The following is a 57523-nucleotide window of genomic DNA, read 5'->3' as shown; positions in this document are numbered from 1 at the left end:
ATTAGTCAGACGAAAAGAAGTAATTGTCGTACGTTACAAGACGTTACGAGCTGTTACGTGCCATTGTCTGAGTTATCCCGTAGTATTTGCCTCCGTCGGCCGGTAAGCGGATTGCCCAGAAGCAATTTATACCGCCGGTGTCGCATGCCCTCAGTAGAGCGTCGCGCGGCGGTGGCCACCGCTGTACGTCCGCTCGTCCATCACGACGGCGCATTCGTTCGCTTCTTCGACATCCGGCCCAAAGCCGGGAGAGGCGAATACGTCGGTTCCCTGCCCGTCCCGAACCCGATGCCGAAGGCGTCGCCGGTCGCCTGCGCGCGTCCGGTCCATGCATATGAATCCATGAAGAAGAATACTTTCCTGCTTTCGACGCTCGTTCTCGCTCTCGCCGGTTGTGGCGGCAGCGACGACGCCTCCTCGCCCGCGTCCGTCACGAACGCGGCCAACGCAACGGCCGACGGCTCCACGGCGGCCGACCCGACTGCGGTCGCCAAGGCGGCGAGCGCGCAATCGATGACCTGCGGCGCGCCCTCGGCAGCGGCGGCATCGGGCGGCAGCGGACAGATCACGGCGGACACGCCGAGCAGCGACGGCTCGCGCATGTTCCCCGCCGGCACGAAGTTCCAGGTGGCGATCACGACGCGCGCGGCTTCAGCCGACACGCTCAAATGGACCATCGCCGACGCGCTCGGCAAGACGGTCGCGAGCGGCAGCTTCCCGGCGCCCGCCGCGGCCACGAAGATGACGCTCACGTGCTCCTCGACGCTCGCTGGCTATTTCGCAGTCTCCGCGACGCTCGCCAATCACGGCGGACAGGTTCAGACGGCCGGCACGCGCCCGAACGGCATCGCCACCTTCGGCGTGATTCCGGATCTCGGCGGCGTGATTCCCGCCGTCACGTACGCGAAGCAGGAACAGCATCGCTTCGGCATGCAGGGCTTCAACGGCAACGGCACGATGCTTGCCGCGCTCGGCATTTCGTCGACGATCGACGACCGCCAGATGTCCGTGATGGAGCCGAATGGCCGCTTCGCGTTCAACCCGAACGCGAACAATCTCGACCCGTTCTATACGTCCGGCAAGATCATGCGCCTCGTCCGTCTGGACGGCATTCCCGGCGGCGCGAGCATGCACGGCCTGAGCCCCGACTACAGCTACATCCCGAACGACCTGAACTACTACGCGAACTACATGGGCCGCGTCGGGCAGGAAACCGAGGCGATCCGCGCGCGCTACTACCCGACCATGTCGGCGAACTACTATCAGGTGACGTGGGAGCCGTACATCCTGTGGAAGGACACGGACGTGAACTTCGTCGCACTCTACAAGGCGGCGTATCAGGGCCTGCATTCGAAGGACCCGCACGCGGTCGTCATGGGTCCGGCCGAGCCGTTCCCGTCGCTTACCACCGATCGCCTGAAGCGCCTCGCGCCGCTCGGCCTCGCGCAGTATCTCGACGGCATCGCGACGCACGGTTACTACGATGCGGGCACGTCGCCGTCGCATCCGCCGGAGCGTCATCACACGGACGCGGACCCCGCCGATGCCGCGAACTCGCTGCTCAACGAGATGCGCAACCTGCGCGCGGAAATGGCGAAGGACTACAAGCCGAACATGAAGCTCTTCGTGACCGAGACGGGCATCAGCTATGACATCGGCGCGAACTACGGTCCGAATTATCCGACGCCGAACATTCTGTTCGCGCATGGCGCGGTCGTCGCGCGCGCGCACATCATCCTGCTCGGCGAAGGCGCGGATCAGACCTACGTGTTCTTCGGGCCGGACTTCCCCGGCGAGCCGGGCTACGGCACGTTCTTCGATCTGGATCATGCGCAGGCCGCGTTCGGCACGACGAACATCAGCCCGAAGCCGGCCGCGATGGAAGTCGCCGCGATGACGCGCGTGCTCGACGGCACCACCACGCTCGGCCCCGTGAACAACCTGCCCTCCGGCGTGTACGCCTACGCGTTCCAGCAACTCGGCAACGGCAAGGTCATCACCGCGCTCTGGACGCACAACAACGCGGTGTGGCCGGCTTCGAACGGCGCATTCAGCACGACCTACAGCACTGCCTACAAGCTCAATGTCGATGCCGCCGGCACGAGCGGCACGGTGAAGCTGATCGACGCGATGGGCAACGTGTCGAGCGCGCCGTACACGAACGGCGTGGTGACGCTCACGCTCACCGAGTCGCCGCAGTACGTCGTTTCGACCAACGCGGATGTCGCGAAGAAGAACGCGACGAAGCCGCAGGGTTACACGGGCATGTGAGCTCCGCGCCGTAGAAATGCGAACGCGCCCGCTATCTCGATATTGACAGCGCCGCGCGTTCGCACCGATACTGCGTTTCATGCACGCAATCCTTTCCCTCGCCATCGCCGCGATTAAAAACCCAGTGAACGCCATCATCGGCGGGTCATCGGGAGAACGCGTGCGCTAGCGAGACAGGCAAGCAAGTCGATTCCGAAGGCCCCGCCGCAAGACGGGGCCTTTTTGTTTGATGCGTGCCTGGCCTTCCGTCTTCGGCTCTAACATGGAGAGCAGGATGGAAGAGCTATCGCAAGTTCTAGAAGGGCGTGGCGCGCGCCACGGCGTCGCCTCGGGCAAGCTGCATGCGTCGGGCGCGCGCGTGGTCGTGTATGTCGAAGTGCTGCCGCATCAGACGGTCTCGTGGCGGCTTGCGCGCGATGCTGAATTGCGCGCGGATGCCTCGATATGGCTCACGCGTCATGAGGACCCCTACGATTACTGGCTCAAGCCGGGCGATGTCGTGCGGCTTGCGCGCGGCGAACGCGTGTGGCTGTCGTCGGAGTCGGAGCGCGCGGTGGAGGTGTCGCTGACATCGTATCGCGCGAAGCACGTTCGGCCCGCGTGGGCGCGCATTCTTGCCCGCTTCGTGCCGCGCGCCGTGAACGCGCTCTGATGGCGGCCGCCTACGGTGCCGTGCAGCGGAAGCTCGCGGCCACGTTCACTCGTCCCTTGCCGAGATAGCGCGGATAGCCGGGGTATCGGCAGATGGGACGCGTGCGTCCGTTGGTGGCCGGCGCTATATCCGTGCCGATGAGCGTCTCCGGCGCGACGCCGTTCGTCACCCACTCGTCGAGCGCGCCGAGTTCGTCCCATGCGGGAATGAACACGCCGTTGCCGTGCTGGAAGCCGGGCACCATGTAAAGCCGCATGAACGAATCGACGGTTTCCTGCCCATATCGCTCGACGAGCCCGCGATAGAACGCGATGGTCTGGTTCGGGCTGATCACTTCGTCGGCGAGGCCGTGCATGGCGACGAGCTTGCCGCCGTGCGCGATGAACGCCGAGAAATCCGGGTTCATCGCGCCGACCGTATAGGCGAGCGTGACGAGCCGCTGCCGGTAGCGGCCGGGGTTGTCGATATCGAACGAGAGTCCGCTCACCGCCGCGTCGCGCGTGACGAAGTGGCGGATATACGCGTCGCCCTGCGCGAAGAGATAGCCGTTCGCGGCGAACGTCGGCGGGTTCACGAGCGTGGGCGAATCGCCGAGGCCGAGCATGCCGGAGAAGTCCACGCCCTGAAACACGTTGTAGCCGGGATAGGTCGCGACGCCATAAGCGAGGGGATAGCGCATCGAAAGACCGTCGCGCAGCAGTTCCAGCGTGTCGAGTTGCGCATCGGAGAGACAACTGTCGCGCAGCGAAGGACGCTGGCCGTTCGCGCAGCGCAATGACGCGATGATCTGCGGTTCCAGTTGCCGGCACCCTTCGACATTGCCGACGATGCCGTCCGCGAGACCGTCGAGCCGGTCGCATTCGTGGATCACCGTCTCGTACACGCGCCGTTGCTGCGCGAGCCCGACGAAGCCGCCCGGCTTCGCGTACGACGCCTGCCCCACTTTCACGCCGAGCAACCGCACGCCCGAGAAGTTGATGGCGGGCGCGTTGGCGATCACGCCGTCATAGTCGTTCGGGAACCGCTCGATGACCGTGAAGCCTTCGCGCCCGCCCGTCGAGCCGCCCGCGAAGTAGATCTTGTCGGGCAAGCGCCCGTAGCCCATTTCGATCAGCGCGAGCGCGACATCGCGCGTTTTCTTCAGATGCGCGAAGCCGAAGTTGACGATGGCTTCGTCGTTGACCGCGAAATCCGCGCGTCCCGAATTGCCGACGTGCCCCGAGTCCGAGCCGAAGGTCGCGTAGCCGCGCGCGAGCGGCGTCGAATCGGGCGCGAAGGGCATCGGCTCGGTGCCGGACACGAGCACGCCGTTGTAGCCGCCGCCGCCCATCTGCAGCGCGCGACCGTTCCAGTGGCTCGGCAGGTTCACTTCGAAGCGGATGTCCGGCGTCGTCTCCTGAATCGCGCGGATGATGCCCGTCACGCGGCAATACTCGCCGTTGCGATTGCCCGGCGCGGCCGCCTTGACCGCCGACGCCGTGACGATCAGCGCGCCGCGCGTCGGCAAGCCGATGATCGACGCGAGCACCGTCTTGCCGGCGAGGTCGTCGCAGTGCTTGGTGACGTACGCGGCGGCGTGCGCGCACGAAAGCGGCAGCAGCGCGAGCGCGGCGGCGAGCAATGCCCAGCACGCGCGGCGCGAGGCATCGGCGAGAAAAAGACGGCGGAGAGAAAGCACGGGCTGGAGTGGATAGTTCAATGGCCGCTCAATATATAAGAAGCGTTTCGGGTTAGCCATTCGGGGCCGCCGCCCGGCGTTGCGGCGGCACGACGTGATTGATCCGCCCAAAGCACGCCGCATTCCCTACTCCCCGTCCCACTCCCCGCGCAGATCGCTCGTCTCCAGAAGCTGGAGCAGCGTCTCCGCCGGCCGGCTCAGATGCTTCGCGCCGAACGCGATGAACTCCACTTCGGGCAACTCCGGCAACTCCGCCCGATTGACGGGCGGCGCGAGCCCGCGGCCCGCCAGAAAGTGCGAGCGCACCGTGAGGCCTAGCCCGCCGCGCGCCGCCGCGATGCAGCCCGCGTGGCTGCTGCTCGTGCAGACCATTTGCCAGCGCGCACCGGTCATCGCGAGGGAATCGAGCACCACGGCGCGCGTGACGCTCGGCTCGGCGACGAGAATCAGCGGCAACGGCAGCGTCGTATCGACGACGGTCCCCGGCTTCGCGAGCCATTCCAGCCGCCCGCTGAAAAGCCGCGTGCCGCGCGCATCGCCGAGACGCCGCTTGCCGACGGCAAGATCCAGTTCGCCCGCGTCGAGCAGTTGATACAGCCGCCCGGTCATGCCGATGGTGATTTCCAGTTCCACGTCCGGATGCGTGTCGCGAAACGCGGCGAGCACGCTCGGCAGCGGTCCGAGCGCGAGATCGTCGGATGAGCCGAGTCGCACGCGCCCGCGCAAGCGCCGCGAACTGAACTGCGATTCCGCGTGCGCCATCGCTTCGAGAATCACCCGGGCGTGGACGAGCATTGCTTCGCCGTCGGCGGTGAGCGCGAGCGAGTGCGTGTCGCGCAGGAAGAGCCGCCGGCCGACGCTCTCTTCCAGGCGCCGGATATGCTCCGACACGCTGGATTGACGCAGGCCGAGTTGCCGCCCGGCTTCAGTAAAGCTGTGCGACGCGGCCACCGTCGCGAAGGTGTTCAGCCAGAGCGGATTGAGCATTCGGGCATTGTCATCGGCAAAGTCGATCACAGTCAATGCGGTTAGCGGGCTTCCCGATGACGCCCGCAGTCACTAAGATTTCACACATGCGCTGAAAACGGTTCCAGCGCGACGCCCGGCCCTCTCCTTCATGACCAGACAGTCTTCGCACACGGCGCTTTTGTGGATTGTCGCCGTGGGTTTTTTCATGCAGGCGCTCGATACGACGATCGTCAACACGGCGCTGCCTTCCATCGCGCGGGACGTGCACGCCGCGCCGCTCGCGATGCAGTCGATCGTCGTCGCCTACACGCTCACGATGGCGCTGCTCACGCCCGCCTCCGGCTGGCTCGCCGACCGCTTCGGCACGCGGCGCGTGTATTTCGTGTCGATCAGCTTGTTCGTCGTCGGATCGCTCGCCTGCGGGGGCGCGCATTCGCTCAATCAACTCGTCTTTGCGCGCGTGCTGCAAGGCATCGGCGGCTCGATGCTGCTGCCGATTGGCCGCCTAGCGGTGTTGCGCGCTGTCAGCGGGGAAGCCTATGTGTCCGCGCTCGCGATGATTTCCGTCGCCGGACAAGTCGGCCCGATTCTCGGCCCGACGCTCGGCGGCTGGTTCGTCCAGTCGTTCACATGGCACTGGATCTTTCTGATCAACGTGCCGATCGGCGCGGCCGGCCTCTACGCGGTGCAGCGCTTCCTGCCCCACGACACTTTGCACGACGCGCCGCCCTTCGACTTCATCGGCTGCGGCTTGCTCTCGCTGTGCATGGTCGCGTTTTCGCTCGCGCTCGATCCTCCGGTGCAGACGCATCGCGGCGCGCTGTCGGCGGCCCTCTTCACGCTCGCGGCGATATCCGCGTTCGCCTACATTCCGTATGCGCGCCACCGGCGCAATCCGCTCTTCAAGCTCGCGCTTTTTCGTGAACCGAACTTCAGCGTCGGCCTGATCGGCAATCTGCTGTGCCGCATCGGGTCGAGCGCGGTGCCGTTTCTGCTGCCGCTCATGATGCAACTGGAACTCGGCTATAGCCCGCTGCATTCCGGGCTCATGATGCTGCCCATCGCGATTGCGGGCACCGTCTCGAAGCGCTGGATCGCGCGGCTCGTCAAGCGGTACGGCTACGACACGTTCCTGTTGGTGAACACGGCGCTGGTCGGCGCGTCGATCGTCGCCTTCGCGGCTTTTTCGCCGTCATTGCCGCTTTTCGCCGAAATCGTGATTCTCGCGATCTTCGGCGCATGCAACTCGATGCAGTTCGCCGCGATGAACAGCGTCACGCTCAAGGGTTTGTCGAAGCAGGACGCGGGCAGCGGCAACAGCCTGTTCTCGATGGTGCAGATGCTCGCCATCGGGCTCGGCGTGTCGATCGGTGGCTCGCTCGTGCAGGTCTTCGAGGGACACTTCGGGTCGGCGTCGCTCGGCTTCAAACTGAGCTTCGCGTGCATGGGCGTGGTCACGTTGCTCTCGGGCGCGGTGTTCCGCCGGCTCGATTCCGCGCCGCAAGCGTCCGCGCCGACGCCCGCCGCACGATAAGCAGGCGCGCACGGTACGGGCTATCCTGCCCGTTGCCGCACGCCTTCTTCCCTTCTTCTGGAGCGCAACCGTGCAATACCGCAAATTCGGCAACACCGGACTCACCGTATCTCGTCTCACACTGGGCACGATGACCTTTGGTCTGCAGACCGACGAGAACGTGTCGCGCAGCATCATGGATCGCGCGAGCGAGGCAGGCGTCAATTTCATCGATACCGCCGATGTGTATCCGCTCGGCGGCACGCACGATATCGTCGGCCGCACGGAGGAGATCGTCGGGCGATGGCTTGCGGGCAAGCGCGACCAGTTCATCCTCGCGACGAAGGCCGTCGGCGTGATGGGTCCGCTCGACTGGAACAAGGGCGCGTCGCGCAAGCACCTGCTCGATGCCATCGACGCGTCGCTCAGGCGCCTGAACACCGATTACGTCGATCTGTATCAGCTGCATATGGACGACCGCGACACGCCGCTCGACGAAACGCTCGAGGCGCTCGACGTGATCGTGCGGCACGGCAAGGCGCGTTATATCGGCGTATCGAATTTTCTGGCGTACCGGCTCGCGCGGGCGCTGGGCCGCGCGGACGTGCTGCGTACCGCGCGCTTCGTCTCGGTGCAGCCGCGCTACAACCTGCTCTTCCGGCAGATCGAGCGCGAGTTGCTGCCGCTTTCGACCGAAGAAGGGCTCGCCGTGATTCCGTACAACCCGCTCGCGGGCGGCCTGCTGACGGGTAAGCACAAGCACGGCGCGGCGCCTTCCGAGGGCCGCTTCACCGCGACCGTCGGAAAGGCGGGCGAGATGTATCAGGAGCGTTACTGGCACGAGCGCGAGTTTCAGACCATCGAGAAGCTGAAAGAAATCGTCGCGCCGACCGGGCGTTCTCTTGCGAGCACGTCGCTCGCGTGGGTGCTGGAAAATCCCGCGGTGACATCGGCGATCATCGGCGCGAGCCGCCCGGAGCAGCTCGACGATACGCTCGCCGCCGTCGATCAGCCGCTCGATCCGGACATCAAGGCGAAGCTCGACGATGCGACCGTCGAATACCGCTGGGGCGATGCATCGCGCTGAACGGCGCTAACCGGCGCTGACCGGCGCTGAACGGCATCGGTCAGATCAGGCTGCCCGTGCCCGCCGCGCCGAGTAGACGCCTTCGAGCGAATACAGCGCGAGCGCGGCCCAGATGGCGCCGTAGCCGATCAACTGATCGTGCCCGAACGCCTCCTGATAGATCGCCACGCCGATCAGCAGTTGCAGCGACGGCGTGATGTATTGAATGAGCCCGAGCATGGACAGCGGAATGCGCCGCGCGCCGGCGGCAAACAGCAGAAGCGGCACGGCCGTCACCGGTCCGGCCGCCGCGAGCAGCAGCTTTACGCTGATGGTCGCGTGCGCGAAGCCGCTTCCTCCGTGCGAGCCGAGCACGAAGAGATAGAGCAGCGCGACCGGACACAGCAGCATGGTTTCGAGTGTCAGGCCTTCGAGCGCGCCGAGCGAGGCGGTCTTGCGCAGCAGGCCATAGCCGCCGAACGTGAGCGCAAGCGCGAAGCTGATCCAGGGCGGCGCGCCGTTCACCCATGTAAGCCACGCGACGCCCAGCGCCGCCACGATAACGGCAAGCCACTGCACCGGCCGCAGGCGTTCGTGCAGGAACGCCATGCCGAACAGCACGTTGACGAGCGGATTGATGAAATAGCCGAGACTCGCCTCGACGATACGCCCCGCGTTCACCGCCCAGATATAGATGCCCCAGTTCGCGGAGAGCAGCACCGCGCTCGCCGCGAAGCGCGCGAGCAGCCGCTTGTCGCGCAGCACGGGCACGAGCCATTGCCATTGACGGCGCGCGGTCAGCACGATCAGCAGGAAGAGCATCGACCACGCCATGCGGTGCGCGAGCATTTCGATCGCGCCGATCGAATGCAGTGCCTTGAAGTAGATCGGGAAAAGACCCCAGATGGCAAAAGCCGCGAATGCGTAGACGACGCCTGGATTCATGGTTCGATGCGTGACGCAGATGTAAGCCGTTCCGGACGTGGCCGGAAGCCGTCTGCAAGAAATGGAAGCCGGATTTTAGTCGATGCGGACGACCGAACCGGGCATCGCGAACGTCAGGCGAGCTTCGTGCTCGTAGCGTGCGTGAAAGCTCGCCGACAGCGCGTGCTAGCATGGCCCGCTGACCCTCGCCCTCCCCGCTTTTTTGCCTTTTCCCGTCGCCGCTAATGAACAACAACCAGTCCGTTCACCAGAACTTCTTTCATATCCTGCTGTTCGTCGTGACCGTCGCGCTCGGCTGGGTGCTGCTGCCGTTCTTCGGCGCGATCTTCTGGGGGGCGATACTCGCGCTGCTTTTTCAGCCGATGCAGCGCTGGCTCACGGTGCGCTTCGGCAAGCGCCGCAACCTCGCCGCGTTGACGACGCTCGCGGCCGCGATTCTCATCGTCATCATCCCGGTGTCGGTGGTCGCGGTGACGCTCGTGCAGGAAGTCGCGCTGGTCTATACGCGCATCAAGAGCGGCGATCTGAACTTCGGCATGTACTTTCAGCATGTGCTTCATGCGCTGCCGGCTTCCGTGCAGCAACTGCTCGGGCGTTACGGCCTCGACGACATCGGCGGCGTGCAAAGCAAGCTGATGGAAGGCGCCTCGCGCATCAGCCAGTTCGCGGCGGCGCAGGCGCTGCTCATCGGTCAGAACACGTTCCAGTTCATCGTGAGCTTCGGCGTGATGCTCTATCTCGTGTTTTTCCTGCTGCGCGATGGCGGCGAGATCGGGCGACGCATCCGCCGCGCGCTTCCACTCGATCCGGCGCCGAAGCAGCATCTGATCGCGAAGTTCACGACCGTCGTGCGCGCGACGGTCAAGGGCAACATCGCGGTGGCCGCCGTGCAGGGCTTTCTCGGTGGGCTGATCTTCTGGATTCTCGGCATCAACGGCTCCTTGCTCTGGGGCGTGCTGATGGCGTTTCTGTCCCTCTTGCCGGCGGTGGGCGCGGCGCTCGTCTGGGCGCCGGCCGCGCTCTACTTTTTCATGACCGGCGAGATCTGGCGCGGGCTGGTGCTGGTGGCGTTCTGCGTCGTCGTGATCGGGCTCGTGGATAACGTGCTGCGCCCGATTCTCGTCGGCAAGGACACGAAGATGCCCGACTGGGTCGTGCTCATCTCGACGCTCGGCGGCATGGCGTTGTTCGGTATCAACGGCTTCGTGATCGGGCCGCTCGTGGCCGCATTGTTCATGGCGAGCTGGGATATCTTTTCGCAGGATGAGGACGGGCAGTAGGCAAGAAAAATGGCTCCGCGAAGGAGCCATTTTTTCATTGCACACTAATCTCGATCAGCGCGAATTCGGCGCCGTATACCGGCAGTCGAAGCGCTTCCTCACCGTGCCGTTTTCATCGACGCTTTCCAGATACACATCGAACTGCCACAAGCGCGCCATGTGCTTGAGCACTTCGTCGCTGTCGTTCGACAGATGGCGATTGTCGGTCATGAAGTGACGCAGCGTGAGACTGCGGTCGCCGCGCGTGTTCACCGAATACACCTGAATGTTCGGCTCGCGATGATGAATGTCGTACTGCCGCGACAGCGCCTGCCGCACATAGCGATAGCCGCTTTCATCGTGAATGGCCGAGACTTCGAGCGCGTCGCGCATGTCGTCGTCGAGGATCGAGAAAAGGCGCATCTCGCGGATCAAATGCGGCGACAGATACTGCGCGATAAAGCTCTCGTCCTTGAAGTTGCGCATCGCGTAGTGCAGCGATTCCAGCCAGTCGCTGCCCGCGAGGTCGGGGAACCACTCGCGGTCTTCGTCCGTCGGGTTCTCGCAGATGCGGCGAATGTCGCTCATCATCGAAAAGCCGAGCGCATACGGGTTGATGCCGCTGTAATACGGCTTCGTCACCGGCGGCTGATAGACCACGTTCGAATGCGAGTGCAGGAACTCCATCATGAAGCCGTCTTCTAGCCGGCCTTCGTTGTAGAGCGTGTTCAGCAGCGTGTAGTGCCAGAACGTGGCCCAGCCTTCGTTCATGACCTGCGTCTGCCGCTGCGGATAGAAATACTGTCCGACCTTGCGCACGATGCGAATGACTTCGCGCTCCCAAGGTTCCAGGAGCGGCGCGTTCTTTTCAGCGAAATACAGCAGGTTCTCCTGCGGCTCCGGCGGATAGCGGCTTTCGATTTCCTCGGCCGACGGCGCCTTTTTGTTCGGCAGCGTGCGCCACAGTTCATTCACCTGCGATTGCAGATACGCCTCGCGCTCGCGGCGCATCGCGGCTTCTTTCGCGAGCGACAGCTTTTGCGGACGCTTGTAGCGGTCCACGCCGTAGTTCATCAGCGCGTGGCACGAGTCGAGCAGTTCCTCGACGCGATCCAGCCCGTGACGCTCCTCGCATTCCGCGATGTAATTCTTCGCGTACACGAGGTAATCGATGATCGCGTGCGCGTCCGTCCACAGCCGGAACAGATAGTTGCCCTTGAAGAAGGAGTTATGCCCGTAAGCGGCATGCGCGATGACGAGCGCCTGCATCGTCATCGTGTTCTCTTCCATCAGATACGCGATGCACGGATTCGAGTTGATGACGATCTCATACGCGAGGCCCATCTGCCCGCGCCGGTAGCTCTTTTCCGTCGAGAGAAAGTGCTTGCCGAACGACCAGTGCCGATAGTTCACCGGCATACCGACGGACGCATACGCATCCATCATCTGCTCGGCGCTGATGATTTCGAGCTGGATCGGATACACGTCGAGCCCGTAGCGATTCGCGACGCGCGATATTTCGGCGTCGTACTCCTCGATCAGCTCGACGCTCCAGTCCGATGGGCATGGCAGCGGCCGCCGTTTTTCTGCAACGTTCATGCTTACCTCGTGCGTCGTGGCGGACGCATTGCGTTGCCCCGCTTCCGGTCCGAGTTTCGACGGCGCACGATCGTCCGTGCCGTCGAGATGATATCCACGCGTTTCGTTGTTCACGTGCCTCGTCGTCATGCGGCCGCCTGTTGTTTTTCGAAGAGTTCGCGGAACACCGGATAAATGTCCGAGGCCGAATCGACCTTCTTCATCGCCAGTTCAGGCGCGCCGGCCGCAAGTTGAGCATACTCCAACCACAGGTTCTGCTCTTCTGGCGCGACTTGAATATACGCAAAATACCGCACCTTCGGCAGGATGTCCTCCGCGAGGAGCTTGCGGCACTTCGGGGAATCGTCGGTCCAGTTGTCGCCGTCCGATGCCTGTGCGCCGTAAATGTTCCATTCAGTCGGCGAGTAGCGCTCGTCCATGATCTTCTTCATGAGTTCGAGCGCGCTCGACACCACCGTGCCGCCGCTTTCCGTCGAATGAAAGAACGTGTCTTCATCGACTTCTTCGGCGCGCGTATGATGACGGATGAACACGACCTCGATCTTCTCGTAGTTCCGCTGGAGGAAGAGATACAGCAGGATGAAGAAACGCTTCGAGAGATCCTTGCGCTGCTCGTCCATGGAACCGGACACGTCCATCAGGCAGAACATCACCGCCTTGCTGGAAGGCGTGGGCTGCTTGACGCGATTGATGTAGCGCAGATCGAACGGATCGATGAACGGAATGCGTGTGATCCGTCCCTGCATGATGACGATATCCGCTTCCAGCCGCGCGATGTCGTCCGGATTGCCGTCCTCTTCCTTCAGTTGTTCGAGCTGGCGTTCCATCTCGCGCAATTGCGCCGACAGCGGCCAGCCGAGCGCGATGCGCCGGCCGAGCGCGCTGCGCAGCGAGCGCACCACGTCGATGTTATTCGGCGTGCCTTCCGCCGCCCAGCCCGCGCGCACGTTCTTCCACGTCGGCACGGCCAGCAACTGCGTCTTGACGAGGCGCGGCAGTTCGAGATCGTCGAAGAAGTACTGCATGAATTCTTCGCGCGACAGTTCGAAAACGAAATCGTCCTGGCCTTCGCCCTCGTTGCTCGCGCTCTTGCCGCCGCCGCCCGAACCGCCTTGTGGACGCGGAATCTTGTCGCCGCGCACGTAGTCGGCGTTGCCCGGATGCACGTATTCACGCTTGCCGCCCGGGCCATGCCGGAACGACGGCTCCGCGATGTCCTTCTTCGGAATCGTGATGCTCTGCGTGCTTTGAATGTCTTTGATGCTGCGATCGCGCACCGCGTCGGAAACGGCGCGGCGAATATAGTTCTTGACGCGTCGCAGGAAGCGTTCGCGGTTCGCGATGCTCTTGTTCTTGCCGGCTAACCTGCGGTCGATGATTTGGTGCAGCACATCCAGTCTCCCGCAAAAATGGCGAGTGTGCGAGGCGCCGCATGGTCGCGCCGCAAGCCGGCGCCTCTCGCTCGCAATCTGCCCGCTTGGCCATCCGGATGCAAGCATCGAACCCGGACGGCGCGGACCTGCACTGCTCTTACTGCTACTCGACTACGCCGCGGCGTGTGCTTAAGACGACTTGCGCACGCGCAGATACCAGTCGCACAACAAGCGCACCTGCTTCGGCGTATAACCCTTCGCGACCATGCGATTCACGAAGTCTTCGTGCTTGCGTTGCTCTTCGGCCGATCCCTTCGCGTTGAAGGAGATGACCGGCAACAGTTCCTCCGTATTCGAGAACATCTTCTTCTCGATCACGACGCGCAGCTTCTCGTAGCTGATCCACGCGGGATTCTTGCCGCCGTTGTTCGCACGCGCACGCAGCACGAAATTCACGATCTCGTTGCGGAAATCCTTCGGGTTGCTGATGCCCGCGGGCTTCTCGATCTTCTCCAGCTCCGCGTTGAGCGCGGCGCGGTCGAAGCTCTCGCCGGTGTCATGATCGCGGAACTCCTGATCCTGAATCCAGAAGTCCGCATACGTCACATAGCGATCGAAGATGTTTTGTCCATACTCCGAATACGATTCCAGATAAGCCGTCTGAATCTCCTTCCCGATGAACTCGGCGTAGCGCGAAGCCAGTACGTCCTTGATGAACGACAGGTACTTCTGCTCCGTCTCCGGCGGGAACTGCTCGCGCTCGATCTGCTGTTCGAGCACGTACATGAGATGCACCGGGTTGGCTGCGACCTCGGTGGAATCGAAGTTGAACACGCGCGACAGAATCTTGAACGCGAAACGCGTGGACACGCCCGTCATGCCTTCGTCGACGCCCGCGAAATCGCGATACTCCTGATACGACTTCGCTTTGGGATCGGTGTCCTTCAGGTTCTCGCCGTCGTAGACCTGCATCTTCGAGAAGAGGCTCGAATTCTCCGGCTCGTGCAGACGCGTGAGCACGGCCATCTGCGCCATCATCTTGAGCGTGCCCGGCGCGCACACCGCTTCCGCAAGCGAAGAATTGCGCAAGAGCTTCTCGTAGATCTTCACCTCTTCGCTATAGCGCAGGCAGTACGGCACCTTCACCACGAAGATACGATCGAGCAGCGCCTCGTTGTTCTTGTTGTTGCGGAAAGCCTTCCATTCCGATTCGTTCGAGTGCGCGAGAATCACGCCGTCGAATGGAATGGCGCCGAAGCCTTCCGTGCCTTTGAAGTTGCCTTCCTGCGTGGCGGTCAAAAGCGGATGCAGCACCTTGATCGGCGCCTTGAACATTTCGACGAATTCGAGCAAGCCCTGATTTGCAAGGCACAGGCCGCCGGAATAGCTGTAAGCATCGGCGTCGTCCTGCGAGTACGTTTCGAGCTTGCGGATGTCCACCTTGCCGACGAGCGAGGAGATGTCCTGATTGTTCTCGTCGCCCGGTTCCGTCTTCGCGATGCCGATTTGCCGAAGGATCGACGGATAGCGGCGCACCACGCGGAACTTGCGGATATCGCCGTTGTATTCGTGCAGGCGCTTTACCGCCCACGGCGAAAGAATGCTCTTCAGGTAACGGCGCGGAATGCCGTACTGTTCCTCGAGCACGGGACCGTCTTCGTCGTAATCGAAAAGACCGAGCGGCGATTCGTTCACGGGCGAGCCCTTGAGCGAATAGAACGGTACGCGCTCCATGAGTTGCTTGAGCCGTTCTGCAATGGACGACTTGCCGCCGCCCACCGGACCGAGCAGATACAGGATCTGCTTTTTCTCTTCAAGACCCTGCGCGGCGTGCCTGAAATACGACACGACGTTCTCGATCACTTCCTCCATTCCGTAGAACTCGCGGAACGCCGGATACACCTTGATGACCTTGTTTGCAAACACACGCGATAAACGCGGATCGAGGCGAGTGTCGACCATTTCCGGTTCCCCGATGGCCGTCAGCATGCGTTCGCCCGCTGTTGCATATGTGGCAGGATCTTCCTTGCAGAGCGCGAGATACTCTTCGAGCGAGAATTCCTCCTCGCGCGTTTTTTCGAAGCGGGTCGCGAAACTGCTGTAGATATCCATGCTACCTCCTCGCCGAAGTCAGAAAGCCTTGGTCGTCTCAACGCGCGTTATCGAAACGACATCGCTTGAATTCATCCTAAACCCTTTCGAATTTTTTTTCACGCACTTGCTTGGTTGATTTGCTTAGAAGCTGCTCGGAACAATCACTAGCTTGGTAGGTTATTTTCGTTCACCTACAATCCTCAGTCCCAAGATGCTCATCGTATCTGCTTTAAGCATCGCCGCGCATGAGTGCAGCCTGCGCTGCATCTGCGCTTCGGCATGTACGCTGCGCCGCGCCCGCTTCATCGGTACAGCGCGACCTTCCGCCAAAGCATGTTTGCGAGCGCATGTCGTCACGTCAGCACGAGTTCCAGTTCCCCGATGCGATCAATCGAGCCGTGCACCATGGCCGGTCCTTCCACGCGATAAGCGCCTGTGTATGAGCCCGTCGTGATAGTCCAGAAAGGCTCGACCGTCAAACCCATGCGCGAACAATGGTTGACGAGCCAGGGCAGCAATTCGCGAGGATCGCCCGCCGGATTGCCGAGGGTAGCCGGAGCAATCCCCACGCCATCGAGCGTGAGTTCGAGCCGTGGCGCAAGAAAATCGAAGCCCGGCGCGACGACCTCGTAAGGTTCCATGCCGCTCGTGATGAGCGCGCCGTTGTTCTGCGCATCGGCAAGCTGCGCGAGCGGATCGAGATTGGGCCACTGCGCGAAACGGCTATCGACCACTTCGAGCGCCACTGCAATGCCGCCGATCGCGGCGAGCACTTCGGCGCGCGTGTAAGGCTCGTTCTTAGGGGGCAACGCATACGCGAAGCGAAAGGCAATCTCGAGTTCCACGAGCACGCGAAAGAAGCCTTCGAAAGGAAGGCGCGCGGGCGAAACATAGACACATTCCGCATCGATGGGGGCGCCCGCCGCCAGCGCATCGGGCGCGCGCGCGCCGATCTTCCATGCGCCGATGCGCGCGTGGCTGTCGCGCAGGACTTCGTGCTGCATGGCGTAGGCAGTGGGCGCGTCGGCGGGGAGATCGCGCGGCTCCAGCGTGTCGATCAGTCGATGCTGACGCCGGGCCGCGACGAGCTTGGCGGCAAGTGTCGATCCGGTCATGTCGATCCCCTCGTGTGAATGGACGCGCAGTGTCGTCAGTGTACGGGTTACCGGACCGGAGGTGCTTCACGTTGCCCGCGTGATGCACTCGCATGCGATTGCATGCGCGGGCAACGGCATCAAAGCGTCAGAACGTCTCCCAGTCGCCGCCCGCCGTCGACAGTGCAGCGGGTTTCGCGTTCGCCGCGGGCTTCACGCTCGCCGCGGGCTTAGCAGCCGCCGCGGGCGGCGCGACGCGCTTCGGCTTCGTGGATACGGTCGCCGGCACTTGCAAGGAAGCAGCAGCAAGCCCCGCGCCTTCAGTCACTTGAAACACTGCGACCGCCTGACGCAGGCGCGCGGCCTGATCTTCGAGCGACTGCGCGGCCGCCGCCGCTTCTTCCACGAGCGCCGCGTTCTGCTGCGTGACTTCGTCCATCTGCGTGACGGCGCGCGACACCTGTTCGATGCCGGTCGTCTGCTCCGCCGATGCCGCCGCGATCTCGCCCATGATGTCGGTCACGCGTTGCACCGCGCCGATGATCTCTTTCATCGTGCGGCCCGCTTCGTCGACGAGCGTGGTGCCCGACTGCACGCGCGCGACCGACGTGTCGATCAACTCCTTGATTTCCTTGGCCGCCGTCGACGAACGCTGCGCGAGATTGCGCACTTCGCCTGCCACGACCGCGAAGCCGCGCCCTTCTTCGCCCGCGCGCGCCGCTTCGACGGCCGCGTTGAGCGCGAGGATGTTGGTCTGGAACGCAATGCCCTCGATGATCGTGATGATGTCCGCTATCTTGGCCGAGCTGCGGCTGATCTCGCCCATCGTATCGACCACTTGCGTGACGACGGCGCTGCCCTTGCCCGCGATCTCCGACGCGTTGGCGGCGAGCGTGCTGGCCTGACGCGCGTTATCCGCGTTCTGGCGCACCGTGCTCGTCAGTTCCTCCATGCTCGACGCCGTTTCCTGCAACGCGGACGCCTGTTCCTCGGTGCGCGACGAGAGATCGGTATTGCCTGCCGCGATCTGCTGCGTGGCCGACGCGATCGATTCGCTGCCCGAGCGGACCGTGCGAACCGTCGTCAGCAGGCTCGCGCGCATCTTCGCGAGCCCTTCGAGCAGAAGGCCCATTTCGTCGCGCGAGGTCACGACCACGTCGCGGCGCAGATCGCCGGCGGCGATGGCTTCGAAATGCGTGAGCGCGGCTTCGAGCGGCCGCGCGATGGCGCGCCGCAACGCGACCCACGCGAACGCCGCCGCCGCGAGGCCGAGCGCGATGGCCGAGAGACTCAGCGCGCGGAACCACGTATAGCGGCTCTGCGCGTCTTCGTAGCTCTTCTTCGAGGCGTCGGTGAGAAACGCGCGCAGCGCGTCGTTCGCGTTGGCGAGTTCGTTGTAGGCGGCCTGCATCGCCTTGGCCGCCTCGATCATGCCCGCGCGGTCGTCCGCCGTGACGGCCGCGAGTCCCTTGTCGACGGCGCGTTGAAGCGCGAGCCGCTTGTCCTGCGACGCATCCGCCAGACGCCGCTCGTCGGGCGTCTGCGGCAGCGACATGTAGTTCTTCCAGAAGGCGTCGGCGCGCTCGCGCATCATGCGCGAACGCTCGATGGTCGCGCTCACCTCGGACGTGCCGGCGAGCAGCGCCGCGCGGTCGAACACGAGCCGTTCGCGCGCCGCATACATTTCGCTGTTGCCGACCGCGATGGCGCCCGGCATCTGCACCGAGTACGTGTCGAGGAAAGCCTCGTTCGTGCGGCCCATGCCCGCGAGTCCCAGTGCGCCGATGCCGATGAGCAGCGCGCCGAGAAACGCCATCGACATGCCGATGCGTGCCTTGATCGTCAAAGCCTTTTTCATGGATGTGTCCCTGATGCCGGTTCGAATGTGCGCGGGCGTCGTGACGCATAGAGCCGCGATCGGGCGGCGCGCGTTTGCGCAGCCGCTTTCGATATAAACGGCATGAAGGCACCGGGACTTGAGAAGGTTCTTTCCCTCATAGGGAAAACGACGCGTAGCGCGCGCCGTTATTCAGCGCATGTTGAAAACTTATGCTGCGATTTCGCTGCGGCGCGGAATGGACGGCTGGGCGCCCTCGCGCGTGACGGCGAGCGCGGCGGCGCGCTGACCGAAGGCGATCGCGTCTGCGACGGCGCTGCCGCGCGCCAGTTCCGCCGCGAATCCGCCGATGAACGTATCGCCCGCGGCGGTCGTGTCGACGGCCTCGACCTTCGGCGACGGCAGATGCTGGCCGTCGCTGTCGTCGCCGAGCAGCGCGAACACGCCCTGCGCGCCGAGCGTGATGATCACGTTGCGCGCGCCCTTCTCCTTGAGCATGCGGGCGGCGCGGCGCGCATCGTCGGGCGTCGCGATGGCGATACCCGAAAGCGTCGCGGCTTCCAGTTCGTTCGGAATCAGATAGTCGATGAGCGCGAACCAGTCGGCGGGCAGCGCGCTCGCCGCGGGCGCGGGATTGAGAATCGTCGTGCGGCCGAGCCGGCGGCCCGCGGCCAGCGCCGCGCGCACGGTCTCCGGCGGCGTTTCGAGCTGGCAGACGATGACATCGGCGCGTGCGAGCAGTGCTTCCTGTTCGTCGATGACCGCGGGCGTGACCTGCGCGTTGCTGCCCGCGACGATGACGATCGCATTCTGGCTCGCGTCGTCCACGATGATGAGCGCGACGCCCGTCGGCGCGTGGGCGCTCGTCGCAAGCGCCGCGCAGTCGATCCCTTCCGCTTCGAGGCCCGCGCGCAGCGTCGCGCCGTTCGCGTCGCCGCCGACGCAGCCGATCATCGCGACCTGCGCGCCGAGACGCGCGGCCGCCACCGCCTGATTCGCGCCCTTGCCGCCCGGCGCCTGCGCGAAAGCGGAGCCGGCGAGCGTTTCGCCGGGCTTCGGCAGGCGCGGCGCGCGCGCGACGAGGTCCATGTTGAGACTGCCGACCACCACCACGCGCCCGCGCGCGCCTGCTTCACTCGTTGCGTTGTCGCTCATCGCGATGAAATCCTGCTCGGGTTGTTATTTCGGCGTTATTCCGCCTTGGCGTCTGCCACGGCGCCGCTCTCCGCGCCATGCGACTCGGGCACGACCGCCGTGGATTCGCGCAGCACGAGACGCGGCGGGACGACGCGGCGGCGCGTCGTGCCGCCGAGCTTGCCGACGATGCGCTCGATGAGCGTCTGCGCGGCCATCTCGCCGAGCGCGCGCACCGAATGGCCGACCGTCGAGAGCGCAGGATACGTGTAGCGCGACAACTCGACATCGTCGAAGCCGATGATCGAGCAATCGTCCGGCACGCGAATCTTGCGCTCGGCCGCCGCCCGCAGCGCGCCGATGCCCATCATGTCGTTACACGCGAAGATCGCGGTCGGCTTCATCGCGTCGAAGAGTTGCGAGGCCGCAGCATAACCGCCCGTCGCGGAAAAGTCGCTCTGGACAATCGCGTTCGGCTCGATCTCGACGCCGCGCTCGGCCATCGCGCGGATAAAGCCGTGCAGGCGCATGGCGCTCACCGCCGTCGCGACCGGCCCGGTAATGCAGCCGATTTCCGAATGCCCCGTTTGCAGCAAATGCTTCGTCGCGATATACGCGCCTTTCTCGTGGTCGATCTGCACGAGGTCCGCCGAGACGCCCTCGATGTTGCGGTCCACGATGACGAGCGGCTCACGCGCGCCCGCGAGACACTGCGCGAGCACCGCGTCCTCGCCCGCCGATGCGATCACGAGGCCGTCGATGCGCTTTTCCTGCAAGACGCGCAAATAGTTGCGCTGCTTGGCCGGATCGTCGTCCGAGTTGCAGAAGAAGACGCAGTAGCCGTTTTTCGCGCAGCCGTCCTCGACGCCGCGCGCCAGTTCGGCGAAGTACGGATTCGTCGCGTTCGGCACGAGCAGCCCGATGGTCGCCGTGGACTTCGCCTTGAGCGAGCGCGCCACGGCCGACGGCACGTAGTCCAGCTCGCGGATCGCGCGCTCGACCTTCGCCCGCACATCGGCCGACACCGGCCTCGAATTGTTCACTACGTGGGACACCGTCGTAAACGACACCCCAGCAATGGCTGCCACGTCCTTGATCGTCGCCATACATCGTCCTTCGCTTATGCTTTGGTCCAACTTCTTTTATCGACCGGAAACGTCCTCTCGCGCGGCCCTCCCGCGCCGGCCGTTTTCCTTCCGCTCACCGCTCTCGACGTTGTCTAGACGTTGAACGGACTGCCCGGTCATCTCTATTTGACTGCACTCATGTTTAACGTCGCCGCCCACCCCGTTGCGAGGCGCCGACGTGCTGCCTGCTGCCCTGCTGTATCGAGCTCAACCGCGCCTGCGTCGGCTGCGGTAGGTATCCAGCACCACCGCGACCACGATCACCGCGCCCGTGATGATGCGCTTGGTCGGCTCGTTCGCGCCGATCTGCGCGAGCCCCGCCGCCAGCACCGAGATGATGAGAACGCCGAAAAACGTGCTGATGACCGAGCCGCGCCCGCCCATCAGACTCGTTCCGCCGATCACCACGGCCGCGATCACCTGAAGCTCCACGCCCGCGCCCGCGTTCGGATCCGCGGCTTCGAGACGGGAAATCTGGAACAGCGCGGCCAGTCCCGACAGCGCGCCCATCAGCGCGAACACGATGACCTTGTACGGCCGCGGATCGACACCCGCGAGCCGCACCGCTTCCTCGTTCGTGCCGATGCCTACCAGATAACGGCCGAAAATCGTCCGGGTCAAGACCCAATGCGCAAGAATCATCACCGCGACCGCAATCAGGAACGCCGGCGAGATGCCGAACGCGATCGGATTCGACAGAAAATCGAACGCATCGCCGATATACGCGGTGCGCGAGTTCGTCATCTGATACGCGAGCCCGCGCGCCGCTTCCAGCACGCCGAGCGACACGATGAACGACGGAATGCGCCACGCCACCGTGACGAGTCCCGTGACCGTGCCCGTCAGCGCGGCGGCGGCGAGCCCGATGAGCGCCGCCGGAAGCGCGGGCCAGTGCCACTTGAGCGCGGCCACGCTCACCACCGACGCGCCGAGCGCAAGGACCGAGCCCACCGACAAGTCGATCCCCGCGATGATCAGCACGAACGTCATGCCGACCGACATCACGACGAGATCCGGTATCTGGTTCGCGATCGTGCTGAACGTGTCGTAGGTCAGAAAGTGCGAACTCAGCACGGAGAAAAGCGCGATCATCGCGGCGAGCGCGCCGGCCAGCCCCAGATAATTCGAGAAGCCCAGGCGCGTGCCCGCGCCCTTCGCGTTCTTGCCGCTTTTCGGCGCATCGGCTGGCAGATTCGCTTCGGTCTGTCCGGTCATTCAATGCTCCAGCAAATTGTCTTGTTCGGGCGGCTTCGCGTCGGGCGCGAGCGGCTCGTGGAGAATCGCCTCGCGCTTCGCGTAGCCCGCGAAAGCCGCCGCGAGCAACGCATCCTGCGTCCAGTTCGCGCGCTCGAACACGCCGGTCATGCGCCCGGCCGACATCACGCCGATCCGGTCGCAAATCAGCATCAGTTCGCGCAGATCGCTCGACACCACCACCAGCGCGCGGCCTTCGCGGGCGAGCGCGCCCATGAGCCCGTAAATATCGAACTTCGCGCCGACGTCGATGCCGCGCGTCGGTTCGTCGAAAAGCAGCACGGCGCAGTCGCGGGCGAGCCAGCGGCCGATCACCACTTTCTGCTGATTGCCTCCCGATAACTCCGACACCGCCTGCGCCGGCCCCGACGTGCGGATGCGCATGGCGTCGATCTGGCGCTCGGCGAGCGCGGCTTCGCGGCGCGTGTCGATCACGCCGTGACGCGCCACCGCGCCGACGTTGCCGAGTGAAACGTTCGCGGCGATGGGCAGGCCGAGCAGCAGGCCCTCGCCCTTGCGGTCCTCCGTGATGAGCGCGATGCCGTTTTTCACCGCGTCCGACGGCGACTGGATGTTCACCGGGCGCAGTGATTCGCCGCCGCGCGAGACGGACACCGTGCCGGCGTCCGCGCGATCCGCGCCGTAGATCAGGCGCATGAGTTCCGTGCGCCCCGCGCCGATCAGCCCGCTGATGCCGAAAATCTCGCCCGCGCGCACTTCGAAGGACACGTCGCGCACGGCCGGGGCGCGCGTCATGCCGTCTACTTTCAGCGCGACGCCGCCCAGCTTGCGCTCGCCGAGATCGATGCGTTCGCCCAGTTCGCGGCCCACCATCAGCGTGACGAGCTGGTCGCTCTTCAGCGCGCTCATCGGCCCGACGTGCACGAGCCGGCCGTCGCGCAGCACCGCCGCGCGCTCCGCGATGCGCCTCAGTTCTTCCAGCCGATGCGAGATGTAGACGAGCGCCACGCCGCGCGCCTTGAGCCGCGCGATCTGCTCAAAGAGGAGATCGACTTCGCGCGCGGTGAGCATCGCGGTGGGTTCGTCGAGAATCAGCACGCGGCAATCGCCGATCAGATTGCGCGCGATTTCGACCATCTGCTGATGCCCGATGCCGAGATCGCCGACGAGCGTGTCCGGGTCGATCGCATCGAGGCCGACTTGCGCCATCGCGTGCCGCGCGTCCTCGGCGAGCCGCTTGCGGTCGATCCAGCCGATTTTCAGGCGCCCTTTCTGCGGCAGGCGGTTAAGGAACAGGTTCTCCGCGACCGAAAGCGTCGGCAGCAGGTTCAGCTCCTGCATGACCATGCGCACGCCGAGCGATTCCGCTTCGGTGCGGCTTTGCGGCGCGTACGGCTGGCCCGCGAGCGTCATGGTGCCCGTGCTCGGATTCGTGAGCCCGCCGATGATCTTCGACAGCGTGCTCTTGCCCGCGCCGTTTTCGCCGGTCAACGCGAGCACCTCGCCCGGCGAGAGTCCGAGCGATACGTCGGCCAGCACCGGCTCGACATAGGTCTTGCCGATTCCCGTGACGGTCAGCACGCTCGCGTCGTGCGCGTCTTTCATCATGGCGTAAGGTCGCTCAAGGCGGTCGGTGCATCCTCGGCAAAGTTTTGCATGCGTTGCGGCGGGACGGCGGCCGGCGCGCTCCGCCGCCATCCGTCCACCGCGCTCGTCCGTCTTAACGGCATGATGGCCGCGAACTTGAGGACGAACGGTTCGCGGCGCAACGCTGACTGCGCGTTACTTCGTCACGAGATCGACGGGCGTTTCCACCACGGTCGAGAGCTCCGACTGCTTCTTGTGCCCGGCAATGGCCTTGAGCGCCACGTCGATGCCGAACACGGCCTGCTTCGCCGCGTATTGGTCCGCGGTGGCGAGCACGCGGCCGTCCTTCAGCATCGGCTTGATGGCGTTGATGTTGTCGTAGCCGACCACCTGCACCTTGCCCGCCTTGCCCGCCGCGCGCACCGCCGACACCGCGCCGATCGCCATGTTGTCGTTGCCGCAGAGCAGCGCCTTGACGTTCGGATTCGCGTTGAGAATCTGCGACGCGACGGCGTTGCCCTTGTCGATTTCCCAGTCGCCGGACTGAAGCGCGACCACCTTCATGCCGGCCGCGTCCATCGCGTCCTTGAAGCCGGCCGTGCGCTGCTGCGCGTTGGTGGTCGTCGAGACGCCTTCGATGATGCCGACTTCGTCGCCCTTCTTCAGGTGCTTGGCGAGATAGTCGCCGACCTGGCGCGCGCCCTTGCGGTTGTCGGGTCCGACGAACGGCACGTTCAGGTCCTTCGACTTGAGCACGTCCTGATCGAGCCGGTTGTCGATATTCACCACGATGATGCCCGCGTCCGCCGCCTTTTTGATGACCGGCACGAGCGCCTTCGAATCCGCCGGCGCGATGACGAGCGCATCGACCTTCGAGACGATCATCTGCTCGACGATGCGGATCTGCGCGGCCGTATCGGTTTCGTCCTTGATGCCGTTGGTGATGAGCTCGAACTTGTCGGCGTTGTGCTGCTGGTAGTCTTTCGCGCCGTTTTCCATCGTGAGGAAGAACTCGTTGGCGAGCGACTTCATCACGAGCGCGACCTTCGGCTTGCCGGCGCTTTGCGCGAACGCGGGCGATGCGGCGAAAGGCAGTGCGCTACACGCGACGAGCGCGACGGCGGCGGACAGGACGCGACGGCGAATGGCTGACTTCATGCGGTTCTCCTCCAGTGTTTTGATTGATGTTGTTTGCAGTGGGCCTGCATGTCACGCGAACGTGGGCGGTTCAACGTTTGCCGCCGTCGATTCTCGTTCGTGGGAGGCGCGCGGTCAATCGGGCTAACGTGCAGTGGGCGCTTCGGACGCACGCGCAATGTGGTCTCGCGCGCGTTCGACGCCAGCCGCAGCCGCTCAGAGATCGGCGACGGACTGGCCCTCGATCTCGTTGTCGATGATCTTGCGGCCATAGTCGATGCCGGCGCGCGTCGCATCGATCGGGCTCTCGAACGGCTCCTGCTCCGGCACGCCGAACATGGCGGAGCGGCCGCTCTCCCCGGCCGCGTCGCGCGAAATGGTCACGAAGATGTCGAAGTGGCGCGGGCCGTCGTCCGGCTCGTCACGCTCCTTCGCGCGTCGCATGGCCTGCACGTGGATGGCGAAGCCCTTGTAATGATCGGCGAGCGGTGTGGACATGAAGCGGCTCCTGTCGGGGGATGAAGGATCGAAGCGACCGGATGACGAACACTGGCGTCCGCCGGCGAAAGCTCGTTGCAAGGCCGCGGCGCGGCGGCAAAAAGATCAACCTCGAGATTTGACCTTATCGCACACTCAGTTGAAACCTGCTTTGCCATAATGCGCGGGCGAGACGTTGAAACTCGCTTAATCAAGAAGAATCGTCAATTACTCAGGGAGCGTCACATGACCATCCGAGCTACTGCCCTTATCGCTGTTTTGAGTCTTACGCTGGGCGCGCATACGGCTTTCGCGGCCAATAGCCAGCAGTCGAAGATGAGCGACTGCAACAAGCAGGCAGGCGACAAAAAGGGCGACGACCGCAAGGCGTTCATGAAGAGTTGCCTGTCCGCGACGCCCGCCGCGGCCTCCGCCGCCTCCGCGCCGATGACCCAGCAGCAGCGCATGACTGCGTGCAACAGCCAGGCATCCGGCAAGAAAGGCGACGACCGCAAGGCGTTCATGAAGAGTTGTCTCAGCACCAAGGGCTGATCGCGGCGCCGGCCGCATCGTCTGATTCGCGCCGCGTCGATCGCATGCGGCGCGCGCTGCCTCCCCTTGCCGTCCGTAGATATTGCACTGCACCCAAGCAAGTGTTTCGCACCGCCGTCTTTTTCTCATAAGATGGCGCGAAGGCGGCCCCTCACGAATACAAGAAACACGCCATCGGCCGCCGCTCGTCTAGCGTGGCGACAAGCCTCGCATGGAGGCAACGGATGGCATGGAAATACAAGAACCGCTGGTTCCGCCGGTGGCTCGTGACGATCACCTTCTGGGCCGTGCCCGTGATGATCGTCGCGGTCAACGAGGTGCGCGAGGAAATGGCCTACAACACGGTCGATCTTCAAAAGGCGCTCTCGACCTGGGAACTCACCGATGCCCAGCGGTCCGCCGGTGCCGCCGCCCGTTGTCACGGCGCGCCGGACGAAGCGCGCGCAGCCGGCTGCCCCGCCGACGCTCTCAGCGCCAACGCCCGCCGTCATCAGGAAGCGCTCGATGAATACGCGCATCGCAAGGCCACCCTCGCCGACTATCTGTGGCACGCGTTCATCGGCTATTGGGTCGTGCCAGCGGCTTTTCTGCTTGCCGTCGGCATCGTGATCGGCGGAATCAAGCGCGCATTGCGGCGACCGTCGCGCGCGCCGGAGCCCGTTCCTCCGACCAAAGTAAAAACGACGAGCCACTGACGCAGGCGACCCGGGTACGGTCGTTGCTACTCGCTACGCGGCGTTGCCGCCGTCACCGTGACCGGTGCGGTGAAATTAATGCAGGGCTTCAGGCAGCGGGGCGGGCGAAATAGCCGGCCATTCGCCGTCGTCAACTCGACGACGCGCGGATGCGACGCAGGGCTTGCGCGGCACGCGCGGAACGCGGTATCTGTGTCCGGTGCGAGCGTCGCGTTGTTGCGTCGCTGTGCTATAACTTGGCGTGCCTCACCCTCCCGCACTATGGGGTTTCCTAAATTCCACGATGGAGAACAATGATGCAAAGACGAAACTTCATGCTCAAGACGACGGCCGTGTTGGCGCTGGGAGGCCTCGCGCTTGCCGGTTGCACGACGAATTCGAATACCGGCGCTGAAAAGGCCGCCGGCAGCGCGGACGATCGCCGCAGCATCGACGCGGACGTCGACAGCACCATCCAGCGGCTCTATGCGACGGTTCCCGGCTCGCGCGAACTGGTCGCGAAGTCGCGCGGCGTGCTCGTGTTCCCGTCCGTGATTCAGGCAGGCTTCATCGTCGGCGCGCAGTACGGCAAGGGCTCGCTGCGCGTGGGTGGCAGCACGGTCGGCTACTACAGCACGACCTCCGGCTCCTTCGGCCTGCAGGCGGGCGCGCAGTCGAAGTCGATCATTTTCCTCTTCATGACGCAGGACGCGCTCGACAAATTCCGCAATTCGGACGGCTGGTCGGCAGGCGCCGATGCATCCGTGGCGCTCGTCAAGATGGGCGCGAACGGCGCGGTCGACACGACCACCGCCACCAACCCGGTCGAAGCGTTCGTGCTGACGAACGCGGGCCTGATGGCCGACGTGTCGCTCCAGGGCACGAAGGTGACGCGCCTGAAGATGTAAGGCGGCGCGCGCCGTCTCACGGTCCCGGCGGAAAGCATGACCGCCGTGCGGCGCGACTCACGGTCGCGTCGCACGGCGGTTTTTTCGTTTTCGTTCTGGCGGTTCGAGGACTCAGGTCGCCGCGCGATCGATCAGCTTGAAGCGCGAGCGCTTTTGCGCGCGCACCACGGCCTGATACGCGTCGAGATATTGCCGCGCCATGCGGTGCGACGTGAAGCGCTCCTCGAAGCGCCTGCGCACGCCCGCCCGCGAGAGCGTATGCAGCCGGTTGACCGCCGCGACCGCGCCGATCTCGTCTTCCACGATAAAGCCCGACACGCCCTCATCCACCACTTCCGGCACCGCGCCGCGATTGAACGCGATAACGGGCGTGCCGCAGGCCATCGCCTCGATCATCGCGAGTCCGAACGGCTCGGGCCAGTCGACCGGGAAAACCAGCGCGTGCGCGCCCGACAGGAAGTCCGCCTTCTGCGCGTCGTTGATCTCGCCGATGAATTCGACGTAGGGCAATTCCAGCAGCGGCGCGATCTCGCGCTCGAAGTATTCGTGATCGGCTGCATCGACCTTGGCCGCGATCTTGATCGGCAAGCCGCAGCGCCCCGCGATGCGAATGGCCGTATCGACGCGCTTTTCCGGCGAGATGCGCCCGAGGAACGCCAGATACTTCTGCTCGACGGGCTGCGGCACATAACGCGTCTCCGGCAGGCCGTGATAGACCGTCGAGACCCACTTCGCCTGCGGCAACGGATGGCGCTGCGAATCGGAGATCGAGATCACGGGCGCGGTGTTGAACGTGTCGAAAACCGGCTGCTGCTCGGGCAAGTCGAGCCGCCCGTGCAAGGTCGTGACGAACGGCGTGTCCTGCCGGTTGAAGAGCGAGAAGGAGTAATAGTCCATGTGGAAATGCAGGACGTCGAACTCCTCGGCGCGGCGGCGCACCAGTTCCATCAGCAGCATGTGCGGCGCGATGCGGTCGCGAATCGCCGGGTCGAGGCGCAGCGCGCGCGGCCAGACGGCTTCAAGCTTCGCGGTGGTTTGCGAGTCGCCGGTGGCGAACAGCGTCACATCGTGGCCAAGCTCGACGAGCGCCTCCGTGAGATACGACACGACGCGCTCCGTGCCGCCGTAGAGCTTGGGCGGGACCGACTCGGTCAACGGGGCAATTTGGGCAATTCTCATCGTTCTCGTCTCCATGCGAACTTCGACGTGCGAGCGTGTGCTCGTGTTCTCAATGCGTCGCGCGAGACTGAGTATGACAGCAGACTGTCAGCCGGCTAACGAGGGTTTCCCTCGATCGTTGGATGCGGAAAGCCGGCCCGCCGCGCGACGATTCATTATCGACGGCGAAGCGCCTCGGACCGGCGTTCTCTTGCACTTTCATCGCTCTGTTACAGGGCGGAAACAACCGTTTCGCGCGCCTGTTACTTGCGTCGCACGCCGCGAAGGTCGGCCAGGAAATCGTCGCGCCAGACGCCGAGATTGTGCTTGCGCAGCGCCGCCATGTTGGTCTGGTAGCGCTGCTGGCGCTCGGCGAGCGGCATGGCGAGCGAACGGGCGAGCGCGTCGCTCATGCCGACGACATCGTGCGGATTCACCATCACCGCGCCCGTCATTTCGCCCGCCGCGCCCGCGAACTGCGAGAGCACGAGCACGCCGGGATCGTCCGGATTCTGCGCGGCGACGTATTCCTTCGCGACGAGGTTCATGCCGTCGCGCAGCGGCGTCACGAGCCCGATCTGCGATTCGCGGAAGAGCGACATCAACTTCCAGCGGTCATAGCGCTGGTTCAGATAGCGGATCGGCGTGTAATCGAGGCCGGAATAGCGCCCGTTGATGCGCCCTGCTTCGTATTCGAGGTTCTGGCGGATCTGCTGATACGTTTCGACGTCCGAGCGCGTGGGCGGCGCGATCTGCACGAGCGTGACGTTGCCGCGCCATTCCGGCGATTTCTCTAGAAAATGCTCGAACGCCCGAAAACGTTCGACGAGCCCTTTCGAATAATCCAGCCGGTCCACGCTCATGATGAGCTTGCGGCCTTCGAGACTCTGCTTCAGGTCCATCACGTCCTGCCGCGCCTCGCCGCGCTGCGCCTGTTCCGCGATTTCGTCGGGGAATACGCCGATGCGGTACACGCCCGTCTTCAGCTTGCGCCCGAACGCCTCGACGTGGCCGTCCGCGGTCGCCGTGCCGTGCGCGTGCCGCACGATGTAGTCGTGAAACGCGGTCTGATCGCCTTCGGTCTGAAAGCCGACGACGTCGTAGCAGCACAACGACCGCACCAGTTCCTCATGCGGCGGAATGTTGAGCAGAATCTGCGGCGACGGAAACGGAATATGCAGAAAGAAGCCGATCCGGTTCGTGATGCCCGCGCTGCGCAGCGCCTCGGCGAACGGTATCAGGTGATAGTCGTGGACCCAGATGACGTCGTCGGGCTCCAGCAGCTTGATGAGCTTGTGCGCGAGCCACGAATTCACGCGGCGATAGCCGGCGTATTCGTCGCGGTCGTAGACGGCGAGATCGTTGCGATAGTGGAAAACGGGCCACAGCATCGCGTTCGAAAAGCCGCGGTAATACTGGTCGTAGTCCTTCTTCGGCAGGCCGACGGTGGCGAACGTCACGGCGCCGTCCTGCACGAGCGTGGGCCCCTGATTCGCGACGCTCTCGCTCACGACGTCCCCGCTCCAGCCGAACCAGACGCCGCCGCTGTCCTTCAGCGCGCCGAACACGCCGACGGCGAGCCCGCCGGCGGAGCCCTTGGTTTCGGTCGGCGTGGCGACCCGGTTGGATACGACGACGAGACGGCTCATATGCTTTCCTCTTGCGTTTTTTGTGTGATGTGGGCGGATCGCTGTCCGACGTTCGACTAGCAAACGGCGTGCGGGTTTCCGCGCCGCGTCCGATCACCCGAGCCGCTGCAAGAGGCGCGTCGGCGTCCGTTCAGCGTTCCGCCTTGCAGGGAAACGCCTTGCCGAGTCCGAGCGAAACCATCGTCGTGGCGTTGAAATTCGCCTTGTCGGGGTTGTCCGCGATGTACTTGCGCACCGCGTCCGTCAGTTGCTGCGGCTTCACGTCGGCCGGCAGGCAGAAGTACTGGCCGACTTGCGGCCCCGTGGTGCCGCCGATGGCTTCGATCGTGTTATACACGCCGTCGGCCGCGCCTTCGATATAAGCGGCACAGGCGGTACGCGAGTTCGGGTCGGTCTTAATGCAGAGCTTGTTGAGATCGTTGCCGGTGAATGCGAACGCGCACACGGGCGTCGCAAGAACACAGGCGATGGCGAATTCCCGCAGCATGGTCTTCCTTGTCTGTTGAGCGGCGGCGTATCGGGGCGAGGCGGCCGCGCCTGACCGCGCTCGCCCGGTTTCGAGCGTAGCGGTGTTATTTTGACCCATTTGCGCCGCTTTGAGCAGCGCCGCCTTGCATGGCGTCGAGGCGCGCCTGCAAACCTTCCGCGACGTCCTTCTCGTTGTATTTCCGGGCGAAGTCCACCGCCGTCATGCCGATCTGGTTCTTCACGCGCAAATCGGCGCCCTGATCGAGCAGCAGCTTGCACGTCGACAGATGGCCGCCGCGCGCCGCCATCATGAGCGGCGTCGTGCCGTTCGGCGATCCGGCGTCGATGTAGGCGGAGTGGTCGAGCAGAATCTTAACGATGTCGTCGTGGCCGTTGGTCGCTGCGTAATGCAGCGGCGTCCAGCCCTTTTTGTTCACTTCGGCGTCCTTCGCGATCAGGAGATTCACGAGCGTGGCGTCGCCGTTGAGCGCGGCGAGCATCATCGCGTTCTCGCCGGCGGAATCGAGCTTTTCGAGGTCCGTGTTCGGGTTGTCGGCGAGCAGCTGGCCGACCTTGTCCGACTTCTCGCGCGCGGCGATCACGAGCAGCGGCGCGCCGGTGTTATCGACCGTATTCGGGTCGGCGCCCTGCGCGAGCTGTTTCTTGACCTCGGACACGTCGTCGAACTTCACTGCCTTGATGAGCGAGTCCACGGAAGCGGCCCAGACCGGCTGCGCGAACGCGCACGCTGCGACCAGCGCGCCCGCGAAAAGCCCGCGCACTGCGGCGCGCCTGCTGGTCTGCGTGCGTGCGCTCGTGGCGGACTGAGTGGAAATCATCGAGGAATTGTTCATAGTGGACCTTCGAATTGCCATGAAACGATGAATCGCGCCGCTTGCCTGACCGTACTCAGGCAGCCGCGCGCGCGATCTTGAAAAGCCGGAAGAAGTTGTCGGTGGTCGCTTGCGCCACCGCTTCGTCCGTCTGCTCGCGCAACTGCGCGATGAAACGTCCGACATGACTCACGTACGCAGGTTCATTCGGCTTGCCGCGATACGGCACCGGCGCGAGATACGGCGAGTCGGTTTCGATCAGCAGCCGGTCGAGCGGCACGCGCCGCGCGACGTCCTGCACGTCCGTCGCCTTCTTGAACGTGACGATGCCGGACAGCGAGATAAAGAAGTTCTGCGCGAGCGCCGCTTCCGCTACGTCCCACGGCTCGGTGAAGCAGTGCATCACGCCGCCCGGCACGCTCGCGCGCTCCTCTTCCATGATGCGCAGCGTGTCTTCCGACGACGACCGCGTGTGGATGATGAGCGGCTTGCCCGTCGCGTGCGCGGCGCGGATGTGCGTGCGAAACCGCTCGCGCTGCCATTCCATGTCGGCGATGCTGCGGCCTTCCAGCCGATAGTAGTCGAGTCCCGTCTCGCCGATCGCGCAGACTTTCGGATGCGCCGCCAGTTCGACCAGTTCCGCGACGCTCGGCTCCTTCGCGTCCTCGTGGTCCGGATGCACGCCGACCGATGCATAGACGTTCTCGCATCGCTCGGCGATATCGAGCACCGAGGGCAGCGTCTCCAGATCCACCGACACGCACAGCGCATGCGTGACCGAGTGCGCGCGCATCTTGTCGAGCACGTCCGGCAGCCGGTCTGCCAAGCCTTCGAAATTGATGTGACAGTGCGAATCGACGAACATCCCGTGCTCCTTGCTACTGGTTCTAACTCAGGCCGTTTTTTCGTTGCGGCGCGCTTTCCAACCGCAAGCCGAGAATGACGAGATCGCGTTCGACGCCATCCAGCACCGCGACGCGCGGCAGCGTGCCCCACGCTTCGAAGCCGAAGCTCGCGAAAAGCCTCATGCTCGGCTCGTTGTGGCCGAAGACGAAGCCGAGCACCGTATCGACTTGCAACGACGGCGCCTTATCCAGTGCTTCGCGCAGCAGTTGCTTGCCGAGCCCCTTGCCGCGCGCGCGCTCGTCCAGATAGATGCTGACTTCGACGGTGCGCGCATACGCCGGCCGGCCGTAGAAATCCGAGAAACTCAGCCACGCGATCACGGCGCCGCCCTCTTCGACCACCCACAGCGGACGCGCGTTCGGGCCGTGCGAATGAAACCACGCGAGACGGCTTTCGACGCTGACCGGATCGAGGTCCGCGGTCACCTGCCGCGAGGCGATCGTCGAATTGTAGATGGCGACGATGGCGGGCAGGTCGTCGAGGGTGGCGTCGCGATACGTGAGACTCATGGGCGATGGCGTTGAGAACGGAGCGAAGGATCAAGGATCAGGCGATGAAAATCCCGCGATACGCGAGAAACAGTTCTTCGAAGACGAGCCGCGGGTTCAGCGGATGGTTCTCCACGGCGCGCTGACGCGTGACGGCCTTGATGCAGCGGGCCAGCGCGGCAGGATCGGCGGCTTGCGCGCAGCGCGCGAGCGCCTTGCCCGCGCCCGGGAAATAACGCGGCCGGCCGGCGGTGCGCTGCGCGAGCACGTCGTAGAGCCAACGTTGCAGCCAGCCGAGGACCATCGGCACGGGCAGCTTCTGCAGGTTTTCGCCGCACGCGAAGGCATCGCAGTTCGGGCCTGCGGCGAGTTGCGCGAGCGTGAAATCGCGCAGCGCGCGGTTTTCGTCGTGCGCGAGCGACAGCGCGGCGAGCGGCGCGCCGCCCGCTTCGGCGAGCAGGCTCGCGGCATCGTCCACGCCTTGCGAGGCGAGCCACGCGCGCGCGGCGTCGGCGTCGGGCAGGCTCATCGGCCATTGACGGCAGCGGCTGATGATCGTCGGCAACAGCCGGTCGATTCTCGCCGACACGAGCAGAAACACGACGCCCGATGGCGGCTCTTCGAGCGTTTTCAAAAGCGCATTCGACGCCGCGACATTAAGCGCCTCGGCCGGATAAAGCAGCACCACGCGCAAGCCGCCGCGATGCGAACCGAGGCTGCAGAAGTCCAGCAGCGCGCGCACCTGCTCGATCTTGATTTCCTTGCTGGGCGCGCGCGACTTTTTGCCTTCGCCGTCGTCGGCTTTGTCGGCGGATGCGTCGTCCGCGCCCGCCGGTCCGGCGAGCGCGGCGAGCGCCTCGGGCAGCACGGCGCGGTAGTCCGGGTGATTGCCTTGCGAGAACCACAGGCACGCGGGACACGTGCCGCACGGCTCGCCGTTGGGGACGGGCGTCTCGCACAAGAGCCCCTGCGCGAGATGCTGCGCGAACGCGAGCTTGCCGATGCCCGCCTCTCCGTGCAGCAAGAGCGCATGCGGCCAGTGCGCGCGCAGTTGCTGGAGGCGTTGCCAGTCGTCGGTTTGCCAGGGGTAGATCATCTTTTTGTGTCGTAGTCTCAAAGGCCCGCGATCACGTCTTTCAGACGCTCGCGGATCGCGTCGATCGGCTGCGTCGAATCGACGATGACGAAACGCTCAGGCGATTCCGCCGCGCGACGCAGATATTCGGCGCGCGTGCGCTCGAAGAACGCGTCCGACTCGCTTTCGAACTTGTCCGGCGCGCGCGCGGCCGAGCGGCGGTCGCTCGCGGTTTCGGTCGGCACGTCGAAAAGCACCGTCAGATCCGGATGGAATCCGCCCTGCACCCACCGCTCCAGCGCCTCGAGCTTGTCGCGCGGCAGGCCGCGGCCGCCGCCCTGATACGCGAAGGTCGCATCCGAAAAGCGGTCGGACAGCACCCAGTCGCCGCGCGCGAGCGCCGGCTCGATGACCTGCGCGAGATGCTCGCGGCGCGCGGCGAACATGAGGAGCGCCTCGGTTTCGAGGTCCATCGGCTGATTCAGCAAAATGCCGCGCAGCGTTTCGCCGAGCGCGGTGCCGCCGGGTTCCCGCGTCATGACGACATGGTGCCCGCCCGGCGCGATTTTCTCTTCGAGCTGCTGGCGAAACCAGTCGAGATGCGTGGTCTTGCCCGCGCCGTCGATGCCTTCGAACGTGATGAAAGTGCCGCGCGCCATCATTGACCCCGGATGTACTTGTCGACGGCCCTGTTGTGGTCGCCCAGATTGTCGGAAAAGATGCTGCTGCCGTCGCCGCGCGCCACGAAATACAGCGCGCTGCTCGGGGCGGGGTTCAGCGTGGCGCTGAGCGCGGCCACGCCCGGCAGCGCGATCGGCGTCGGCGGCAGGCCCATGCGGGTGTAGGTATTGTACGGAGTGTCCGTCTGCAGATCCTTTTTCTTCAGATGGCCCTCATAGGTCGAGCCGAGCCCGTAGATCACGCTCGGGTCAGTCTGGAGCGGCATGCCGATGCGCAGCCGGTTCGCGAACACCGCCGCCACGAGGGGCCGGTCGGAGGCTCGCCCCGTTTCCTTCTCGACGATCGACGCCATGATGAGCGCCTCGTAAGGCGTCTTGTACGGCAGGTTGGGCGCGCGCGTCGCCCAGGCTTCGGCGAGGCGCTTTTGCATCGTGCGATACGCCCGCTTGTAGACGGCGAGATCGCTCGTACCCTTGTCGAAGAGATAGGTGTCCGGGAAGAACAGGCCCTCGGCGGACGCTTTGTCCACCTCCGTCGCGCCGATGGCTTTCAGCAAGTCGATGTCGCTCATGCCGGCCGTGTCGTGCGTGAGCGCGGGATTGCCGTCCAGTTCGCTGCGCATTTTCTGCAGCGTCCATCCTTCGATGACGGTCGCCACGTATTCGTTCACGTCGCCGCGCGCGATTTTCTGCAGCACCTCATACGGCGTGATGCCGCTCTTGAACGCGTAGTTGCCGGATTTGAGCTGCGCGGACAGGCCGAGCACGCGCGTCATCAGCACGAACAGCTCGGGCTCGACAGGCACGCCGCCGCGATTCAGCTGGGCGCTCACGCTGCGCAGACTGCTGTGCGGCTTGATGGTGACATCGAGTTCGGCGGGGGACAGCGTCATCGGCCGATTGGCCCAGTAATAGACGCCGCCCGCGACGGCCGCTGCGAGTATCGCGACGAGCAGCGCGGCCACGACGCATTTCTTCAGGAAAGACACGACGAATAGAGGCGGTAATGGAGTGATGACGGAGAAGTGTGCGCCGATCAGTCAGCGTGCGACTTCCCTCTTGCAGCCGTTCGGCCGATTTCGACCCGTATTGTATAGATGCGGCCACGCTTCGGTCAGAGCGACCGGTTGCGGGATGCGAACGACCGGCCGAACGCGGCACGGCACTTGCGACTCATTCAATCAAGCAGGCGATGAGCGTCTGCCTCGATTGTGGAGAACGACCAAGGAGGAAGAGATCATGAGCAAGGCAATGAGCACATTGATCGCGGCGGTCGCCGCGCTGACGCTGTCGGGCGGCGCGTTCGCGCAGGCGGGCGGCGGCGGCTCGGCGGGCGGTTCCAACGGCGGTTCGACGGGCAGCACGGCGAGCCCGGCGAATCAGGTCAACCAAGGCAACGGCGCGACGGGCGGCTACGGCTCGCCGGGCGCGACCGGCTCCGCCAGCGGCATGTCTGGGGGCGCGCCGAACTCGGGTCTGCCGAGCGCTACGAACGGCACTACCACTACGGCACCTGCGACGAGCAATAACACGCTTGCGACGCCTAGTGTGAGGTCGCCGGCTGGGCAGTGAGGGCTTCACCTGGGCGGACGAAGACGGCAGTGTGGCGCGGATGACCACGCCACATTTAGGGAAGCGGGAGCATGGAAGCCAGCGCGAGCCGCTACGGCCGCTTAGCGCAGTCTCGTACGACAGCGGCGGGTGAACGCCCGCCGTTGCGTCTGATTCAGCGCTGAATATAACGAACAACCGCGAGCAAGCGGATGCCGACGGGCAGGCCCCAGTCGCGGCACGGGCGTATTAGGCCGTCTCAACTAGCGCCTCCAATCCGCGACGGCACGCGCGGTCGATTGCCACGAAACGCACGGACTGCGAAGCGTGTTCGGCGCGTCTTTGCGCCCGCCCCGCCTGCCCGCTCACTTAACGCGATGCAAGAGCGACGGTCTTCGCAGAGGCTATCAACGCATCGGCCGATTCCACGAGGCCCCGACTGGCCGCGCATCCGAGGCGACTCTCGTGCCACTCAGCAGACATGCGTCTGCCAACGCGAACGGAATTAGCCGTGCGCCGTGATGCCACGGCAGCTTGGGCCATCAGACCCTGACCGCGAAGCCTGAACTTACGCCGCGCCGCCAGCGCGCGAAAACACGCCCCGCCCAACCCCCATATAATGACTTGCCACCTGCGCGGGGCCGGATCGACCGGCTGCGCCTTTCGCATCGACACATCGTCCCTATGAATTCCCAGACCAGTTCCCTCGCCGCCGCCGATTTCGAAGCCGTCAGGACCGCGGGCGTCCACATGCCGCTCACGCAGTTCGGCGTGATCGACGTGAAAGGCGATGACGCCGTCGCGTTCCTGCATAACCAGTTGACCAACGACGTCCAGCATCTCGACGCCTCCACCGCGCGCCTCGCCGGCTATTGCTCGGCCAAAGGCCGCCTGCTCGGCTCGTTCCTCATGTGGCGCACAGCCGACGCCGTGCGTCTTCTGATCTCGCAGGACATTCAGGCGCCCGTGCAAAAGCGCCTCTCCATGTTCGTGCTGCGCGCGAAAGCCAAGCTCTCCGACGCGACGCCCGAAGTCGCGGCCGTCGGTTTCGCGGGCGATGTGCGCGCGGCGCTCTCCGGCATCTTCGACGCGCTGCCCGATGGCATCCACGTCAAGGTGGAAGGTCCGCACGGCGCGCTGATCCGCGTGCCGGATGCCGCGGGCCGTCCGCGGTTTCTGTGGGTCGGCCCGAAAGCCGACATCGAGGCGCACTTGCCGAAGCTAGACGAAAAGCTGCGGCGCGGGCCCGCCGAACTGTGGGACTGGCTCGACATTCACGCGGGCGAGCCGCGCATCACGCAGCCGACCGTCGAGCAATTCGTCCCGCAGATGGTCAACTTCGACGTGCTGGGCGGCGTCAACTTCAAGAAGGGCTGCTATCCGGGTCAGGAAGTGGTGGCGCGCAGTCAGTATCGCGGGACCATCAAGCGGCGCACGGCGCTCGCGCACGGCGAAACGGCCGCGCCCGGCGCGGCGCTCTTTCATTCGGACGATCCCGGTCAGCCGTGCGGCATGGTCGTGAATGCCGCGCCAGCCGAAGGCGGCGGCGCCGATTGTCTCGTCGAAATCAAGCTCGCGGCGCTCGATAACGGCTCGGTGCACGTCGGTGCCGTCGATGGCCCGCGACTCGACTTTCTGCCGCTGCCGTATGCGTTTCCGTCCGACGTCTGATCAGCCATGTGCCTGATCGTATTCGACTGGCAGCCCGACGCGCGTTCCAACGACGGTCGCCCGCTGCTGACGCTCGCCGCGAACCGCGACGAGTTCTTCCGCCGCGAGGCCGAGCCGATGCACTGGTGGACCGATGCGCCCGGCGTGTTGGCCGGCCGCGATCTGACGGGCGGCGGCACGTGGCTCGGCGTGAGCCGCGACGGCCGCTTCGCCGCGCTGACGAACTATCGCGCGCCGAGCGAAATGCGCCCGGATGCGCCCACCCGGGGCACGCTCGTGAGCGCGTTCCTCGCGGGCGAACGCGAGGCGCCGCTGGACTATCTGCGGCGCGTGGCCGAGCAAGGTCATCGCTATAACGGCTTCAATCTGCTGTGCGGCGATTTCGCGCGACGCGAGCTCGGCTGGTACGGCAATCGCGCTGACGCGCCGCCTGCGCTGCTCGAAGCCGGCCTGCACGGTCTCTCGAACAGCCTCTTGAACACGCCGTGGCCGAAGCTCGTCGCGCAGCGGCAGGCGCTTGCCGATCTGATTCATGCCGGCGAGCATCCGGCGCTCGACGTGCTGATCGACACGCTGCGCGATCCGCGTATCGCCGATGACGAACATCTGCCGTCCACCGGAATTTCGATCGAGCGGGAGCGCGTGCTGTCGGCGGCGTTCATCGAGACGCCCGAATACGGCACGCGCAGCACGACCGCGCTGCGCGTGCTGCCGACTGCACGCGGCTTCTCGCTGGCGATCAAGGAGCGCAGCGATGATGATGGTTCGCATCGCGTCGTCCGGCCGAGGAATGTGGAGCGGGCGTTTTCGTTTGAGATCGCTTGAGCGTGGCTTTCGGGGTCCGTGTTTCTCCTGCGTTCGCCGCTTCAGACACCAAACGACCATCGCGGCGATAAAGGACGGCTTGCATCGTCGAGCTGGAGGACGGCCGCGCCTCAGGTTCCGAACGCGCCCTTCACCGCCGCCCCCGCATCCGCGTGCGCCCGCGGCTCTTCCGGCACGAAGCCGCCCACTTTGAAGAACGCGTGCATCGCGTGCGGCGATAACGGACGGCTCGCATCGTCGAGTTGGGAAACGTCCAACCATGCCGCGCCTTAGGTTTCGAACGCGCCCTTCAGCGCCGCTACCGCATCCGCGCGCCTGCGCCACTTCCGGCACGAAACCGCCTACTTTGAAGAACGCGTGCATCGCGTGCGGCGATAACGGACGGCTCGCATCGTCGAGTTGGGAAACGTCCAACCATGCCGCGCCTAAGGTTTCGAACGCGCCCTTCAGCGCCGCTACCGCATCCGCGCGCCTGCGCCACTTCCGGCACGAAACCGCCTACTTTGAAGAACACGTGCATCGCGTGCGGCGATAACGGACGGCTCGCATCGTCGAGTTGGGAAACGTCCAACCATGCCGCGCCTCAGCTCTCAAACGCGCCCTTCAGCGCCGCTACCGCATCCGCGTGCGCCTGCGCCACTTCCGGCACGAAGCCGCCCATCTTGAAGAACTCGTGGATCATGCCTTCGTAGCGCGCGAGCGTCACCGGCACGCCCGCGGCCTCGAGCTTCGCCGCGTACGCGATGTCTTCGTCGTAGAGCGGATCATGGTCCGCCGCCGCGATCCACGCCGGCGCCACGCCCGCGAAATCCGGCTGGCCGCCCGCTGCATCGAGCGGGGCGAAGCGCCAGTCGTCGCGGTCGCGGTCGTCGCGCAGATATTGGGCGAAAAACCATTGAATCGTCTCGCCCGACAGCAGATAGCCCTCGGCCAGCCGCGCATGCGACTCGCTTTGCTGCCGCGCGCTCGTGCCCGGATAGATCAGCAGTTGCAGCCGCAACGCAATGCCCGCGTCGCGCGCGAGCACCGCGCAGACGGTGGCGAGCGTGCCGCCCGCGCTGTCGCCGCCGATGGCGAGCCGCGCCGGATCGATGCCGAGCATCGGCGCTTCGCGCGCGAGCCATTGCAGCGCGTCGAACGCGTCGTTCACGGCGACCGGGAATTTGTGCTCCGGCGCGAGCCGGTAATCGACCGATACCACCGCGCAGCGCGCTTCGTGCGCGAACTTGCGGCAGAGCGCGTCGTGCGTCGCGATGCTGCCCACTGTGAAGCCGCCGCCATGCAGATACAGCAGGGCGGGCGCGGGCTCGGCCCAACTCGGCGCGGCGGGATGATAGACGCGTACGCCGATCTCGGCGCCATCGCGCATGGCGATGCGCATGTCTTCGACGCTATAAAGCGGCAAGGGCGCGATATCGAGAATCGGCGCGCTCATCGCATACGCGGCGCGCGCCTCGTCGGGCGTCAACGTGTGGTAAGGCGGACGGTTAGCGCGCGCGACCATGTCGAGAATCTGCGCGATCTTGGGATTGAGCGGCATCGTCACGCGCCCCGCTTCGTTTCGCCCCTGACCGACATCGGATCGCTCGGGTTGCGCAGTTGCGCGATATCGTCGAGCCGCAGGCGAATCGACGCCATGATGCCCGGATGCGTGATCACGTAGAAACGGCCATCGCGGACCGCATCGAACGTCATCTCGGCGATGTCGCGCGCCGAGAGCCGCCCGCTTTCCACTGCGCGCGCCAACTGCCGCGCGGCCATTTTCTGCGATGCGGTGAGCGGCGCGTCGTTGGCCAGCGCGTCGGGCCGGGAGCGCTCGGCGTTTGCAATGCCGGTCGGCACGAACGCTGGACAGAGTAGCGACACGCCGATGGACGCGCCCGCGAGCCGCAGATCGTGATACAGCGTCTCGGTAAGCGCCACTACCGCGTGCTTCGATGCGTTGTAGACGCCCATCGCGGGCGCGGCGAGCATGCCCGCCACCGACGCCGTGTTCACGATATGCGCCGGCTCCGCCTGCTTCAGCATGATCGGCGTGAACGCGCGCACGCCGTTCGCCACGCCCATCACGTTCACGCCGAAGACCCACTGCCAGTCTTTCGCGCTGTTCTCCCAGACGAAGCCGCCCGCGCCCACGCCTGCGTTGTTGAAGAGCAAATGCACGCCGCCGTATGCGTCGAGCGCGGCCTGAGCGAGCGCATCGACTTGAGCCGCATCGGAGACGTCCGTGCGCACGCCGAGCGCATCGCTGCCTTGCGCGCGCACGGCGTCGACGGTGGCGGCGAGCGCGGCGTCGTCGATATCGGCGAGCACGAGCTTCATGCCGAGCGACGCCGCCTTATACGCGAATTCGCGGCCGAACCCGCTGCCCGCGCCGGTGATGACGGCGACCTTGCCTTCGAAACGATCCACGCGGATTCCTCTGCTGTCGTTAAATCAGCTTGACGAGTTGCTTGCCGAAGTTCTTGCCGCGCAACAGGCCCAGAAAGGCTTCGGGCGCGCTTTCGATGCCTTCTGCAATCGTCTCGCGATACTTGAGCTTTCCGCTCGCGACCGCAGCGCCCAGTTCGTTCAACGCCTGCGGCCACACGTCCATGTGCTCGCTGACGATGAACCCTTGCAGCTTCAGCCGCTGCGTGAGCAAAAGCGCGGGCGCTTGCATCGGCAAGGGCTTGCCGTCGTAGCCGGAAATCATGCCGCACAGCGCGATGCGTCCGAACGCGTTCATGCGGGCGAGCACCGCGTCGAGCACTTCGCCGCCGACGTTTTCGAAGTAGCCATCGACCCCGTTCGGTGCGGCCGCCTTCAGAGTGTCGCGCAGATTGCCTGCTTTGTAGTCGACGCAGGCGTCGAAGCCGAGCGTCTCCACCACATAGCGGCACTTCTCCTCGCCGCCCGCGATGCCGACCGCGCGGCAGCCCGCCGCTTTCGCGAGTTGCCCGACCACGCTGCCGACCGCCCCGCTCGCCGCCGATACGACGACCGTCTCGCCCGCCTTCGGCTCGATGATGCGGTTCAGGCCGTACCACGCCGTCACGCCCGGCATGCCGACCGGCCCGAGATAAGCCGAAAGCGGCACGTGCGTCGTATCGACGATTTGCATGCCTTTGCCATCGGACGTGCCGTATTCCTGCCAGCCGAACATGCCGACGACCTTGTCGCCCGGCTTGAACGCCGGATTGCGCGATTCGATCACTTCGCCCACTGTTCCGCCGATCATCACTTCGTTGAGCGGTTGCGGCGGCGCGTACGACTTCGTGTCGTTCATCCGTCCGCGCATGTACGGATCGAGCGAGAGATAGTGATTGCGCACGCGCACCTGACCCTCGCCGAGCGGCGCGAGCGGCGTTTCGACTAGCCGAAAGTTGTCCGCCGACGCTTCGCCTTGCGGACGCGAAACAAGCAGTATCTGACGATTGATGTTGGCGTTTGCCATAAGGAGTCTCCTGATCAGGCGTCGCTCGGTCCGGGCGTGGCCGCCGGGTCCGAACGCAGTTTCTGACGCACGACGTCGCGGCCCACCGCGAGCCGCTTCATGTACTTGAACGTGCCGAGCGCCTTCGCGACGAAGTGCCCTTCGCTGTCGCGGATTTCGCCTTCGCAGTACGCCATCGTCGTCGAGCGATGCAGCACGCGGCCGTAGCCGCGCAACTCGCCGCGTCCCGGCTGCATGAAGTTCACCTTCATCTCGACGGTGACGACGCCGACGCCGTCGCCCGCGACACTGCGCGCCGCAATGGCGAGCGCCGCGTCGAGCAAGGTCATCGTGACGCCGCCATGCGCGATGCCCCACGTGTTCAGATGCGCTTCGCCAAGCGGCAGGCGCACTTCGCCTTCGCCATCGACGGCTTTCACGAGCTGCACGCCGAGCGCGTCGATGAACGGGCTTTCGATTGCGATGGCGTGGTTCGCGGGCTGTTTCTGCGTATCGGTCATCGCGATCACACTTCGTAGTCGAGACATTGACGCGCTTCGTGAACCGCCGCCACGAAGTCCTTCACCGCCAGATGCTTCGGATGAACCTGATACGCGTGCAGCGAAGCGGTGTCGTCGAAGTCCGAGACGAGCACCACGTCATACGTGCAGTCGAAGCCCGGCTGCGCGATGCCGACCTCGAAGTGTCCCTGCCCTTTGACGAGGCTGCGGCAGGTTTCGAGCTTGGTCTTCAGCGTTTGCGCGTTCTCCGCGCGACTTGCGCCCTCGGCGAACTCCTTCAGCTTCCACATGACGATGTGACGTAGCACGGCGGCTCCTGTAATGCGATTGAACGAACGAAGCGCCAAGCGTAGCAAAAATCGCGATCAGTCTTGTCGCAGCAAATCGTCCGACCGTACCCGCGCGACGCCCGCCGCGCGCATGTCGGACCACGCGCGGTCGAGCGAGCCGTTCAGGTCGATGGCGCGGCACGCGTCTTCGATTACGCTCGCTTCGAAGCCCGCGGCGCGCGCATCGAGCGCGGACCACGCGACGCAATAATCGGTGGCGAGTCCCGCGAGCCATACGCGCTTCGCGCCCGTTTCGCGCAGATAGCCGGCGAGTCCGGTCGGCGTCGTGCGATCCGCCTCGACGAAGGCCGAATAGCTGTCGACCTGCTCGTGATGCCCCTTGCGCACGATCAGCCGCGCATGCGGCACGTCGAGATCCCGATGCAGCGCCGCGCCCTGCGTGCCCTGCACGCAATGCGGCGGCCACAGCACCTGTTCGCCATAAGGCATCGCGATGGTTTCGAACGGCGCGCGTCCCGCGTGATTCGCCGCGAACGACACATGCGACGCCGGATGCCAGTCCTGCGTCAGCACCACATGCGAGAACGCCTTCGCGAGCCGGTTGATGACGGGCACCACTTCATCGCCCCGCGCGACCGCGAGCGCGCCGCCGGGCATGAAGTCATATTGCACGTCGACGACAAGGAGCACTTCTTCCGCTGATCTCATTCGGCACTCATGCATTGAAGCGGCCGTTGCTCGCCGCCAGTTCGATGATGCGCGCAGCCGGCTGCCACGCTTCGCCGTTGCGTTGCGCGGCGTACTTGCGCATGGCGCGCTCGACGTTCGGCAGGCCGAGCGTGTCGGCATAAAACATCGGCCCGCCTCGCCATAGCGGAAAGCCGTAGCCCGTCAGATACACGATGTCGATATCCGATGCCTTCGCCGCGATGCCTTCTTCCAGAATCTTCGCGCCCTCGTTGACGAGCGCAAGCACGAGCCGCTCGACGATCTCGTCGTCGCTAATCTCCCGCCGCGCGATGCCCTGTTCCTCCGAATACGCGACGATCATCTCAATCACTGCCTGCGACGGCTTCGCCTCGCGCGAGCCGGCTTCGTAGTCGTACCAGCCCGCGCCGGTCTTTTGTCCGAAGCGACCCGTCTCGCACAGCCGGTCCGCGACGCCGGAATAGCGCATCTCCGGCTGCTCGCGATAGCGCCGTTTGCGAATCGCCCAGCCGATGTCGTTGCCCGCCAGATCGCTCATGCGGAATGGACCCATAGCGAAGCCGAAGGTCTCGATCGCGCGGTCGATCTGCGCCGGCAGCGCGCCTTCTTCGAGCATGAAAAGCGCCTGCCGCAGATATTGCTCGACCATGCGGTTGCCGATAAAGCCGTCGCACACGCGCGCCACCACCGCCGTCTTGCCGATCTTTCTGGCGAGCTGCATGACGGTCGCGAGCACGTCTTTGTCGGTCTTTTCGCCGCGCACCACTTCGAGCAGCTTCATGACGTTGGCGGGACTAAAGAAGTGCATGCCGATCACATCGCCGGGACGCTGCGTGAATGCCGCGATCTTGTCCAGATCGAGTGTCGATGTATTCGACGCGAGGATCGCGCCCGGCTTCGCGATTGCGTCCAGTTGACGGAAGACTTGCGCCTTCACGTCGAGGTCTTCGAACACGGCTTCGACGATCAGATCGGCTTGCGTGAGATCCGCGTAGTCGAGCGTCGGATGCACGAGTTGCATGCGGGCGTCGAGCTGTTCCGGCGTGAGCTTGCCCTTCTTCACCTGCGCTTCGTAGTTGCGCCGCACGGTGGCGAGGCCGCGATCGAGCGCGTCCTGTTTCGTTTCGAGCAGCACGACCGGCAAGCCCGCGTTGATGAAGTTCATCGCGATGCCGCCGCCCATCGTTCCCGCGCCGATCACGCCGATGCGTTCGATTTTTCGAACCGGCGTATTCGAGGGCACATCGGCGATCTTGCTCGCCGCGCGCTCGGCGAAGAACGCATGCCGCAGCGCGCGGCTCTCGGGCGTCTGCACGAGAAAGAGAAAGCACTCGCGCTCGAAGGCGAGACCGCGATCGAAGCCTTCCTTCGCGCCCATCTCGATGGCATCGATGCACTTGTGCGGCGCAGGAAAGTGCCTGAATTTCTCAGCAATCGCCTGACGCGCGGACTCGAAGCAACGCGCGGCGTCGGCATGTACGATCGGGCGATCGCGCACTTTCGGATGCGGACCGCCTCGTTCGGCCATGCGCCGCGCGAAGCCGATGGCCGCATCGAGCAGATCGCCTTGCGGCATGTCGTCGAAGAGCGCGGTGTCGGCGAGCTTCTCGGATCGCACCGGCGCGCCGGACACGATCATGTCGAGCGCCCGCTCAAGCCCGACGACGCGCGGCAGACGCTGCGTGCCGCCCGCGCCCGGCAGCAAGCCGAGCTTCACTTCCGGCAGCGCGATCTGCGCGCCCGGCAACGCGACGCGGTAGTGCGCCCCGAGCGCGAGTTCCAGCCCGCCGCCCATCGCGACCGCGTGGATCGCCGCGACGACCGGTTTCTCGCTACCTTCGACGGCCCTGATGACGGTGGCGAGCGTCGGCTCCTGCGTTGCCTTCGGCGTATTGAATTCGGTGATGTCCGCGCCGCCCGAGAACGCCTTGCCCGCGCCGATCAGCACGATCGCGCACACCGACGCATCGCTGCGTGCCCGCTCGATGCCCTCGACGATGCCAAGCCGCGTCGAATGTCCGAGCCCGTTGACCGGCGGGTTGTCGAGCGTGATGACGGCGACACCTTCGCGGATCGTATAGTCGACTGCCATGGATGCTCCCTCTCGCGTGATGGCTCATTGTGGGCGATCGGGCAAGAATATACAAAGGCGAACGACCGTGCAATTCGGCTGTGCCCGCATGCGCTTCAAGCGGGGACGCGCTGCGGCGCAGGCGTATCAGACCGCTTTTTCTTCCGCGACCGGCAGCACATGATCGCGGTACTGCTCGCGCAGCCGCACCTTTTGCAGCTTGCCCGTGGCGGTATGCGGCAACTCGTCGGCGAACACGACGTCGTCCGGGATCCACCACTTCGCGACCTTGCCTTCGTAGTACGCGAGCAATTCGTCGCGCGTGAGCGTCGCCCCCGGGCGCAGCACGGCGACGATCATCGGCCGCTCGGTCCACTTCGGATGCGAACACGCGATACACGCGGCCTCCGCCACTTGCGGATGCGACATCGCGATGTTCTCCAGATCGATCGAGCTGATCCATTCGCCGCCCGACTTGATCACGTCCTTGCTGCGGTCGGTAATGTGCATGAAGCCGTCGGCGTCGATGGTCGCGACGTCGCCGGTCGGGAACCAGCCGTCGACGAGCGGGGATTCGTCGCGGCGGTAATAGCGGTCGATGACCCACGGCCCGCGCACGTAGAGATCGCCGAACGACTGGCCGTCCCACGGCAGTTCGCGGCCGTCGTCGCCGACCACTTTCATGTCCACGCCGAAAAGCGCATGCCCCTGCTTTTCGCGCGATGCGCGTTGCTCCTCCGGCGTGCGTTGCTTCTGGCGGAACGAGAGGCGCGCGAGCGTGCCGAGCGGCGACATCTCCGTCATGCCCCATGCATGAACCACTTCGACGCCGTATTCTTCTTCGAACGTGCGCAGCATCGCGGGCGGACACGCGGAGCCGCCTATCACGGTGCGCTTGAGCGTCGTGAAGCGCTTGTCCGCCTGCTTCATATAATTCAGGAGTCCGAGCCAAACCGTCGGCACGCCCGCCGAATACGTGACGCCTTCCGCTTCCATCAGTTCATAGAGCGACTTGCCGTCGAGGTCTTTGCCCGGAAACACGAGCTTCGCGCCGACGAGCGGCCCGGCGTGCGGAATGCCCCAGGCATTGACGTGAAACATCGGCACGACGGGAAGAATCGCATCGCTCGACGAAGCGCCCATCGCATCGGGCAGCGCGGCGGCATACGCATGCAGCACGGTCGAGCGATGCGAATACAGCGCGCCCTTCGGATTGCCTGTCGTGCCCGACGTGTAGCAGAGAAACGAGGCCTGCCGTTCGTCCAGCACCGGCCACTCGAACACGCCGTCCTTTGGAGCGATCAGGCTTTCGTAGCTCATCACAGGCACGCTCATGTCGCCGAGATGTTCGGCGATGCACGATGCATCGCCGAGCGCGATCCAGCCCTTCACATTCGGACAATGCTGCGCGATGCGTTCGACGAGCGGCCCGAACGTCATGTCGAAGAAGACGTATGAATCGTCGGCGTGATCGATGATGAACGCGATCTGATCCGGGAAGAGCCGCGGATTGATGGTGTGGCACACGGCGCCCATGCCGCTCACGCCGTAATAGCACTCCAGATGCCGATAGCCGTTCCACGCGAGCGTGCCGATGCGCTCGCCCTGCCCGACGCCGAGCGCGGCGAGCGCCTGAGCGAGTTGCTTCGCGCGCTTCTCGCAATCGCGATACGTGTAGCGATGAATGTCGCCCTCGATGCGCTTCGACACGATCTCCGTATCGCCGAAGTGGCGCGCCGCATGCGAGAGCAATGACGACGCGAGCAGCGGAATGTCCATCATCTGACCGTAAAGCGGCGACGCCATGTGTGAAGTCCTCGACGAGTGGATGGTCCGAAAGATGGTCCGACAGCTGCCCGAGTGCCGCCCTGCAGGCCCGCGGGCGCGGAATTACAATATCGTTTAACTCAGAGGCGCTCAACATGTCGTTTTCCCCAAGCAATGCCGTGCGCGCAACGACCGGCGCAGCCGATGAACGCGATTTCTACGCGCAGTCGATGCAAGAAGTTGCCGAGTCGATCCAGAGCAACCGTCCCGGCTCGTTCGCCTCGCTCGGTCCCGCGTTTCTCACCCGCCTTCCCGCCACACCTGTTCCCGATCCGTACGTCGTCGCCGTGTCGCGCGAGGCGGCCGAACTGCTCGGCTTCGACGCGCGCATCGCAGAGGAAGAACCGGCGGCGTTCGCCGCGTACTTCGCGGGCAATCCCACGCGTGAATGGCCGCCCGAGGCGCTGCCCTATGCCGCGGTCTACTCGGGGCATCAGTTCGGCGTGTGGGCCGGTCAATTGGGCGATGGCCGCGCGCTCACGCTCGGCGAAGTCGAGCGCGCCGGCGCGCGTCTCGAAGTGCAGCTGAAAGGCGCGGGCCGCACGCCGTATTCGCGCATGGGCGATGGCCGCGCGGTGCTGCGCTCGTCCATTCGCGAATTTCTGTGCTCGGAGGCGATGCATCATCTCGGCATTCCGACGACGCGCGCGCTCGGCGTCATCGGCTCCGACTTGCCGGTGCGCCGCGAGACCATCGAGACGGCGGCGATCGCCACGCGCATCGCGCCGAGCTTCGTGCGCTTCGGCAACTTCGAGCACTTCTATGCGAACGAGCGTGTGGACGATCTGAAGACGCTGGCCGATCACGTCATCGAGCGTTTCTATCCGCAGTGCCGCGACGCCGACGATCCGTATCTCGCGCTGCTCGATGAAGTCGTGCGACGCACGGCGGAGCTCATGGCGCAATGGCAAGGCGTGGGCTTCTGCCACGGCGTGATGAATACCGACAACATGTCGATTCTTGGCCTCACCATCGACTACGGTCCGTTCGGCTTCATGGACGGCTTCAACGCGCATCACATCTGCAATCACTCGGACACGCAAGGCCGCTATTCGTATAGCCGGCAGCCGCAGGTCGGCTACTGGAACCTGTTCTGTCTCGCGCAGGCGCTCGTGCCGCTCTTCGGCGCGAAGCTGCCGGAAGAAGGCCGCGCGGAACGCGTGGTCGAGGAAGCGCAGAAGGTGCTCGAGCGCTACAAGACGTACTTCGGCCCCGCGCTCGAAGACAAGATGCGCGCAAAGCTCGGTCTCGAAACCGCGCGCGAAGGCGACGACAAGCTCGCCAACGGCCTGCTGGAAATCATGCATTCGAATCGCGCGGACTTCACGCTGACGTTCCGCAATCTGTCGAAGCTCGCAAAAGCGGATGCATCCGGCGACGCGCCCGTGCGCGATCTCTTTCTCGATCGCGCGGCGTTCGACGCCTGGGCCGTGCAGTATCGCGAGCGCCTCGCGCACGAACCGCGCGACGACGCGGCCCGCGCCGCGGCGATGAATCGCGTGAATCCGAAGTTCGTGCTGCGCAATCATCTCGCCGAGCAAGCCATCCGGCAGGCGAGCGAGAAAGATTTCTCGGAAGTCGCGCGCCTGCTCGACGTGCTGCGCCGCCCGTTCGACGAGCAACCCGAAAACGAGGCTTACGCCGGCCTGCCGCCGGACTGGGCGAGCGATCTGGAAGTGAGTTGTTCTTCCTGAGCCCGCCCCCAACTACACAGCCCAGAGCAACGAAAGGAAGACCATGAACCGAGACGACACCCCCGGCGCCACCGAGCATCCGCTGCAGAAGGACGACGCGGTCTATCGCCGCGAACTCAACGAGATGCAATATCAGGTCACGCGCCACGCGGCGACCGAACGCCCGTTCACCGGCGAGTACTGGGATCACTTCGAGCGCGGCGTGTACGACTGCGTGTGTTGCGGCACGCCGCTCTTCGAATCCGACACCAAGTTCGACGCCGGCTGCGGCTGGCCGAGCTACTTCAAGCCGATCAACGGCGAAGTGATCCAGGAAAAGACCGACCGCTCGCACGGCATGCTGCGCATCGAAGTGCAGTGCAAGAACTGCGGCGCGCATCTCGGCCATGTGTTCGAGGACGGCCCCGCGCCGACCGGCCTGCGGTATTGCATCAATTCGGCTGCGCTACAATTCGAACCCAAGTAACCGGGTTCAGCCTTGAACGGACACGGGCCTTGCACACTCGCTCGTGGCCGACGCCCGACCCGCGCCCGCTCTCCCGAGCGGGCGTTCGTTTAGCGTCATCGCGCCCCGCATCGCACCATTCGCCTCATCTCCGAAACGCCAATGAAATTCCTGTTCGATCTGTTTCCGATCATCCTCTTTTTCGTCGCTTTCAAGATATGGGGCATCTATACGGCGACGGCCGTCGCGATTGCGGCGACGCTCGTGCAGATCGCGTGGGTCGCGTTCCGGCACCGCAAGGTCGATCCGATGTTGTGGGTGAGCCTCGGCGTCGTCGTCGTGTTCGGCGGCGCGACGCTCGTCCTGCATAACGACACGTTCATCAAGTGGAAGCCCACTGCCCTCTACTGGCTGTTCGCGTTCGCGCTGATCGTCGCGCAAGTCGGCTTCAGAAAGAACCTGATCGAAGCGATGATGGGCAAGCAGATCGTACTGCCGCATCGCGTGTGGGGACAGCTGAATATCGCGTGGGCGGTGTTCTTCGCGCTGCTCGGCATCGTGAATCTCTTCGTCGCCTATCACTTCACGACCGACCAGTGGGTCAACTTCAAGCTCTTCGGCGCGACCGGCTGCCTCGTGCTGTTCATCGTCGCGCAGAGTTTCTGGCTTGCGAAGTACATGAAGGAGGACAACCAGTGACCGCTCCGTTCGATTTCATGGCCGCCAGCGCGCAGGACAAGATCGCGCATCTCGAAGCGCGCCTGAACGCCGCGCTCGATCCGCAGTCCGTCCATATCGAGGACGACAGCGCCGCGCACGCGGGCCACGCCGGCGCGGCGTCGGGCAGTCACTACACGGTGACGATCGTCGCGGAACGCTTTGCCGGCAAGGCGCGCGTGGCGCGGCATCGGCTGGTGTATGATGCGCTGGCCGAAGAAATGCGGCGCGGCGTGCACGCGCTCGCCATCCGGGCTTATACGCCGCAAGAGTTCGCAGAACAATTCGAATAAATCGCGGTTCGGCCCGATCTCGCTAAGCCCGCCTTTTAAGGCGTCTGTTTGTTCAGTCTGTTCGTTCAGTTAGGAACCTCCGATGACTTTGAAAAAAACCCGTGTCTGGGTGTTGCTGGCTGCGTTCGCGGCGGCTCCCGCGTTTGCGCAGAACATCGCCGTCGTGAACGGCACGCCGATTCCCACGGCGCGCGCCGATGCGCTCGTGAAGCAACTCGTCCAGCAGGGTCAGCAGGATTCGCCGCAACTGCAACAGGCCGTGCGCGAAGAACTGATCAACCGTGAAATCCTGATGCAGGAAGCCGCCCGCGAAGGCGTGGCCAACCGCCCGGACGTGAAGGCGCAACTGGCCGTCGCGCAGCAGACCGTCGTGCTGCGCGCGATGATCGAAGACTACCTCGCGAAGAACAAGCCGACCGACGCCGAGATCAAGGCGCGTTACGACCAGCTCGTGAAGCAGCAAGGCGGCGGCAAGGAACTGCATCTGCATCACATCCTCGTCGAGAACGAGGCGCAGGCCAAAGACCTGATCGCGAAGATCAAGGGCGGCGCGAGCTTCGAAGATCTCGCGAAGCAGTATTCGAAGGATCCGGGATCGGGCAAGAACGGCGGCGATCTCGACTGGTCGTCGCCGTCGGCGTACGTGCCGGAATTCGGCGCAGCGGCCGAAAAGCTGAAGAAGGGCGAAGTCACGGCCGCGCCGGTCAAGACGCAGTTCGGCTGGCACATCATCCGCCTCGACGACAGCCGCGAAATCGCGCCGCCGCCGTTCGATCAGGTCAAGGCGCAGATCGCGCAGCAGATGCAGCAGGAAAAGCTGCAGGCGTTCGAAGAGGATCTGCGCAAGAAAGCGGTCATCAAATAAGCGCTTTTTTGCCGCGATCTCGCGGGATGTACGACAAAGCCGCCCTCGGGCGGCTTTGTTGCTTTTGAAGCCGCGTAGCGCAAAAAAACGCCCCGGCAGCCGAGGCTCCGGGGCGTTGCTCTGCGGTTACGCGCAATCAGCCGAGGAAGCGCCGCGCATTCTGGAACGCGCGCAGCCACGGGCTCGCGTCGGTGGTCCAGTCGGCGGGCGTCCAGCTCATCTGCACATTGCGATGCACGCGCTCCATGTGCGGCATCAGCACCGTGAAGCGGCCATCCGGCGTCGTGACGGACGTGATGCCCTGCGGCGATCCGTTCGGGTTGAACGGATACTGCTCCGTCGCGTTGCCGCGATGATCGACGTAACGCATCGCGACGAGCGCGCTCGCGGCATCGCCCTGTTGCGAGAAGTCCGCGAAGCCTTCGCCGTGCGCGACCGCCACCGGAATGCGCGAGCCTTCCATGCCGGCGAAGAAGATGGACGGCGAGCTCTGCACTTCCACCAGCGAGAAGCGCGCCTCGAACTGCTCGGACTTGTTGCGCGTGAACTTCGGCCAGCTTTCCGCGCCCGGGATGATCGACGCGAGGCTCGACATCATCTGGCAGCCGTTGCAGATGCCGAGCGCGAACGTGTCCTGACGCGCGAAGAACGCCGCGAACATGTCCGCGAGGCGCGGATTGAAGCGAATGGTCTTCGCCCAGCCCTCGCCCGCGCCGAGGACGTCGCCATACGAGAAGCCGCCGCACGCCACGACGCCCGCGAAATCGGCGAGCGTCGCGCGGCCTTCGAGCAGATCGCTCATGTGCACGTCGTGCGCGTCGAAGCCGGCACGGTCGAACGCGTAAGCCGTCTCCAGATGCGAGTTCACGCCCTGCTCGCGCAGAATCGCCACGCGCGGGCGCTTGTTCGTCGCGATAAACGGCGCGGCCACGTCTTCCGCCGGATCGAACGTGAGCACCGGCGAGAGGCCCGGATCGCTCGCGTCGAGCAGCGCGTCGTATTCCGCGTCCGCGCAGGCCGGGTTGTCACGCAGACGCGCGATGCGCCAGCTCACCTCGCTCCACGCGCGATGCAGTTCGACGCGCGGCGCATCGAAGATCTTCTTCGCGTCGCGATAAATCTCGACGGCATCGCGCTCGTTCGGCTTGCCGATCACGTGCGAGCACGCCGACAAGCCATGTTCGCGCAGCGCGGCGAGCACCGCGTCGCGGTCCGCTGCCCGCACCTGCACGACCGCGCCCAGTTCCTCGGCGAAGAGCGCGCGAACGGTGCGGTCGTCGCGGCGGCCGCTCGTCTGCTTCGCCCAGTCCTTGGCGTCGCCGTAGTCGGATTCGTGCTCGGCGTCGAGCGTCAGCATGTCCACGTTCAGCGACACGCCCACGTGCCCGGCGAATGCCATCTCGCAGACCGTCGCCCAGAGACCGCCGTCGGAGCGGTCGTGGTACGCGAGCAGCTTGCCGTCTGCATTGAGCGACTGAATGGCGGCGAAGAAGCGCTTCAGGTCTTCGGCGTCGTCCACGTCGGGCACGGCGTCGCCGACCTGCTGCGTGACTTGCGCGAGAATGCTGCCGCCGAGGCGATTGCGCCCGCGCCCGAGATCGATCGCGATGAGCACGGTGTTCGTATCGGCGACGAGCTGCGGCGTCAGATGCCGGCGCACGTCTTGGACCGGCGCGAACGCCGAGATGATGAGCGACACCGGCGACACCACTTCCTTCTGAGCGCCGCGCGCGTCCTGCCATTTGGTGCGCATCGACAGCGAATCCTTGCCGACCGGAATGCTGATGCCGAGCGCCGGACACAGTTCCATGCCGATGGCCTTCACCGTCGCATAGAGCGCGGCGTCTTCGCCCGGACTGCCGCACGCGGCCATCCAGTTGGCGGAGAGCTTCAGTTTGTTCAACGATTCGATCGGCGCGGACGCGATGTTGGTCACCGCTTCGCCGACGGCCATGCGGCCGGAAGCCGGCGCGTCGATGACGGCGAGCGGCGTGCGCTCGGCCATCGTCATGGCTTCGCCGCGAAAGCCCGCGTAGTCCATCGTCGTGATCGCGCAGTCGGCGACGGGCACCTGCCACGGACCCACGAACTGGTCGCGCGCGGTCGTGCCGCCCACCGAGCGGTCGCCGATGGTGATCAGGAACGACTTGCTCGCCACCGTCGGATGCTTCAGCACGTCGAGCGCGACTTCCGATAGCGCGAGGCCGGTGACATCGACCGGCTCGAACTGCGCGCGCTCGCGCTTCACGTCGCGATGCATCTTCGGCGGCTTGCCGAGCAGCACGTCCATCGGCATGTCGACGGGCTGCTGGCCTTCATTCTCGTCGTCGATCAGCTTCAGTTGACGCTCTTCCGTCGCGACGCCGACGACCGCGACCGGGCAACGCTCGCGCGCGCAGATGGCTTCGAACGCGGGCAGATCGGCGGGCGCGATGGCCAGCACGTAACGCTCTTGCGCCTCGTTTGACCAGATTTCGCGCGGCGACAGGCCGCTTTCTTCGAGTTGCACCTTGCGCAGTTCAAAGCGCGCGCCCTTGCCCGCGCCGTCGACGAGTTCGGGGAACGCATTCGAGATGCCGCCCGCGCCGACGTCGTGAATCGACAGAATCGGGTTGCGCTCGCCCATCTGCCAGCACGCATTGATGACTTCCTGCGCCCGGCGCTGGATTTCGGGATTGCCGCGCTGCACGGAATCGAAGTCGAGCTCGGCGGTGTTCGCGCCCGTGGCCATCGACGAAGCCGCGCCGCCGCCCATGCCGATGCGCATGCCCGGTCCGCCGATCTGGATCAGGAGCGTGCCGGCCGGCAAGTCGTGCTTGTGCGTGTGCTGGTCCGAGATATTGCCGATGCCGCCCGCGATCATGATCGGCTTGTGATAGCCGCGCACCCGGCCGCCGACGTTCTGCTCGTAGGCGCGGAAGTAGCCGCCGAGATTCGGCCGGCCGAATTCGTTGTTGAACGCAGCCGCGCCGATCGGGCCGTCGATCATGATCTGCAACGGCGAAGCGATGCGGTTCGGGCGGCCATACGGCTCGTGCGTGTCGGCGGGATTGCGCGCGGACGGCGGCGTGGCGCTGTCGCGGGCGTTTTCCCACTTTTGACGGGCATCGGGCAAATCCAGATTCGACACCGTGAAGCCCGCAAGACCTGCTTTCGGACGCGCGCCGCGGCCGGTCGCGCCCTCGTCGCGGATTTCGCCGCCCGAGCCCGTCGCCGCGCCCGCGAACGGGGAGATGGCGGTCGGGTGATTGTGCGTCTCGACCTTCATCAGCGTGTGCGTCAGCTCGACGTGGCGCTCGTAATGCTCGCTCTCGCCGCGCGGGAACCAGCGTTCCGCCACGCCGCCCCGCATGATCGCCGAGTTGTCCGAATACGCGACGACTGTCCCTTCGTGATTCAGCTTCTCGGTGTTGCGGATCATCTGGAAGAGCGACATGTCCTGCTTCTCGCCGTCGATGGTCCACTCACCGTTGAAAATCTTGTGGCGGCAGTGCTCGCTGTTGGCCTGCGCGAACATCATCAATTCGACATCGGTCGGATTGCGCCCGAGGCTCTGGAACGCGTTCACCAGATAATCGATCTCGTCATCCGCCAGCGCGAGGCCCAGTTCGACGTTCGCCGCTTCCAGCGCCGAGCGCCCGGTGCCGATGATATCGACCGTCTGCAGCGGCTTCGCGGGCAGTTCATCGAAGAGATGCAGCGCCTGATCGCGCGATGCCGCGACGCTTTCCGTCATGCGATCGTGCAGCGCGGCCGCGACCTGCGCGCGCGCCTCGTCCGACAACGCCTTCTTGCCGCCGAGCAGCCCGCTTTTCATGACGACCGAATACTCGACGCCGCGCTCGATGCGCCGCACCTGCGCCAGACCGCAGTGATGCGCGATGTCGGTCGCCTTGCTCGCCCACGGCGACACCGTGCCGAAGCGCGGCACGACGAGGAACGTCTCGACATGGCCGCGCTCTTTCTGGTCCGCGAACGGCGTGCCGTAGTGCATCAGCGCGTGGATGCGGTTCGTGTCCTCGTCGCTGAGCGGCTCGGACGCGTTGACGAAATGCAGGAATTGTCCGCGCACGCCGACGATGTTGGCGTCGATGCGGGCGAGCGTTTCGAGAAGACGAGCCTGACGGAAATCGGAGAGGGCCGAAGCGCCGGGGAAACACGAGAAATGGGCCATTGTGACGGTGCGTCGATGACGTCTGTGAGCCGCTCGATGGCACTCGGCGCGCCGAGTGCGGGAAAGCGGCGTGAGGCGGAGTGAAGACCGCGATTATAACCCGGATACATCTCGAAATCGGCCGCGCCCGGCCGGGCAGTGCCGTCGCGGTGGCGCCTGTCGTCCTGAAATTCTGAGGCTCGGTCGCGCGGCTGAGTGACACGCTTTTTGACACAGTAGCGGTTCCCGAACGGCCGTCCCTGGACGACGCATTTGGCGCTATCATGGCGCGCTTTCTTCGGGCGCGGCATGCCGCCGCGCCTGCCGTCTTACCGTCAGGACACGCGGCTCGCCGGGCGCTCGATGCGCTGCGCCGCGCGTGCGTTCTCCCGCCCTCGGGCACAAAAAGTCATGGATGTCATCGTCATCGGCGGAGGAATCGCCGGCATCGCCACCGCTTATCAGTTGCACGCGGCCGGGCATCGCGTCTCTGTGATCGAGCGCCACGCGACCGTCGCGCAAGGCGCGACGTACGGCCAGGGCGGCGCGCTTCTGCCCTCGCCGCTCGACGTCTGGTTCGGGCCGACATTCATGGCGTCGAGCCGCGCGAAGCAAAGCGGCATGATCGTGAAAACCGGCTTCGACGGCGCCGCGCGCGATTTTCTCAAGCGACTCGGCGAGCTGCGCGATCCGCAGGCGTTCGCGGCGCAGTACGCGCGCCTGCAGCCGCTCGTCGAACTGTCGCGGCGCGCGCTTGCCGATATCGAAACGCGCTTCGAGCTCGACTACGAGCAGCGCGTCGGCATGCTGCACGTCTTCCGGCACGCCCGCGAACTCGACGACGCGCAGCCGGCCATCGAACTTCTGAAGAGCTTTGGCGTGCCCCACCGGCCGCTTGCGCCGGACGAATGCGTGCGGGCGGAGCCCTCCGTGCCGGACGATCCCGCGTTCGCAGGCGGCGTTCTGCTTCCCGAAGAACGCACCGCCAACTGCCCGCTTTTCACGAAGCAACTCAAGCAATTGCTGGAAGAAGCCGGCGTCGAGTTCCGCATGAATTGCGAAGTGGCGTCGCTGCGGCTCGAGGACCGGCGCGCTGCGGTCGAACTTGCTCGCTCGAAGGACGACAAGAGGCGCCATGCCGACGCCGAAGTCATATCCGCCGATGCGGTCGTCGTCGCGGCGGGCGCGGATACGCCCGCGCTCGTCGGCGGCTTTCGCTCCACGCCTTCGCTGTATCCGCTGCGCGTGCATACGCTGACCGCGCCCGTCGCCTACGAGGAACGCGCGCCGCATATCACGGTGGTCGATTCGGTGAAGCGCATCACGATGTCGCGGGTGCATCAGCGGCTGCGCGTCGGCGGCGCGGGCGTTTTCCAGAGTTTCGCGAAGGCCGACAAACCCGCGCGCGCCGGGCTCGCGCGCCGCGCCTTCGACGTGCTCGGCCAAGGCACGCACGACTGGATTCCGGGCGCCGCGCGCGTATCGGCTGCGCGTTCGTGGGACGGCTTGCGGCTGCTTTCGGCGGACGGGCTGCCGGTCGTCGGCGCGACGCGGCATCCGCGTCTTTTCGTCAACGCGGCGCACGGTCCGGCGGGCTGGGGCCTCGCGTGCGGGTCTGCTAAAGTGGTCGCGGATCTCGTCTCCGGTGTCGCGCCCGATCTTCCCGCCGAGACGCTAGCGGCCATCGGCGTCGAACGTTTTTGATTCGCGTCTGACGCGCTTCTGACGCGCTTCGAGGCGCAAGTCGCCCGCCCCGCGCGGTGTGGCATGAAGGGTGCGAGCCGGAACGCTTCTGCCTTCTTTGCCGACCCTTCGTTCGCGCCATCATGACCGCATCCGCTTCCTACTTCACGCCCGACGACGACGCGCTCCCGCTCTTCACGCTTGCGGAGCTGCGCAGTCTCGAAGCGCGAGCCGCCGCCGCGCTGCCGCCGCACACGCTGATGGCCCGCGCGGGCGCGGCCGCCGCGCAGTATCTGCTCGATGCCCTCTCCCGCGATCCCGAGGCCCGCGCGCTGCCCGTGTGGATCGCGGCCGGCCCCGGCAACAACGGCGGCGA

Annotated in this window: 51 protein-coding genes (1 of these 51 cut by a window edge); 18 read left to right on the top strand and 33 right to left on the bottom strand. The window is 65.1% G+C overall.

Annotated elements, in window-relative coordinates:
- Window positions 1-342 precede the first annotated feature (342 nt).
- Window positions 343-2271, top strand: a complete 1929-nt coding sequence (locus JYK05_RS06560; protein WP_206468146.1) for a hypothetical protein — start codon at window positions 343-345, stop codon at window positions 2269-2271.
- A gap of 274 nt (window positions 2272-2545) precedes the next feature.
- Entirely contained in the window at window positions 2546-2923 is a 378-nt protein-coding gene (locus tag JYK05_RS06555) for a DUF2917 domain-containing protein (RefSeq protein ID WP_175940329.1), read from the top strand.
- Between the two features lie 10 nt (window positions 2924-2933).
- Here the strand turns inward: JYK05_RS06555 and JYK05_RS06550 are convergent, their stop codons facing one another.
- Complete coding sequence (locus JYK05_RS06550; RefSeq protein ID WP_371826417.1) at window positions 2934-4544, bottom strand: tannase/feruloyl esterase family alpha/beta hydrolase; 1611 nt, start codon at window positions 4542-4544, stop codon at window positions 2934-2936.
- Between the two features lie 183 nt (window positions 4545-4727).
- Window positions 4728-5588, bottom strand: a complete 861-nt coding sequence (locus tag JYK05_RS06545) for a LysR family transcriptional regulator (protein WP_206468143.1) — start codon at window positions 5586-5588, stop codon at window positions 4728-4730.
- Window positions 5589-5718: 130 nt separating this feature from the next.
- Here JYK05_RS06545 and JYK05_RS06540 point away from each other — a divergent pair, with 130 nt between their 5' ends.
- Window positions 5719-7104 (top strand): DHA2 family efflux MFS transporter permease subunit, encoded by a 1386-nt coding sequence (locus tag JYK05_RS06540; RefSeq protein WP_206468142.1) that lies wholly within the window; start codon window positions 5719-5721, stop codon window positions 7102-7104.
- Between the two features lie 70 nt (window positions 7105-7174).
- Window positions 7175-8170, top strand: a complete 996-nt coding sequence (locus JYK05_RS06535) for an aldo/keto reductase (RefSeq protein WP_206468141.1) — start codon at window positions 7175-7177, stop codon at window positions 8168-8170.
- Between the two features lie 45 nt (window positions 8171-8215).
- On the opposite strand, the gene rarD is transcribed toward JYK05_RS06535, so the two are convergent.
- The gene (gene rarD / locus JYK05_RS06530) at window positions 8216-9094 is read right to left on the bottom strand and encodes an EamA family transporter RarD (RefSeq protein WP_175940324.1); all 879 of its coding nucleotides are present in this window, start codon (window positions 9092-9094) and stop codon (window positions 8216-8218) included.
- Between the two features lie 224 nt (window positions 9095-9318).
- On the opposite strand from rarD, the gene JYK05_RS06525 reads away from it, so the two are divergent.
- Window positions 9319-10374: an AI-2E family transporter gene (locus JYK05_RS06525; protein ID WP_175940323.1), complete on the top strand. Its 1056-nt coding sequence runs from the start codon at window positions 9319-9321 to the stop codon at window positions 10372-10374.
- Between the two features lie 54 nt (window positions 10375-10428).
- On the opposite strand, the gene JYK05_RS06520 is transcribed toward JYK05_RS06525, so the two are convergent.
- The 11 genes from JYK05_RS06520 to JYK05_RS06470 all read right to left on the bottom strand — a co-directional run bounded on the left by JYK05_RS06520 (window position 10429) and on the right by JYK05_RS06470 (window position 25048).
- The gene (locus tag JYK05_RS06520) at window positions 10429-12081 is read right to left on the bottom strand and encodes a SpoVR family protein (RefSeq protein WP_175940322.1); all 1653 of its coding nucleotides are present in this window, start codon (window positions 12079-12081) and stop codon (window positions 10429-10431) included.
- A complete protein-coding gene (locus JYK05_RS06515; protein ID WP_175940321.1) occupies window positions 12078-13343 on the bottom strand; it encodes a YeaH/YhbH family protein in 1266 nt (421 codons plus the stop codon). Before JYK05_RS06515 ends, JYK05_RS06520 begins: the two co-directional genes overlap by 4 nt.
- Before the next feature lie 171 nt (window positions 13344-13514).
- Window positions 13515-15437, bottom strand: a complete 1923-nt coding sequence (locus tag JYK05_RS06510) for a PrkA family serine protein kinase (protein ID WP_159836168.1) — start codon at window positions 15435-15437, stop codon at window positions 13515-13517.
- Between the two features lie 335 nt (window positions 15438-15772).
- Complete coding sequence (locus JYK05_RS06505; RefSeq protein ID WP_206468140.1) at window positions 15773-16534, bottom strand: 2-keto-4-pentenoate hydratase; 762 nt, start codon at window positions 16532-16534, stop codon at window positions 15773-15775.
- A gap of 127 nt (window positions 16535-16661) precedes the next feature.
- Window positions 16662-18371: a methyl-accepting chemotaxis protein gene (locus JYK05_RS06500; protein ID WP_206468139.1), complete on the bottom strand. Its 1710-nt coding sequence runs from the start codon at window positions 18369-18371 to the stop codon at window positions 16662-16664.
- A gap of 189 nt (window positions 18372-18560) precedes the next feature.
- A complete protein-coding gene (gene rbsK, locus JYK05_RS06495) occupies window positions 18561-19505 on the bottom strand; it encodes a ribokinase (RefSeq protein WP_206468138.1) in 945 nt (314 codons plus the stop codon).
- Between the two features lie 35 nt (window positions 19506-19540).
- Window positions 19541-20590: a LacI family DNA-binding transcriptional regulator gene (locus JYK05_RS06490; protein ID WP_206468137.1), complete on the bottom strand. Its 1050-nt coding sequence runs from the start codon at window positions 20588-20590 to the stop codon at window positions 19541-19543.
- 228 nt (window positions 20591-20818) lie between these two features.
- A complete protein-coding gene (locus JYK05_RS06485) occupies window positions 20819-21826 on the bottom strand; it encodes an ABC transporter permease (protein ID WP_175940316.1) in 1008 nt (335 codons plus the stop codon).
- A complete protein-coding gene (locus tag JYK05_RS06480) occupies window positions 21827-23434 on the bottom strand; it encodes a sugar ABC transporter ATP-binding protein (RefSeq protein ID WP_371826407.1) in 1608 nt (535 codons plus the stop codon).
- Between the two features lie 174 nt (window positions 23435-23608).
- Entirely contained in the window at window positions 23609-24571 is a 963-nt protein-coding gene (locus JYK05_RS06475) for a sugar ABC transporter substrate-binding protein (protein ID WP_206468136.1), read from the bottom strand.
- A 195-nt stretch (window positions 24572-24766) separates the two neighbouring features.
- Window positions 24767-25048 (bottom strand): hypothetical protein, encoded by a 282-nt coding sequence (locus JYK05_RS06470; RefSeq protein ID WP_175940314.1) that lies wholly within the window; start codon window positions 25046-25048, stop codon window positions 24767-24769.
- A gap of 225 nt (window positions 25049-25273) precedes the next feature.
- Here JYK05_RS06470 and JYK05_RS06465 point away from each other — a divergent pair, with 225 nt between their 5' ends.
- The 3 genes from JYK05_RS06465 (at window position 25274) to JYK05_RS06455 (ending at window position 27161) form a co-directional block, all read left to right on the top strand.
- The gene (locus JYK05_RS06465) at window positions 25274-25579 is read left to right on the top strand and encodes a PsiF family protein (protein ID WP_206468135.1); all 306 of its coding nucleotides are present in this window, start codon (window positions 25274-25276) and stop codon (window positions 25577-25579) included.
- Between the two features lie 224 nt (window positions 25580-25803).
- A complete protein-coding gene (locus JYK05_RS06460) occupies window positions 25804-26274 on the top strand; it encodes a hypothetical protein (RefSeq protein WP_206468134.1) in 471 nt (156 codons plus the stop codon).
- A 296-nt stretch (window positions 26275-26570) separates the two neighbouring features.
- Window positions 26571-27161 carry a YSC84-related protein gene (locus tag JYK05_RS06455; RefSeq protein ID WP_175940651.1) on the top strand — a complete coding sequence of 197 codons (591 nt, stop codon included), beginning with the start codon at window positions 26571-26573 and terminating at the stop codon, window positions 27159-27161.
- 111 nt (window positions 27162-27272) lie between these two features.
- Here JYK05_RS06455 and JYK05_RS06450 read toward each other — a convergent pair whose 3' ends face one another.
- The 9 genes from JYK05_RS06450 to mltG all read right to left on the bottom strand — a co-directional run bounded on the left by JYK05_RS06450 (window position 27273) and on the right by mltG (window position 35407).
- Window positions 27273-28340 carry a glycosyltransferase family 4 protein gene (locus JYK05_RS06450; protein WP_175940311.1) on the bottom strand — a complete coding sequence of 356 codons (1068 nt, stop codon included), beginning with the start codon at window positions 28338-28340 and terminating at the stop codon, window positions 27273-27275.
- A gap of 242 nt (window positions 28341-28582) precedes the next feature.
- Complete coding sequence (otsA, locus tag JYK05_RS06445; RefSeq protein WP_206468133.1) at window positions 28583-29968, bottom strand: alpha,alpha-trehalose-phosphate synthase (UDP-forming); 1386 nt, start codon at window positions 29966-29968, stop codon at window positions 28583-28585.
- Window positions 29969-30098: 130 nt separating this feature from the next.
- On the bottom strand, window positions 30099-30455 hold the full coding sequence (locus tag JYK05_RS06440; protein WP_175940309.1) for a Rap1a/Tai family immunity protein: 357 nt from the start codon (window positions 30453-30455) through the stop codon (window positions 30099-30101).
- An 85-nt stretch (window positions 30456-30540) separates the two neighbouring features.
- A complete protein-coding gene (locus JYK05_RS06435) occupies window positions 30541-31275 on the bottom strand; it encodes an ankyrin repeat domain-containing protein (protein ID WP_206468232.1) in 735 nt (244 codons plus the stop codon).
- A gap of 70 nt (window positions 31276-31345) precedes the next feature.
- Window positions 31346-32134, bottom strand: coding sequence for a TatD family hydrolase (locus tag JYK05_RS06430; RefSeq protein WP_206468132.1), 789 nt, complete (start codon window positions 32132-32134; stop codon window positions 31346-31348).
- Between the two features lie 22 nt (window positions 32135-32156).
- The gene (locus JYK05_RS06425) at window positions 32157-32684 is read right to left on the bottom strand and encodes a GNAT family N-acetyltransferase (protein ID WP_206468131.1); all 528 of its coding nucleotides are present in this window, start codon (window positions 32682-32684) and stop codon (window positions 32157-32159) included.
- A 37-nt stretch (window positions 32685-32721) separates the two neighbouring features.
- On the bottom strand, window positions 32722-33759 hold the full coding sequence (locus JYK05_RS06420; RefSeq protein ID WP_206468130.1) for a DNA polymerase III subunit delta': 1038 nt from the start codon (window positions 33757-33759) through the stop codon (window positions 32722-32724).
- Window positions 33760-33776: 17 nt separating this feature from the next.
- Window positions 33777-34397, bottom strand: coding sequence for a dTMP kinase (tmk, locus tag JYK05_RS06415; protein WP_206468129.1), 621 nt, complete (start codon window positions 34395-34397; stop codon window positions 33777-33779).
- Window positions 34397-35407, bottom strand: coding sequence for an endolytic transglycosylase MltG (gene mltG / locus JYK05_RS06410; protein WP_206468128.1), 1011 nt, complete (start codon window positions 35405-35407; stop codon window positions 34397-34399). Before mltG ends, tmk begins: the two co-directional genes overlap by 1 nt.
- Window positions 35408-35657: 250 nt before the next feature.
- On the opposite strand from mltG, the gene JYK05_RS06405 reads away from it, so the two are divergent.
- The 3 genes from JYK05_RS06405 (at window position 35658) to JYK05_RS06395 (ending at window position 38465) form a co-directional block, all read left to right on the top strand.
- Complete coding sequence (locus JYK05_RS06405) at window positions 35658-35990, top strand: hypothetical protein (protein ID WP_175940302.1); 333 nt, start codon at window positions 35658-35660, stop codon at window positions 35988-35990.
- Window positions 35991-36653: 663 nt separating this feature from the next.
- Complete coding sequence (locus JYK05_RS06400; protein WP_206468127.1) at window positions 36654-37640, top strand: folate-binding protein YgfZ; 987 nt, start codon at window positions 36654-36656, stop codon at window positions 37638-37640.
- A gap of 6 nt (window positions 37641-37646) precedes the next feature.
- On the top strand, window positions 37647-38465 hold the full coding sequence (locus JYK05_RS06395) for an NRDE family protein (RefSeq protein ID WP_206468126.1): 819 nt from the start codon (window positions 37647-37649) through the stop codon (window positions 38463-38465).
- Window positions 38466-38575: 110 nt separating this feature from the next.
- Here JYK05_RS06395 and JYK05_RS06390 read toward each other — a convergent pair whose 3' ends face one another.
- The 9 genes from JYK05_RS06390 to JYK05_RS06350 form a co-directional block, all read right to left on the bottom strand.
- A complete protein-coding gene (locus JYK05_RS06390) occupies window positions 38576-38722 on the bottom strand; it encodes a hypothetical protein (protein ID WP_206468125.1) in 147 nt (48 codons plus the stop codon).
- Between the two features lie 326 nt (window positions 38723-39048).
- Entirely contained in the window at window positions 39049-40005 is a 957-nt protein-coding gene (locus JYK05_RS06385) for an alpha/beta hydrolase (protein ID WP_206468231.1), read from the bottom strand.
- Between the two features lie 2 nt (window positions 40006-40007).
- On the bottom strand, window positions 40008-40877 hold the full coding sequence (locus tag JYK05_RS06380; RefSeq protein ID WP_206468124.1) for an SDR family oxidoreductase: 870 nt from the start codon (window positions 40875-40877) through the stop codon (window positions 40008-40010).
- Between the two features lie 19 nt (window positions 40878-40896).
- Window positions 40897-41901, bottom strand: coding sequence for an NADP-dependent oxidoreductase (locus tag JYK05_RS06375; RefSeq protein WP_206468123.1), 1005 nt, complete (start codon window positions 41899-41901; stop codon window positions 40897-40899).
- Window positions 41902-41915: 14 nt separating this feature from the next.
- Window positions 41916-42401 carry a PaaI family thioesterase gene (locus JYK05_RS06370; RefSeq protein ID WP_206468230.1) on the bottom strand — a complete coding sequence of 162 codons (486 nt, stop codon included), beginning with the start codon at window positions 42399-42401 and terminating at the stop codon, window positions 41916-41918.
- 5 nt (window positions 42402-42406) lie between these two features.
- Complete coding sequence (locus JYK05_RS06365; RefSeq protein ID WP_206468122.1) at window positions 42407-42709, bottom strand: Dabb family protein; 303 nt, start codon at window positions 42707-42709, stop codon at window positions 42407-42409.
- Window positions 42710-42766: 57 nt separating this feature from the next.
- Window positions 42767-43399, bottom strand: a complete 633-nt coding sequence (pncA, locus tag JYK05_RS06360; protein ID WP_206468121.1) for a bifunctional nicotinamidase/pyrazinamidase — start codon at window positions 43397-43399, stop codon at window positions 42767-42769.
- Window positions 43400-43406: 7 nt separating this feature from the next.
- The gene (locus JYK05_RS06355) at window positions 43407-45491 is read right to left on the bottom strand and encodes a 3-hydroxyacyl-CoA dehydrogenase NAD-binding domain-containing protein (RefSeq protein WP_206468120.1); all 2085 of its coding nucleotides are present in this window, start codon (window positions 45489-45491) and stop codon (window positions 43407-43409) included.
- Window positions 45492-45617: 126 nt separating this feature from the next.
- Complete coding sequence (locus JYK05_RS06350; RefSeq protein ID WP_206468119.1) at window positions 45618-47276, bottom strand: 3-(methylthio)propionyl-CoA ligase; 1659 nt, start codon at window positions 47274-47276, stop codon at window positions 45618-45620.
- Window positions 47277-47467: 191 nt separating this feature from the next.
- Here JYK05_RS06350 and JYK05_RS06345 point away from each other — a divergent pair, with 191 nt between their 5' ends.
- The 5 genes from JYK05_RS06345 (at window position 47468) to JYK05_RS06325 (ending at window position 51311) form a co-directional block, all read left to right on the top strand.
- Complete coding sequence (locus JYK05_RS06345; protein WP_241269890.1) at window positions 47468-48991, top strand: YdiU family protein; 1524 nt, start codon at window positions 47468-47470, stop codon at window positions 48989-48991.
- 43 nt (window positions 48992-49034) lie between these two features.
- The gene (gene msrB, locus JYK05_RS06340; protein ID WP_175940290.1) at window positions 49035-49457 is read left to right on the top strand and encodes a peptide-methionine (R)-S-oxide reductase MsrB; all 423 of its coding nucleotides are present in this window, start codon (window positions 49035-49037) and stop codon (window positions 49455-49457) included.
- A gap of 141 nt (window positions 49458-49598) precedes the next feature.
- Window positions 49599-50135: a septation protein A gene (locus JYK05_RS06335; protein ID WP_175940289.1), complete on the top strand. Its 537-nt coding sequence runs from the start codon at window positions 49599-49601 to the stop codon at window positions 50133-50135.
- Between the two features lie 17 nt (window positions 50136-50152).
- Window positions 50153-50446: a BolA family transcriptional regulator gene (locus JYK05_RS06330; RefSeq protein ID WP_206468229.1), complete on the top strand. Its 294-nt coding sequence runs from the start codon at window positions 50153-50155 to the stop codon at window positions 50444-50446.
- Window positions 50447-50528: 82 nt separating this feature from the next.
- A complete protein-coding gene (locus JYK05_RS06325) occupies window positions 50529-51311 on the top strand; it encodes a peptidylprolyl isomerase (RefSeq protein ID WP_206468117.1) in 783 nt (260 codons plus the stop codon).
- A gap of 136 nt (window positions 51312-51447) precedes the next feature.
- Here the strand turns inward: JYK05_RS06325 and purL are convergent, their stop codons facing one another.
- Window positions 51448-55485, bottom strand: coding sequence for a phosphoribosylformylglycinamidine synthase (gene purL / locus JYK05_RS06320; protein WP_206468116.1), 4038 nt, complete (start codon window positions 55483-55485; stop codon window positions 51448-51450).
- A gap of 390 nt (window positions 55486-55875) precedes the next feature.
- On the opposite strand from purL, the gene JYK05_RS06315 reads away from it, so the two are divergent.
- Window positions 55876-57168 carry an FAD-dependent oxidoreductase gene (locus JYK05_RS06315; RefSeq protein ID WP_206468115.1) on the top strand — a complete coding sequence of 431 codons (1293 nt, stop codon included), beginning with the start codon at window positions 55876-55878 and terminating at the stop codon, window positions 57166-57168.
- Window positions 57169-57290: 122 nt separating this feature from the next.
- A protein-coding gene (locus JYK05_RS06310; protein WP_206468114.1) for an NAD(P)H-hydrate dehydratase crosses the window boundary here: on the top strand, window positions 57291-57523 show its start. Its footprint extends 1321 nt past the window's final position; 233 of the gene's 1554 nt are visible here — the first part of the coding sequence; it begins with the start codon at window positions 57291-57293; its stop codon lies off the right edge, out of view.

Source organism: Caballeronia sp. M1242 (assembly GCF_017220215.1).
Classification (GTDB): Bacteria; Pseudomonadota; Gammaproteobacteria; order Burkholderiales; family Burkholderiaceae; genus Caballeronia.
This window is presented reverse-complemented; position numbering and strand designations above follow the sequence as displayed.

What these genes read in the sequence shown, in the direction of transcription:
- purL (WP_206468116.1), bottom strand. Translation starts at nt 55,485, where the DNA reads ATGGCCCATTTCTCGTGTTTCCCCGGCGCTTCGGCCCTCTCCGATTTC.
- rarD (WP_175940324.1), bottom strand. Translation starts at nt 9,094, where the DNA reads ATGAATCCAGGCGTCGTCTACGCATTCGCGGCTTTTGCCATCTGGGGT.
- rbsK (WP_206468138.1), bottom strand. Translation starts at nt 19,505, where the DNA reads ATGAGCGACAACGCAACGAGTGAAGCAGGCGCGCGCGGGCGCGTGGTG.
- JYK05_RS06350 (WP_206468119.1), bottom strand. Translation starts at nt 47,276, where the DNA reads ATGGCGTCGCCGCTTTACGGTCAGATGATGGACATTCCGCTGCTCGCG.
- JYK05_RS06375 (WP_206468123.1), bottom strand. Translation starts at nt 41,901, where the DNA reads ATGGCAAACGCCAACATCAATCGTCAGATACTGCTTGTTTCGCGTCCG.
- JYK05_RS06525 (WP_175940323.1), top strand. Translation starts at nt 9,319, where the DNA reads ATGAACAACAACCAGTCCGTTCACCAGAACTTCTTTCATATCCTGCTG.
- JYK05_RS06435 (WP_206468232.1), bottom strand. Translation starts at nt 31,275, where the DNA reads ATGATTTCCACTCAGTCCGCCACGAGCGCACGCACGCAGACCAGCAGG.
- JYK05_RS06545 (WP_206468143.1), bottom strand. Translation starts at nt 5,588, where the DNA reads ATGCTCAATCCGCTCTGGCTGAACACCTTCGCGACGGTGGCCGCGTCG.
- JYK05_RS06500 (WP_206468139.1), bottom strand. Translation starts at nt 18,371, where the DNA reads ATGAAAAAGGCTTTGACGATCAAGGCACGCATCGGCATGTCGATGGCG.
- tmk (WP_206468129.1), bottom strand. Translation starts at nt 34,397, where the DNA reads ATGGCGCGCGGCACTTTCATCACGTTCGAAGGCATCGACGGCGCGGGC.
- JYK05_RS06335 (WP_175940289.1), top strand. Translation starts at nt 49,599, where the DNA reads ATGAAATTCCTGTTCGATCTGTTTCCGATCATCCTCTTTTTCGTCGCT.
- JYK05_RS06440 (WP_175940309.1), bottom strand. Translation starts at nt 30,455, where the DNA reads ATGCTGCGGGAATTCGCCATCGCCTGTGTTCTTGCGACGCCCGTGTGC.
- JYK05_RS06555 (WP_175940329.1), top strand. Translation starts at nt 2,546, where the DNA reads ATGGAAGAGCTATCGCAAGTTCTAGAAGGGCGTGGCGCGCGCCACGGC.
- JYK05_RS06480 (WP_371826407.1), bottom strand. Translation starts at nt 23,434, where the DNA reads ATGATGAAAGACGCGCACGACGCGAGCGTGCTGACCGTCACGGGAATC.
- JYK05_RS06490 (WP_206468137.1), bottom strand. Translation starts at nt 20,590, where the DNA reads ATGGCGACGATCAAGGACGTGGCAGCCATTGCTGGGGTGTCGTTTACG.
- JYK05_RS06425 (WP_206468131.1), bottom strand. Translation starts at nt 32,684, where the DNA reads ATGAGTCTCACGTATCGCGACGCCACCCTCGACGACCTGCCCGCCATC.
- JYK05_RS06345 (WP_241269890.1), top strand. Translation starts at nt 47,468, where the DNA reads ATGCAAGAAGTTGCCGAGTCGATCCAGAGCAACCGTCCCGGCTCGTTC.
- JYK05_RS06325 (WP_206468117.1), top strand. Translation starts at nt 50,529, where the DNA reads ATGACTTTGAAAAAAACCCGTGTCTGGGTGTTGCTGGCTGCGTTCGCG.
- JYK05_RS06355 (WP_206468120.1), bottom strand. Translation starts at nt 45,491, where the DNA reads ATGGCAGTCGACTATACGATCCGCGAAGGTGTCGCCGTCATCACGCTC.
- JYK05_RS06460 (WP_206468134.1), top strand. Translation starts at nt 25,804, where the DNA reads ATGGCATGGAAATACAAGAACCGCTGGTTCCGCCGGTGGCTCGTGACG.
- JYK05_RS06405 (WP_175940302.1), top strand. Translation starts at nt 35,658, where the DNA reads ATGAGCAAGGCAATGAGCACATTGATCGCGGCGGTCGCCGCGCTGACG.
- JYK05_RS06465 (WP_206468135.1), top strand. Translation starts at nt 25,274, where the DNA reads ATGACCATCCGAGCTACTGCCCTTATCGCTGTTTTGAGTCTTACGCTG.
- pncA (WP_206468121.1), bottom strand. Translation starts at nt 43,399, where the DNA reads ATGAGATCAGCGGAAGAAGTGCTCCTTGTCGTCGACGTGCAATATGAC.
- JYK05_RS06560 (WP_206468146.1), top strand. Translation starts at nt 343, where the DNA reads ATGAAGAAGAATACTTTCCTGCTTTCGACGCTCGTTCTCGCTCTCGCC.
- JYK05_RS06400 (WP_206468127.1), top strand. Translation starts at nt 36,654, where the DNA reads ATGAATTCCCAGACCAGTTCCCTCGCCGCCGCCGATTTCGAAGCCGTC.
- JYK05_RS06385 (WP_206468231.1), bottom strand. Translation starts at nt 40,005, where the DNA reads ATGCCGCTCAATCCCAAGATCGCGCAGATTCTCGACATGGTCGCGCGC.
- JYK05_RS06510 (WP_159836168.1), bottom strand. Translation starts at nt 15,437, where the DNA reads ATGGATATCTACAGCAGTTTCGCGACCCGCTTCGAAAAAACGCGCGAG.
- JYK05_RS06370 (WP_206468230.1), bottom strand. Translation starts at nt 42,401, where the DNA reads ATGACCGATACGCAGAAACAGCCCGCGAACCACGCCATCGCAATCGAA.
- JYK05_RS06315 (WP_206468115.1), top strand. Translation starts at nt 55,876, where the DNA reads ATGGATGTCATCGTCATCGGCGGAGGAATCGCCGGCATCGCCACCGCT.
- JYK05_RS06505 (WP_206468140.1), bottom strand. Translation starts at nt 16,534, where the DNA reads ATGACCGGATCGACACTTGCCGCCAAGCTCGTCGCGGCCCGGCGTCAG.
- JYK05_RS06470 (WP_175940314.1), bottom strand. Translation starts at nt 25,048, where the DNA reads ATGTCCACACCGCTCGCCGATCATTACAAGGGCTTCGCCATCCACGTG.
- JYK05_RS06455 (WP_175940651.1), top strand. Translation starts at nt 26,571, where the DNA reads ATGCAAAGACGAAACTTCATGCTCAAGACGACGGCCGTGTTGGCGCTG.
- JYK05_RS06395 (WP_206468126.1), top strand. Translation starts at nt 37,647, where the DNA reads ATGTGCCTGATCGTATTCGACTGGCAGCCCGACGCGCGTTCCAACGAC.
- JYK05_RS06430 (WP_206468132.1), bottom strand. Translation starts at nt 32,134, where the DNA reads ATGTTCGTCGATTCGCACTGTCACATCAATTTCGAAGGCTTGGCAGAC.
- JYK05_RS06540 (WP_206468142.1), top strand. Translation starts at nt 5,719, where the DNA reads ATGACCAGACAGTCTTCGCACACGGCGCTTTTGTGGATTGTCGCCGTG.
- msrB (WP_175940290.1), top strand. Translation starts at nt 49,035, where the DNA reads ATGAACCGAGACGACACCCCCGGCGCCACCGAGCATCCGCTGCAGAAG.
- JYK05_RS06520 (WP_175940322.1), bottom strand. Translation starts at nt 12,081, where the DNA reads ATGACGACGAGGCACGTGAACAACGAAACGCGTGGATATCATCTCGAC.
- JYK05_RS06475 (WP_206468136.1), bottom strand. Translation starts at nt 24,571, where the DNA reads ATGAAGTCAGCCATTCGCCGTCGCGTCCTGTCCGCCGCCGTCGCGCTC.
- JYK05_RS06330 (WP_206468229.1), top strand. Translation starts at nt 50,153, where the DNA reads ATGGCCGCCAGCGCGCAGGACAAGATCGCGCATCTCGAAGCGCGCCTG.
- JYK05_RS06450 (WP_175940311.1), bottom strand. Translation starts at nt 28,340, where the DNA reads ATGAGAATTGCCCAAATTGCCCCGTTGACCGAGTCGGTCCCGCCCAAG.
- JYK05_RS06485 (WP_175940316.1), bottom strand. Translation starts at nt 21,826, where the DNA reads ATGACCGGACAGACCGAAGCGAATCTGCCAGCCGATGCGCCGAAAAGC.
- JYK05_RS06420 (WP_206468130.1), bottom strand. Translation starts at nt 33,759, where the DNA reads ATGATCTACCCCTGGCAAACCGACGACTGGCAACGCCTCCAGCAACTG.
- otsA (WP_206468133.1), bottom strand. Translation starts at nt 29,968, where the DNA reads ATGAGCCGTCTCGTCGTCGTATCCAACCGGGTCGCCACGCCGACCGAA.